Source organism: Leptospira sanjuanensis, assembly GCF_022267325.1.
In the GTDB taxonomy this organism is placed as follows: domain Bacteria; phylum Spirochaetota; class Leptospiria; order Leptospirales; family Leptospiraceae; genus Leptospira; species Leptospira sanjuanensis.
This window is the reverse complement of sequence record NZ_JAIZBG010000001.1, coordinates 2,603,872-2,660,783: the sequence shown is the minus strand read 5'-3', so window position 1 is coordinate 2,660,783 and position 56,912 is coordinate 2,603,872. Positions and strand designations below refer to the sequence as shown.

Genomic DNA, 56,912 nt, shown 5'->3' with positions numbered 1-56,912 from the left:
CTTCTCCGCCGCCCGCGGAAGGAACCAGACGCGTGTCCCGTTTGCGGATGATCATCTCGTTGATCTTTTCAAGTCCTTGAGTTCTGCGAACCAAGGTAAGCCATTTCTCGTTGTGATGCGTTCCCGTGGAATGGATTTCTCTTCCGGAATACGCGAGATCCTGACCGACCAAAAAAATCGGACGGCAGCCTAGGTTCCTCAAAAGATCAAACGCGGTCGTTGCGACGCTTCCTCCGGATTGAATGTCTCCGATCGGACCCAAAAGTTTTTCCGCGGTTTTAGAGCCCGCGGTGACTTCCCGTTTTAACTCTCCGCTTGCGTCGACGATGTATTTTGCGGTTAACGAATGAACGATCTTGGTGAACTTCTGCGAACGCAAGATCGAAGGCGAGCTCACCAAGTCTGCGAACAAAGGAACGTTAGACGATTCCGCTCCCATAAAATGAAAGAAAGAATGAGTTTGCGCGTCGAGGGTGATTACGCCGTCAGGAACGATTCCGAATTTTAAAAGGGCTTTGAGGGAAGTGTCGCAGGAAAACAGAAACACCTTGTCCCTGATTTTGGAAATCCATTCGCATTGACTTCGAAGAGACGGTCCCGCGGAAACGAGCATGGCCGGCGTGTTCGCGAATTTTTCCTTTAAGAGTTCGACTCGCGTGCGTCGATTGTTCGGATCGGGAAAGTTCGCGGTGTTGACGAACGTATTGCGAACCCAGATTCTTTCGAACTCGAACTTGGTCAAAAGATCGCTCATCTTGGAGGAAAGAATTTTACGGATCTTGATTTCCAATTCTCCGTAATAGGCTTCGTTGAGAGAAGTGCTCGCCGCGTTTCTAAAAACGCGAATTCCCGAAACGCGTTCCACCGGAAGAGATTCCAAATAATTCCATAGAAGACCCAGCGCGGAAAGACCTAAAAACAAATGTCGACCCGGAACTTCCATCACGGGCTCGAGGACTTCTTCCCAAAGAGGAAAGATGAGTTCGGGATGTTCGTCCACGAGAAGAAGAATCTGTCCCGGCTCCATGTTTCTGTGAACTTCTTCGATGAGATGCGGATTTCCGAGGCCGATGACGGCGACAAGATCGGTCGGTGTTATTTTTTGCGTCTGAAGAATTCTTTGTGCTTGGGTAAGAGGGGCCACCGCGCTCGCAAGAGCGCGGCCATCCAACTCTAAAAATCTCTCTTTCGGATTCTTAGCGGGTTTCAGAGCGAATCGTAAATTCGAGTCGGGTTCTCGTTGGAAATAGAGAGATAAGTACGGCTTTTTCCCGAATATTTCTCTTGTCTTTTCAGAGAGATTGTGAGACATAATAACCCAGGTGCATTCTAATCCCTGCCCAAATCTGGTCAATTGGAAACATCTTTCCGGAACAATCGGAAACGAAAAACACAAAAACTATGTATTTAAAAAGTCTGAATATTGTTGGATTCAAAACGTTCGCGGACGAGACCGAAATTCTTCTCGATCCGGGATTTACCGCCGTTGTCGGACCGAATGGCAGCGGTAAGTCGAACATCGTTGACGCCGTAAAATGGGTCTTCGGTGAAAAGTCCGCGAAGGGACTTCGCGGAGACAAGATGGACGACGTGATCTTTCACGGTTCCGAAGCGCGCAAGCCCGCGGGTTATGCGGAAGTTTCCGTGATCTTCGATAATTCTTCCCGATTGATTAAGATGGATTATCCGTCCGTTAAGATGACTCGCCGTCTTTACATGGACGGCAACAACGAATACTGCATCAACGATTCCAGAGTTCAAAGAAAGGACATCGAAAAACTTCTGATGGATACGGGAATCGGTAAGTCTTCTTACTCGATCATGGAACAAGGAAAGGTCGACCGCATTCTTCATTCCAAGCCGGAAGAACGAAGACTGATCTTCGAAGAAGCCGCCGGAATTTCCAGATTCAAACTGGAACGTCAAGAGGCGTTGAAACGTCTGGACGACACGAAACAGAATCTTCTCCGCATCCACGACATCATGAATTCCATGAAGAAGGAAATGGAAGTCAAGGAAAAGCAGGCCGAAAAAGCCGAAGCCTATTTCAAACTCAAGGCGGAGTTGGACGAAACAGACAAAATCATTCGTTATCTGAAATTCTCCACTCTTACCAAAAAGCTGAAAGCTTCGGAAGAGGAACTGCAGGGCATCAAGGATAAGAATCAAACCTTGCTCGATACGATCAGCGAGGAAACCGGTCGGATCGAAGTGTTAGAAAAAGATAAATCGGAAATCGAAAAGCGCGTTTCCGAAATCGACAAGAAATTATACGATCATCTTTCCCAAACGAAGATTCAAAAAGAGAAGATCGAAAAGAACAAACAGATCATTCTCGAATACGAGGAAAGAATCTCCGAGATGACGGAAACTTTGAACGGAGAGGAATCTTCTTTGAGTTTGCTCGTCATCGATTTGGAAAGAATTCAGAAAGAATGCGCCGAACTCGAAGGAGAAATCGAACTTCTTCAGGAAGAGATCCAAAAGCTGAAGGATTCCAAGCTGGTTCTGGAAAAACAAATCGAAGACGAGAACGCGGCCGTTGTCGAAAAGGAATCCAAGATCGCTTCCAACGATAAGGCCCACAACGAACTTCGCGAAAAACTCAAAGAAGTCATCTTTGAGTTGATCAGCCAACTCGAATCCAGAAAGAAAGAAGCGATCGATACGGAAAATAGAAGAAAGGAATTGAAAGAGTTTCTTCTTTCTAAGATGTCCGAATATTCCCGCGAGATTGCGGAGCTACGGGAGAATTGGGAGCTTTCCGAAAAGTCCAAGATCGCTTCCGTTCTCGAAAAACTGAACTTAGGCGATGTTCAATCGAAATTAGAAGAGTTCGTTCACCTGGAAGATATGATCCGTAATATTCTTTTCGATCGGGACGGATTCTTATCCAGAAAAGAAACGTTGGATCAACAGATCGAAGACTTGATCTTGGATAACGAAAATCTTACAAGAAGCATTAAGGATTCCGGTTTAAAGATAGAATCCTTGCGCGAAAACCTGGAAGCCAACAAGGAACAAACCGTATTCTTAGAAAAAAAAGTTTTGGAACTCGGCTCCGAACGAAATTCAAGATTGGAAGCCGCAAAGGCGATCGGGCTCCGCAAGGAAGAAATCGAAAAGAGAATTCAAAACGCAAAAGATTCGATCCAGAACGTAATCTCCAAAAAGCAGGAATTTGAGCGAGAAGTCTCCGAACTCGAACAGCAGATCGAGTCGAGCTACAACGAATTCTTGGACATGAGCCGCGCTCTCGAATCCGAAAAGGAATCCTTGCGGAACATCTTAAAAGAGATTCAAAATCTCAAACACGATATTCAAAAGAATCAGGACGATTTTAAAAATCTGATTCCTGTGTTGACCGAAAAGGAAAGAACCGTTTCGGGTTTGAAAGTTCAGATCGATTCTTTTACGGAAGAATTGTACAACGATTATTCGATTTCGGAACAAGAACTCGTCGCGGAGTTTCAAAACCGCAATTTGGAACGAACCAAAGAAGAAGTCAAACTGAAGAGACTCAAGTCCGATATCCAAATGCTCGGTTCGATCAACCCTCTTTCCATCGAAGAATATAGAAGTGTGAAGGAGATCTACGAACACCATCGCGTTCAAAAAGAGGATATCGAAAAATCCAAAGCGGACGTGGAAGACGTTCTCAATCGAATCAACGAAGAATCGGAAAAATTATTCCGCGAAACTTTTGAGAAGATTCGCGAGAACTTTCAAGAAACGTTTTCCACCTTGTTCAACGGCGGACGTGCGATGTTGGAACTCACCGAGAACGAAGATAGTTTAAATGCCGGAATCGAAATTATGGCCGAGCCGCCGGGCAAACATGTTCAGAACTTGCGTTTATTGTCGGGCGGTGAAAAATCGATGACCGCGATCGCGCTTCTTTTTGCGATTTACATGGTGAAACCTTCTCCGTTTTGTTTTCTGGATGAGATCGACGCGGCGTTGGACGAGGCGAACAAACTTCGCTTTTGCCAAATTCTGGATAAGTTCAAGGATAAGTCCCAGTTTATCGTGATTACACACGCACAATCCACGATCAATCGCGCGAATTCTTTGTTCGGAGTGACGAACGAGGAACCGGGGATCTCGAGAATTCTCTCTTTGAAGCTGGATGAAGCCGCTTCGATCGCGGAGAAAGTCACCGAAGCGGCCGTTTAGCTTCGTAAGCCGCGGTGCTTCCGCGGTTCTTCGATTCGAATGCAACGAAAACGATTCCTTCGCGCGTTGCGGCATGGTGTTGCTTGCACGTAGTTCTCAGCGGCGAATGTGATTCGATGTGGCTGTAGTTTGCTGCTGAACCTGCAATCGTTTTGTGAGACGCTTATTCCGTTTTTTGTTCGGCTCAATCAATCTTGTGTTCGTTGTTTGATCCGTATTTCCACACCTTGACTTTCTTTAAAAAATGTATCGCTTTTACTTTGCTCCAAATCGAGGCGGAATGTCCTCCGAAGTTAAGAACCAAATCGGATTTGGCCGAAATTCAAGACTTTTTGTAATACGATTGTTAAGTAGGTCTAAGTGCCAGAGGTAACTGTAAGAGTTTTGAAAGGTGGGAGATCCCACATTTAATTTTTCTTCGATAGAATCTCCGACGCCGGAATCATCCAACCAAATCATATAATTCACTAAAAAACATCGAGACACTCCATGAGCGGCGGCGATAACACCTAAGATTGCCCAAATTCCGGTGTTCACTCTCATATTCAAACGAACTAATTTCCCGACATTCCTTTGGTATAAAGTTTTCTGAGCATTTCGATTGATTCTCCGTTTAGAAAGAAGGAACTTTTGATACTTACGCAACAAGGGAAGAATTCGTTTCGGCAAAACCTTTCGTTGTTCGGTGCTTAGCGAATTGAGATAACTTTCCTGGAAAAGGAGAGTTTCCACATTCGATTCGGATGAAACCAAAACGGATTGAATCTTCTGATCGATATCGAGATAAATGCCAGCCATGTTTCGTACGGTTCCCTGTCCTCGATTCAGAGAGGGAAAAAAATAAAAAAAGATCAAACCGCATCAAAATCCGAACTCTGCGCCGGAAGCGCTTCTTTTTAACCGAATTAAAACGAAAAATAGAATTTCAAACGAAATTGAAAACTGCTTCCAATTTCTTCTTCCAATCTTCTCTTCTTGACGGTGTGGCCCTGTCCGAAGATTTCTACAGTAGAATGACTTCTTCCTCCGACATGAACTTCGATCCGCTCGTCATCGCGGGCAAAACGTTTCAATCCAGACTCTTTCTTGGCACCGGAAAATTCTCTTCGGGTGAAGCGATGCATAGCGCGATCATCGCCTCCGAAACGGAAGTCGTGACCGTCGCGCTTAGACGAGTCGATCTGGAAGCTCCTGAGGACGATATTCTTTCCAGAATCGATCGAAACAAAATTCTCCTTTTAGCAAATACGAGCGGTGCGAGAAATGCGGAAGAGGCGATTCGACTTGCGAGGCTTGCGCGAGAACTCGGAGCCGGTGATTGGGTGAAACTCGAAGTTACCCCCGATCCGGTATATTTGTTACCCGATCCGATCGAAACTTTAAAGGCCGCCGAGATTCTCGTTAAAGAAGGATTTAAAGTTCTTCCTTACATCAACGCCGATCCGATACTTTGCAAACATTTGGAAGAAGCCGGTTGCGCAACAGTAATGCCGCTCGGTTCCCCGATCGGTTCCAATCTCGGAATCCGTACGAAAGCGAATCTTGAAATCATCATCTCTCAATCCAAAATTCCGGTCGTAGTCGACGCGGGACTCGGTCTTCCTTCCCACGCTGCGGAGGCGATGGAACTCGGTGCGGACGCCGTTCTCGTCAATACCGCAATCGCGATCGCAAAGAATCCATCCGCTATCGCAAGAGCGTTTCGACTCGCGACTGAAGCGGGACGCCTCGCAAAACTTTACGGCGGAACGGGCGCAAAATTCAAATTGGAGGCTTCGGCTTCCAGTCCTTTAACCGGTTTTTTAAACGAAGAAGAAAGAGATGTACACGGATCTTTTTGACAGAACTTCGTTCGAGGACGCGGTTGAAATCGTTCGTTCCAAAACGAAAAACGACGTCGAAAGCGCGCTTCATAAATCTTCGTTCGGGCAATCTGTTCCATTCGAAGATTATGTTTCTCTAATTTCTCCCGCGGCAACCGCGTATTTGGAGGCGATGGCAATTCTTTCGAAACAAATCAAAAAAGAACGTTTTGGAAACACGATTCAGCTCTACATGCCCTTATACCTTTCCAACGAATGTCGCTCTTCCTGTCTTTATTGCGGATTCAGCTACGAAAACAAAATTCCGCGCAAAACGTTAAGCGAAGAGGAGATCGAACGGGAAGCGCAAGTTCTCAAGTCGAAGGGGATCCGTCATCTTGTCGTATTGACGGGAGAGGATTACAGCAAAACGAATTTGGAATACATCCGAAACGCGGTGTCGATTCTCAAAAAATCGTTCGATTCCATCGCGATCGAAATCTATCCCCTCGATCGAGAACCGTACGAATCTTTAATCGGGTCGGGGGCGGAGGCTCTTGTCGTTTATCAGGAAACATACGACCCGATCGTTTATGCGGAGAATCACTATCGCGGAATCAAAAAGAATATGCGCTACCGTCTCGAGGCTCCGGATCGGGGAGGAAAGGCGGGATTTCGACGTATCGGTCTCGGCGCGCTTCTCGGGCTTTCCGATCCTCTCGGAGAATTGTATAAACTCGGAGAACATGCAAAATATCTAATGAAAGAATACTGGAGAACGTCCTTCCAGGTTTCTCTTCCGAGAATGCGGCCTGCGGCCGGGAATTTCCAAAAAATCGTTCCGATCGGCGACAAGGACTTTGTGCGTTATCTGTTCGCGTTTCGGATTTCTTTTCCGGACGTTGGTCTCGTTCTATCCACAAGAGAATCGCAGAAACTCAGGGACCATCTTTGCGAATTAGGGATTACGCACATGTCCGTGGAATCCAAAACGGAGCCGGGAGGATATTCCGATTCCGGCGCGCTCAAACAATTTGAAATCGAGGACAACCGAACCATTCCCGAATTGGTGACCACGCTCAGAGCGCGCGGATTGGATCCCGTCTTTAAAGACTTCGATCGCGCGCTTTTGGAGTGACGGGGGACAGGCGAGGGGCGTATTCTTTGCCGCCCTCGAGGCTGCTTCCTTATGCCGCGTTCCCTTTGTATAAAAAAAGAGCGGGTTTGTTCCCGCTCTTTTCACATTTCCCTTTCAAATCGTTTTTACTTTGAAGGAAATTCGGTGGTTCTAAGATTTATTTTTTATTCGAGTTGTATGCGTTTACGATACAATCGTTGAACGGTTTACACTGAGACTTGTGATTTTCGAAACAAGCTGCGACTGCCGCCGTATGTTTTTTACAAGAATTCAAACAACCTGCTTTTACTTTCGTTTTTTCATCTGCGCTGAGTTTTCTCGGAGCGTTTTGCTCCACACAGCCAAAGTAAAAACCGCAAACTTCGTTACAAGTAGCGGATTGGGCTGACACGGAACCTGCCAGAAGGAAGAAAGAAAGAATCAATAGAAAGAGATGTTTCAACGTCTTCTCCTTTGAAACGATTAGCGACGCAGGGATTCGAACCCCGGACCTGCGGATTATGATTCCGTTGCTCTAACCAGCTGAGCTACGTCGCCGCTTTGTTTGGACCCGATAAAATCGGTTCCAGTGCTATTTTTTTCAGGGGAATCGCCCTGTCAAGGTTTCCTTCTAACCTAGGACTTCCAGATTTCGATCAGATTTTTCCATGCGGAAGCCGAGGAGATTTCCTCGATTTTTTTCGTCGTCAGTTCCGTGCGTTCCTTCCAACGTTCTAAAATCGAATTCATGATTGCCGACTGGATCGTTTTCCAATCCTCACGTGCGCCTTCGTGAAACGAAATCGTTTGGGAAGAATCCTGAGCCGCTTTCAATCGATCGAGTAATTCCGGAATTTCGAATTCTTCCAATTCTTCCTTACGAGTTTCTAATGTGGAATCGAGAATGTTCTTGGAAGTTTCGTATTCTTTTTGAAGGAGAGTGTGATAGAAATTCTCCTCTTCTCCCGCGTGCCTCGAAACCCGCGACGCAAAACGATGTTCCGTAAGATCTCTCCAAGATTCGTTCCTTCCGAAACGGGGAAACGAAGCGATCGTTTCCGTTTGCAAATCCATAGGCAAACGATTTTCAGAACCGCCGCCGCTCGTTTCACTCGCGGCGCCACCCGATCCGGCCTCGTTTGTTCCCGCATTTTCCCATGCATCCAATAAGGAAGAATTCAATACTAAAAACAAAAACGAAGCGCTCAACCACGGAGAAGCGGCAATCTCCAAGGAAGGAAAATTTCCCGATTGGTAGCCGGGAGAATTCTCCGCATCGATCCCCGCCAACGCCCCTCCGGAACGTTTGAACCAAATCGGAAGGACGGCACGATCGGTGTTCAGTTCGATCGTTACTTTAGAAAAATTGAATTCGATTTTTTCGGAGATCGTGGACAAAAGATATATCGCGAAAAGGGCGCGGGTTCCGTTTAATTTCGGAGTGAGTAAAAAGAATTCTCCGTCGCGTTCGATGATTTTTTCGACGAGACTTGCGGGAATGTCCAAATTCAGAATTTGTTCTAGCCCGAAAGAATCCCCGGTTATGATTTGAAATTCTAACCGATAGATCGAGGCGTTCCTAGTCGATTTCGTTTTCTGCTTTGCTTCGACTTCGATCTTTTCTTCCATCATCGCGATCTTGGAGGAAAGTGTGGATTCTTCAGCCGCGAAAGGGAAATAGAGGGATTCTCCCCATACGAATGCGGGGAAGAATTTGGACGGAACTCCGGCAAACGGAGGATTGACGATCTTCGATAGATTCGTAATCGAACGGGTGGGGGATTTTTCCGTTTCCAAGAGTTCGAAGCGTTCAAACCAAGATTCCGAAAACGCGATGCAATACTTCGCGTTTTGTTCTTCGGCCCAAGTTTTCAATTGGGCAAAAAATTCTTTCAAAGCGCCTTCGGTCGGTTCGGAAGTTTCGAATAAGGTCGTGAAAGTTTCGCGATCCATTCTTCGTTTTAACTCCGCTTCGGTAAGAAAATGAATTTGTCTCATGGATTTCTCGAACGCTGAATAATATTTATGCAGAATGTAAATTATCAGTACTGTCTTTGTACGAAAATTAAGCTAGTTGCCAATCGGATTGGAAAAAAGATAAAATCTGCTACCGCAGTGTATTTTAGGGCTTGCCTGCCTTTCAAGGAATTTTACTTTGATTCCGGATTCGTCCCGCAATCGGATAGAAGAAGGGAATTGTTCCCTTTTTTTCGGAAATCATCGGATTTCATTCCAATGGTACGATAATTGCTTAAAGTTTACAGACGCACGCTACGCGTGAATTAGAGATTAGTTATTAATACTCGAAGACAAATAGGAGAATAGAATGTCCAGAACACCTAGTGAAGTTATCGCATACGCCAAGGCGAATAACGTTCTTTTCTACGATTTCCGTTTTACGGATATCAAAGGAGCTTGGCACCACGTGTCTTATCACACAGTTGCTATCACTGAAGATTCCTTTAAAGGTTTACCTTTTGACGGAAGCTCCATTCCAGCTTGGCAGCCGATCGACAGATCCGACATGCAATTGATTCCGGATACGGATGCGATCTTCTTAGATCCTTTTACTGCGGATCCTACTCTTGTGGTTTTCTGCGACGTATTCGACATCTACAAAGGCGCACTCTACGAAAAATGTCCTCGTTCCATCGCTAAGAAAGCTCTGAAATATCTCGAGTCTTCCGGTCTTGCGGACACCGCGTATTTCGGTCCTGAAAACGAATTCTTCATCTTTGACAACATCAAAGTAAGAGACGCGATCAACGTTCAATACTACGAAATCGATTCTTCGGAAGGGATTTGGAATTCTCATACGGATTTCCCCGGTTCTACAAACACCGGTCACCGTCCCGGAACCAAAGGCGGTTACTTTCCGGTAGCTCCTGTGGACTCTCAAGTGGATCTGAGAGCTGCGATCGTTAAGACTCTTCACCAGATCGGTATGGAAACTTTCGTGGTTCACCACGAGGTTGCGCAAGGCCAAGGTGAGATCGGTGTGAAATTCGGAACTCTGATCGAAGCCGCGGACAACGTTCAAAAACTGAAATACGTCGTGAAGATGGTCGCGCACAACTACGGTAAGACTGCGACTTTCATGCCGAAACCTCTTTACGGTGATAATGGAAACGGGATGCACTGCCACCAGTCCATCTGGAAAAACGGCGTGAACCTTTTCGCGGGAAAAGGATATCAAAACCTCAGCGACACCGCTATGAACTACATCGGCGGGGTTCTTTCTCACGCAAAAGCTTGTGCGGCTTTCACAAACGCTTCCACAAACTCTTACAAGAGACTTCTTCCCGGTTTCGAAGCTCCTTCTATCTTAGCGTATTCCGCTCAGAACCGTTCCGCTTCCTGCCGTATTCCTTTCGTTAACGGAGACAAAGCAAGAAGGGTAGAATTCCGTTTCCCTGATTCTTCCGCGAACCCGTATCTCGCTTTCGCGGCGATGCTGATGGCCGGTATCGACGGAGTTCAAAAGAAAATCGATCCGGGTCCACCTCGGGAAGAAGATCTTTTCGAACTTTCTCTGGATGAAATCCGCGAGAAGGGAATTCAGCAGATGCCTCACACTTTGAGAGAAGCGGTTGAGCACATGCTCCTCGACAGAGACTTCCTCAAAAAAGGAGACGTGTTCACGGAAGAATTCATTCAAACTTACAAAGCGTATAAGTTTGAAACTGAAATCTGGCCTTGGGAAGGAAGACCTCACCCGTTCGAATTCCTTACGACCTATTCCTGCTAATCGAAAAGGGCGTCGACTTTACGGAGGCGCCGTTTTCAAACGCAGAATCGAAAAAAAGCCCGGGATTTTTCTCGGGCTTTTTTTTTAGGGAGAATTGCCTGTAAGAGCTCCGACGATTTTGCTGTAAAACAAGGTTGTCCCCACCCTGATTGGGTGGAGGAGGCGGGCTTGCGGGAGAAAATCGGCAGACTTTTCTATATCAGAGAATTCTTACATTTTCAAGAAAAATTCTCCTTGTGGGAACTCCTACTTTTACTGTTCGAGCACGGGTTTGTTGGCGTCCGGATGTTTGTTCAGATATTCCTTCACCGTATTTCTTTTCTTTTCTAAACGGGCCAAATGACCCTCGATGATCTTTCCGAAATCGAGTTTCCCCGTGATGATTTCATAACGTTCCGTCTCCAAGGTTCCCAGATCCAAGTCGTTGTCGATTTCGGAGGAACGATCCGCATATCTCTGAGCTTCTTTCCAATAGGGAATGGCTTCCTTATAAAATCCGTCGGCGACCTCGAAAGAGCGGTTCAGTTCGTACGCGAAGTCCAGGTTGTAAAAATACAGATGTCGCTTATCAAATTGGGACGCGATTCTCATGTAGGAACGCATGATCTGCAGATTGATGTGCATAAAAAGAAGGTTGCGGTATTTGTAATATTCGTCCTCGTCGGCGATCGGACAGAGCGCGTTCTTGGGATGACGAAAACGTTTCTTCAATCCGATTTTTAGGAAGTAAATATCCCTTCTCAGTTCGTTCTCTTTGTAATGGAGTTTGAGTCCGTAGAGCTGGTAATAATCCTCTAAAAATTTGGGCTCCCATTTATGGAGTTTGTAAGGAACCCAGTCGGAGAATTTCGTATAAGGCCCGTTCTTCTCGTATTCGTAATTGTAGTCGAGGTCGATCTCGGCTCCAACCGGCGCGGTTTCCGCACCGATCCATATCCCCAAGAGGATACAATAGAAGAGTCTGAGAATTCCGGGGCGCATTCAGAATGATTTTCGGCAGATTCCGATTTTTAGGTGAGGGAGGAATCGCTGAAAAAACGGGGTAGCCCCTTCTCCCTTTCCGCAAAAAAAGAATCTTTTGAAAACGCATCCAGTCTAAACTACGAGTTCGGGCATGGTGCGTTTAGAATCGGGTTGACCTCTGATTTTTAAGCGGAAGCATAGTTCTCGAAACGATTTCGTATTTTTTGGTCGTTTGATCCGTGTTACTAAGAATCGCCCTATACAAGATTTTTCGACGCAGTTTTGCAGTTTGGGGGTTCCTGTCTTTTTTCACCGTTTGTCTTTCCTTATCCGCAGAAACCACTTCCGTTTCTTGGTTTTCCGAAATTCAAAAATCCGTTTCCGAAGGCGTTTCCAGCGGGGCCTTTGACTGGACGACCGGATTCGTTCTGATTTCCGGTGGCGTTCTCGCAAGCCTTTTACCGTGCGTTTATCCCTTATATCCGATCACGGTCGGAATCGTTCGGGCCAGGGGAGAAGGTTCCCCCCGCATTCTTCATCCTTCGATTTATTATCTAGGACTCGTGGTCGTATATGCGTCGTTCGGCGTAATCGCCGGTTTTTCGGGCGGTGCGTTTAACGTCATTCTTCGATATCCGATCATAAATCTCGGACTCGCGATTTTGATTTTTCTTTTGGCCTTGGGCTCTTTGGATCTGATCCATCTTCCTTTTTTCCAATCGAAAGAAGTGAAAACCGCACAAGGTTGCGGAGGAACGTTCCTTTTGGGGATGGGCGCGGGACTTCTTTCTTCTCCCTGCGTCGGGCCGGTGGTCGTCGCGATCCTTTTGCAAATCACCGCGGGGGCGGGGGCGATCACTGCCGGTTCGATTCTTTTGGCTTCGTTTAAAATGTTCTTATTCGGAGTCGGACTCGGATTTCCGTTTTTGATGATCGGAGTATTCGGCCTGAGTCTTCCCAAATCCGGAAAATGGATGCGCTGGATTCAGTGGGTTCTCGGTATTTTCGTATTATACTTTTCTTATACGTATTTTCAAAAGTCGTTGAGCGGTTGGGGAATTGCCGATTCTGCGATTCCGCCGGCGGCCCTGGGGATTTTGTTTTTGCTGGTTTGTCTCTACTTCTTTCTTCCGGAGGATTGGAACCGCTACGTAAGAATGAAGAAGGCTTTGTTTCTCGGCGGGGTCGTTTTGTCCGCGACGGGGCTTGTCATTCTTCTCGCACCGAACTTAGGCGGTTCTTATTCTGCATCCACGGCGGAAATCGAAACGAAAGGAAATCTTTCCTGGTTTCGAACTCCGGGTAAGGCTTACACGGAAGGAAAAGAAGAAGGTAAAAAAGTTTTTATCGATTTCTATGCGGATTGGTGCACGAACTGCAAGGCCTTTGAGGAGCTCACACAAAACGATCCTGCTTTGAACGAGGCGTTGCGGGGCGCGGTTCTACTGAAGATCAAAGATCAGGATCCGATCTTTGAAACCTACGCGAACGATCCCCGTTTTGAAGAACTCAAGATCGGCCTTCCTTTCTTTGTGATCCTGGACGAACACGGAAATCTTTTGTATAAGAATACGGATTATCAGGACACGACCACGATGATCCAAACATTAAAGCGTTCGTTTTAAAACTCGACCGGACGAACGACCTGGATGCCGATCCGTAGAGAGGCATCCGCTGAGTTCAGGAAGCGTTTTGCCGAGTTAACGCGCGGACTCGCCGTTTTAGGCGGCCGCACCTTCTTTCTGCCAGAGCTTGCCCTTGATGATGAAGAACGCTCCTGCCGCTATGATCGCGATCGAAACCCACTGAGACTGAGAAAAGCCGTGCCAATAGTATTGGTTCAAGAACGCGGGGTTCTGTTCCGCGTTCGGAATGTTCACGATCGAAGGAGGATCGATAAACGGAAACACCGCCTTATTCACTCTTAAAAATTCCACCATCAATCTTGCAAATCCGTGCAGAACCAAATACTGCGCCCCGATGGAAAACTTTTTGAAGTTCTGATTCTTTGCCCAATATTGAAAGTAAAAGAAGAACAAAAACGAAACGATGGATTCGATGAGAGGAGTGTTCCAAACGGGAACTCCGGAGGGATGAGCGCCGTGATAGTCGAAAACCAAAAGAGGAATCCGCACGTCGGTCGCAAATCCGTAACAGCCGTCGCCCGAAACCCAACAGCCCAATCTTCCGATCGCATAACCGATCGCCATACTCGGAACCGCTGCGTCGAGATACGCAGGCACGTCGAGTTTGAAGTATTTCATATAAAGAGATATGAAAAGAATTCCGAACAGAAACCCGCCGTAAAAAACAAGACCGCTTCCCGAAAACAAATTGTCCCAGAGGGCCATTCTACCCGGAAAACCGTACCAATGCGTTAGGGGATAGAGATACTTTCCGTCAAAGCCGGGAGTTTCCACGAAGATCTGATCCCAGATTTCAAATACGAAAAAAATCTTCGCGCCGACCAAGGTGCCTAAGATTCCCAAAAGAAGAAGCCAATCGGAATGCTCCGGTTCAAGACCTCTTCGTTTTAATTCCTTGGGAAGAAGATAAGACGCGGCTAAAAAACCCAACATCATCAGGATGCTGAACGTGGAAGGTCCGTCCCAATTGAAGAATTGTTTGAGAAACGGAACTGGAATTCTATCGATCATAGTGTAACCAATACTAACGATCGCAGGAATGGATCAACCCATAATCCTTTTTTAAAATAGGCAAAAGCGATTCCGAGAAAGCGAATTCTTTTCGTGAAAAGGAACGAAGAGAAAGAAGTCGAGGTCACTCGATGTTGATGAATTCCGCAGGATCGACGGGAGGATCTTGTCCCATGTGAACTTCGTAATGAACGTGCGGTCCGGTCGCCTTACCGGTGGAACCCACAAGACCGATGAGATCTCCCCGTTTTACGATCTGATTTTTTTCGACGAGAATCTGAGAACAGTGACCGTACACGGTAAAGATTCCGTTTAAGTGATTGATCCGAATGTTCTTTCCTAACCCGCCCGAAGACTGACCGGATTCGACGACGATGCCCGGAGCCGTCGCATAGATCGGAGTTCCTTCGGAGGAAGCGAAGTCCACGCCGGAGTGATGTTCTCCTAAAACAACAAGCCCGAACGGATCGACCCTTCCGCCGAACGTGGATGAAACGAAACCCACTCCGGGTTTTAAAGGACGACCCCTAGGAAGTGCGTAGAGAATGGATTCCCTTTCTTCGAGATAATCGAATGCGTTTTCAAACGCCTGACGAATCCGAAAGAGTTCTATGTTTTGCGCGGCAAAACCTTCGACCGTATTTTTGTAGAGCTCCAGGTTTGTTTCCGAATCCGGGATTTCTTTTTTGAGACGGAACTCGGGGATGACTTCGTATGTCAGAATCCGTTTCCAAGGAACCTCGTCCCAAGCGACGAGATTGAGCTGCTCCGTCTTTCTTTCCAGGCCGCGGATTTCCTTTTTGGCGTCCTGGAGAAGCATATCGTAGTAAAGATATTGACTGACATTCTCATCGCTCTTCTGAAAGAGGTCTTCGTCCGGACGATAGAAGAAGTTCAAGTAAGAAAGAAACACGAACGCCAATACGAGAATCAGACTGGAGAGGATTCCGAGGAACCAAGCCATAAAGACGTTGAGTTCGATACGAATCACGTTCTCATGACTGTGCGGAACGAGCAAAAAGGAGATCTTTTTGGAGCCGGATTCTTTGAACTTTTTGAACCAATTTTTGGATTTGAGAATTCCGACCTGCAAGCGCTCGGAATGAGTCAATTTGAGATCGTACTTTGCAGGGCTTGTCATAGATTTTTACTTGCAGGTAGGGGGATCGAAGGGATTATAGACCCATTCTTTATATGAAATTCCTGTCCAATCTGTTCAAGAAAAAAATAGGATCAGTTGAGGATATTCTCTCTCACCCGGACGGCAAACGCTACTACCGGGATGCCCACCTGATCCGCAAAAACATGATAGATGAGGACGCGGTCAAAATCATCCACAGGCTGAATAAATTCGGCTTCAAGGCTTATATCGTGGGAGGAGGGGTTCGCGACCTTCTTCTCGGAAGAAAGCCGAAAGACTTCGACGTTGTCACTAACGCGACACCGAATCAGATCAAAAAGATCTTTAATAACTGCCGTATCATCGGAAGAAGATTCAAAATCGTGCATATACTTTTCCGCGGAAAAGTGATCGAAGTCAGTACCTTTCGTTCCCTGCCTGACTACAGACTCGGGAAAGCCGTGGAGGATCAAGATTACCTCATCAAGAGAGACAACAAGTTCGGGACGCCACAGGAAGACGCGGCCCGCAGAGACTTTACAATCAATTCCTTATATTATGACGTAAGAAACGATTCTATCATAGACTACGTCGGCGGTTTTGAAGACATTCAGAATAAGGTTTTGCGAGTGATCGGGGATCCCGACATCTCCTTTCGCGAAGATCCGGTAAGAATGCTGCGCGCGGTTAAGTTCGCGGAGATTCTCGGATTGAATATTGAAAAGACGACCGCTAAGGCGATCCGTAAACACAAGATCGAATTGGAAAAAGCTTCCAGCTCGAGAATGCTGGAAGAATACAATAAGATCTTCCGTACTTGGAAAACCTCCCTGATCTTTCAGGGTATGGCCGAACACGGGCTTTTAGAAGTCCTTTTTAAGGAAGCCTTTGAAAAGGAAAGAAAGAAGAATTCCAATTTCGGCGAGAAGTTTCTCGAAACCAATATCGGAAAACGCCTTGCGATCGCGGACAAACTCCTGACCGAACGGGAGGAGATGACTCCTCATATCTTTTATTCTCTGATCTTTTCGGACCTCGCTTCGGAAGCATTACAAAAAGAGAATATGCATCTGGTTCCGGCCATCAAAAACAGTCTGGAACCGATCTTCAAACGTTTGGAAACCCCTAAAAAGGACAAGGATCGTTTGATAAAGATTTTTGCGAGCCAGCAACGATTCTTAAGCACCGAAGACGAAAAATCGTCACAGAATAATTTCTTCCGAATGAAGGATTATTTCTACGATGCGTTTATGGTCTTTAAGATCGGAGCGATCGCTGAAAACGACGAACAATCGATTCAGAGCGCGTTCTTTTGGGAAATTTCCGTTCGTAAAAGACCGATCCCGGTTAAGAAGTTTAGCGGGGGCGGTGGTGGAGGCGGCGGCCAACAGCAAGGAGGCCAGCGCCAAAACAAAAATCGGAATAAAAATTTCCGGAATCGCAATCGAGAAGGCGGCGGTCAAGGTCAACAATCTCAGGGAGAACGCGGGAATCGAAGAGAAGAATCCCCCGGCGGCGGAAACGAAACTTCCAGAAAAGCCGATCTGGATGATTCCATCGGAAACAACTCCGCGAACTTTCCCGGAGAGGATTAAGAAAATTCGGTCCGTCCGAACCCGCGTCGTCGTAGGCGCCGTTCAAAGGGTGGATCGATGGCAGCGCCTGCGTCAGCAGGCGCGTATATTCAAAAAATTGTAAGTGTCGAATTCGCGGACTAAACGATCAAAATCTAAAATTCGAACGCTCGTTTTCGATTCTTAATTCTACGATTCTTGAAAATGACTCACCACAAATTGAAGGGACGTTTTGGACCGAAAGGTGGATTCTTCCAAAGAACCCCAGAGATCCAAGCTTCCCGCTCTGCTTAATAAATCCAAAAAATCCTTTCCGCGGTTCCAGATCAGGCATTGGATCGATTCGGGCGCACCTAAGATTCTAAAACGAACGTGTTTACCGTCCGTCATCGGTTTTGTATGATAGATCTTCGCGTTCTTGATGGAATAAAGAGGAACCGGATTCTCATGACCGAACGGCTCGAAGATAGAAAGTTCCTGAAAGAGTTTTGCGTTCAATTCTTCGGGTTGCAGAGTGACGAGACTTGGAGTTTGATCGAGCGCGGCTTGTTTTTGTTCTTCTTCGAGCCAATGGTCTGCGTTTTCGAAAACGACCTTTGCAAGCTCAGGGATTTTTTCGATTTCCAGGGAAAATCCACCGGCTTCCTTGTGGCCTCCAAATTGAAAAAAAAGCGGTTCCGCTTTTTTCAGAAGATTGAGGACGTTCTCCTTACCGTAGGAACGAATGCTTCCTTTTGCGTGACCGTGATCGGGAGTTATGAAAAGAACCGGGCGTTTGTATTCTTCCACAAGCCTTGTGGCGACAATTCCGGAAACTCCCGGTTCGAAGTCGGGTTCGTAACAGAAAAGGACGGGCTTTTCCGTTCTTTCTTTTTTCCGTTTTAGGAAACCGTCCACCTTGAATAAGTTGCGTTTCGTTCTTTCCCTTCGTTCCTCGTTGAGTTTTTGAAGTTCTTTTGCGCCGATCTGCGCACGCGCCGGATCTTCTTCCAGGAGTAAATTTAATGCGACTTCGGTCCGATTCATTCTTCCCGCGGAATTGATCATCGGGCCGAGTCCCCAGCCCAAGTCCTTGGAAGTCACGTGTTTGTCTGCGAGTTCCATCAATTGAAGGAGTTGAAAAAGCCCCTCTCTGTGGCGTGTTTCTTTGCGATAGAGTCTGAAAAGAATCTTACAGCCTTCGCGGACGATGATCCGGTTTTCTCCGTAGAGAGGCATCATGTCGGAGACCGTTCCGATCGAGGCCAGGTCGAAGTTCTGAAGATATTGTTCGAGGATCGCGGGGTAGTTTAGAAATTCATGATAGAACCATTCTCTTTCGGGGTAAGAGGATTTGAATACGAACGTTTCGTCCATGATCGGAAGATGAAATTTCGATTCCGCTTCCTGTCGATCCCCTTGAAAGAGAAGTTTACCTCGATATATTAGATAACCTGAAAATAGGGAATTTCCGTCGGGAATCCAAACCGCGCGGTTGTATTCTTCCAAAGAAGAATACAGGTAAGCCTGTATAAATTTGAGAGCCAGAACTGAGGTGCAGATTTTTTCGTTCGGATATTGCGAATCCTGCCGTTTCGGGGAAATCAGATAACAATCGGGAATCCGTTCCGGGATTTCGTGGTGGTCGAGGACGATGACCTTGATTCCGAGGGATGCAAGTTCGTCGATTTGAACGTGATTGGTCGTTCCGAAATCGAGAGTGATCAGCAGATCGGGTCGATTCTTTTTTACGAAATCGAGAGCGGCGGGGCATAGTCCGTAGTCTTCTTCGTTCGAAGTTTTCAGAATCAATTCTCCCCTGTGAATCCTTTTTAAAAATCCTCCGAGTAGGCTCGTGGAGGAAACCCCGTCGCAGTCCCGGTCGCCGAAGAGAAGAATCTTTTTTTCCAGGCGAACGAATTCTTTGAGAAGTTCGAGGGCCGGTTCGAGATCGGGAAGTAAAAACGGAGAAGGAAGTTCGCGGAGTCCGTGGTAGAGAAGATGTTCCGGATGGGATTTATCCCGAAGGTGTGTTTCGTAGAATCGATGTTGAAGCGGGCTGAGATGTTGACGGAACCCGGAAGGAACTAAGTCCTTTAAACCCGGGCCGTGTGAAAAAGGGGAAAGTTTTGGCATTCTTACATAGCGCTGTTTCCGCTGAATCTCGCTCCGGATTCGATTTCTAAATCGGGGGTGCGGATGTCGCCGATCACTTTGCCGGTTTTGCGAATGGAGACTTTTTCGTTTGCGGAAACGTTTCCTTTCAGATTTCCTTCGACTTCGAGGGTCCCTGTTTCAATGTCCGCTTCCACTTCGCCGGTGTCGCCTACGACGAGTTTTCCGGTCGTTTCAATCGTTCCTTTAAAGTTGCCCTTGATTTTGAGGGAGTTGCTGAATTTCAGTTTTCCTCGGAAATGAATATCGTCTCCGATGATTGTATCGATATGTTCGTCGCTCATTCTGGCTCCAAGTTTTAGTTTTAGAGAGCCGGTTTCAAATGTTTTTTTGAGGGTTTGTCGGGGAATTGCGGAATTCAGGGTACCATTCCGTATAGTTTAACGCGTAAAAATGGGACGCCGGTTTGCAGCGGAGGCGTCGCGTCACCCGATTGTTGAGTAGATCTAGGGTGAGGATGTAACTGTAATACCGATGGAATGTGGGAACTCCCTCATTCATCGTTCTCTCGATAGAGTCTCCGACCCCCACGGCCTCCAACCACAGAAGATAATGAAAGAGAAAACAACGGGATACCCCATGAGCCTGTGCAAGTGCTCCCAAAAAAGTCCAACTCCCGGTGCTCAACCGAGCATTCACGCGCTTCATCCTTCGCGAACCAGAACTTGGCTGATACAAAGTCCGACCGGCTTTCTTACCGAGACGAGGTATTGCGGAAAGATACTTTCCATATCTCTGTAGCAAATAAGGAATTCGAAGCGGTAATTTTCTGGCTTCTTTTTCTGAGTAACGATTCCAGGTTTCTTCCGGAATCAAAAGTGTGACGGTTTCCGTATGCGATTCTTGCAGCCGTGAGGAAAGTTGAAAATCGGAACTTACCAGTAAATAACCCATACAGTAAGCGGTTCTCAAAAAAACAGAACGGTTCCTAAAACTTGGATTTTTTCTACAGAAACATCCGCCACTCCGAAAAAAGTTTCATCCTAAACATCCTTCAAGGAACGAACGAGTCCCAATTGTATCGAACTTTTGAATGTATCTTTGTCATTCGAACCGGACGATTCAGCTCAATAAAACGGACCGATCCTTTCAATTTAAGGAACGACTCTTACAAAGAAAAAGGTTCGACTAAACTTTTCAAATCTCCTTGGAGAACGTTCAGATCCACAGGACCTTTAATTCCGCGAACCTGTCCCCTGCTATGATACTGCCATAGAATCCATCTTATATCCGAAAACGTATTCGGATGTTTGAATATATCCCGAATCCAAACGGAACGATCCTGAAAGTTCGAGCCGATATAAAGATCGATGAATTCGTATGTAAGATATAAAATCGTCTTCTTACCGTAATGCGAGTCGACCGCTTTCAAAAAATCGGCGATCTCCGCGGAAACATTTTCCACAGGAGGCCTTTCCTTACAATTGCCGACGAACTCCAAATCGACGACGGGAGGCAAAGAATCGACTTCTTTCGGAACGGTTCGAATAAAATTCTCCGCCTGTTCCTTTCCGGATTTGCAGAGGGTGAAAAAATGATACGCACCCGCGGGAAAACCGTTGCGTTTCGCTTCCTTCCAATTGAATGCAAAGGAGCGATCCACAAAATCTCCTCCCTCGGTCGCTTTGATAAATACGAAAGAAATTTCCGATTTCGGAACCGCGCTCCAATCGATTTTTCCCTGATGGTTGGAAACGTCGATTCCACGGATCGGATATCGGGAACGGGAAGGTGAAACGAACCAAATCCAACCCCGATCCAAAAACTCATACAATCCGAAGCCGGCCGTTGAAAAGAATAAAAGCAAGAATGGAATGAAAAAGATTTTTTTGGATTTCATCGCTGTTCTTTTTTTTGTGTGAGATCCTACATTTATGAAGACTCGGAACTAGGCATGCTCGCGCAGTTTCGTATGAGTTCCCACAATTTAAAAAAAACCGGTTTTTCATACGGATGCGCCCTTCAACGAAGCCGCATCCACGCCGGACAACTTAAAATGCGGCGACTAAAATCGTCTCGATCTCGTTCTTAGGAAGTTCTCTCGGAAGAGAATCCAAAAACGGAAACGAAGCCGCAAGATTGGCGATCAACGGAAGATCGATCTTTCTCACCTCGTATTCAGAAAGCCTCTGCGGAATTTTGAGTTCGATAAAAATTTTACGGATTCCCTCCACGGCTTTGATCGCCGCCTCGATCACGGAGATATTCGTGATATCCTCGTCCAAGGCTCTCGCGATCATCACGTATTTACCGGCGGAGGAGGTGAGGTTGTATTCCATGACGTGAGGAAGAAGGATCGACATGGACTGGAAAATATCCAAATTCGTAATATTCGCACTTGCTAATGAAAGAGCGAAACAAAGTCCCAAGGAACTGGAGGACTGAGCGATTCCGGTTAAAAGACTCGCCGCATAGAGACCGTTCTTGTAGTTGATGTTTTTCGGATCGCGGATGGAAGGAATCAGGTTTTTTTGGAGAAGCTCGATCGCCCGAAGCGCGGATGAAATCGTAAGTTCCGTTGAAAACTTGGAAAGAATCGTATCCACCGCGGCAGCCAAAATTCCCACACCGACCTTGGAAATGTCCGTGGAACTCATAAAGGAGGAAATCTTAGGGTCCGCGATGATCAACTCGGGAAATAAAAGTTCGTGGGAGAAGTATTTCGTGATTCTTTCTTCCCCGAGAAGAATCGTTGAAATCGGCGAACATTCCAAACCGAAAACGGGATGAGTGGGAATCAGAATCAACGGAAGAGGTTTTTTCAGTTTCGCCTTCTTGTCGTTTAACATTTCTTCGGCGAAGATGTCGTTCGTTACAAGGAGCGCGATGATTTTCGCCATCGAGATGGATTCGTAGGAACCGTAACCGATGATGCAATCCGCGTTCGCGATCTTGGCAAAGTAGGCGGCCGTATCCAATTCTTCCGGAGTGGGATCTTTCACGATATCGTCGTAAAGAATCACGCCGTCGATATGTTTTTCCAAACTGGTTTTGATGATGGAAAGTTCGTCCATATTCTCCAGCTCTTGTTGTGTGGAGAAGATGACCGTGCGGGAGCCAATATTTTTTACGAAGTTGCCCACTTTGTAGCCGCAGTCTGCTTCAAAGTGGATCTTGGGAGGAAATGTGTAGTTAACCCAATCGGGGAGTATCGGCATCGTCGTCGTCCCCCAGAGTTATCTGGTGAATCGGAATTCTTCTAATTTAAATAGAGGTAAAAATCAGTTTATCCGGAACGTTCTTATTGGCCCAACATGGTTTCTGAGATTCTATCGGCGATCGTATTCAATACGTCCGCGCTCAGATTGTCGTAGTCCCCGTTCTTTAATTTTTCCTTAACTTCTTTGAGTTTAACGGAACGGTCTTGGTCGTCCGGAGTAGAAAGAATTTTGCGTGCTATTGTCTGAACTTCAGCTTGAAGTTTTGCTTCGGATGCTTTTTGTTTCGCGGTATCGGAAATAGAAACGTTGTCAAAAGCTTCTTTTGACTCAGCTTTTCTAACCGGAGTGGTTCTTTTCGGTTCGTATCCGCTTCCACCGATCCCACCGATTTTATCGATAGTCATGATTTGTTACCTCTACTAATTTGTATCGACCGATCCAAGAGAGCCTTTAAGCATTTTTTTCCGATTGGTATTGATTAAAATCACAAATTCGCCCTTATGAGCAAATTCCTTGGGTTTTCCGGATAGAATCGGGGAAAAATGGAGAATTTCCTCGTGAATTTTGGTCATTTCCCGGCCCATCAAATATTCGCAATCGGGGAACACCTCCTGCACCGCCGCGAGCGTATCTCCGATTCTGTGAACGGATTCAAAGATCATAATCAGCCCTTCGAATTCCTTCCACTCGGTAAGTTGATTTCTTTTTTTACCCTTCTTTTCGGATAAGAATCCCAAAAACAAAAACGGGTTTGCCTGCCACCCGGAAATTCCAAGGAGCGCAGTGAGGGCGCTCGCGCCGGGAATCGGAGCGATTTTAAAACCCGCTTCTCGGACGATCCGAATCAGATGAGAACCCGGATCGGAAACGCCCGGAGTTCCCGCGTCCGAAACAAGGGCGAACGTTTTTCCCGCTTTCAATTCTTCTAATATACCTTGATACGGAGTTTCCGATTGATCCCGATATAGAGTGGAAGCGGGTGTTGTGATCGAATAGGATTGAAACAGTCTTCTGGAATGACCCGCGTTTTCGCAGAGAATTCGATCGGTGTTTTTTAAGATGCGAAGGGCTCGAAAAGTTAAGTCTTCCAAGTTTCCGATCGGAGTGGAGACCACATACAATGTTCCCGGTTCGAGAGGAATTTCGGTCGAAGTTTGTTCCGCCGATTCTTCCTCTGAACTCATAGATTACAGCCCGGTGGAGAAGAGCCCGAAGGACAAACGCAACCGGTTTCTTCCGCGCCTGCGACCGTACACGGATTACAGAGAGTTCCCACGGGACAGTTTTGTTTTACCGTCGTCGAACACGCCGCGTTGTTGCATTCGGACGGATTGCAGCTCGAACCGACCGGACAAAGATAAGGACGGGAAGACGCGCACATTCTCACGGGAGTGGAAGGATTCGAAAAAATCCCGCTGTTCATCAGCGCCCGCAACGTGAACGTATAAACCTCGCACTTGATAAACGGAAAAACACCCGGAGGAGGAATTTGATTTAAGATCCGATGTGTTTGCAGTTTTGCGGAACTCGTGGACGCTTCGGAAGCGAGGTGCGGGAAAGAAGGTTGAACCCCGTTTTCCAGATAAACATTTCCACCGGCCAAAGTTTCCGCGACGGAAGGGGCCGCCGTGGTAATGTAGAGATTGTAACCTACAAACTGCGGTTCAGCGTTTGTCACAAAATAACGAATTAAGAATTCCGGTTTATAGCTGTTCGGTTCGGAAACAAAGTCGATATCCTTTGCGACCGTATCGGTGATTCCTTCGTTGACCGCGATGACGCTCAAAAACTGGGGAACTCCAACCGGAGAAATAAAAACGAACGGCGATTGAGCCACGTCCGTATTCGTACCGCAACCGAATGGGATTCCTATAAAAAATAGGATTGGGAGAATCGCTGGACGGAAAATTTTCAGAAACATTTTTATCTTGCGCAGGATTTAATTTCTCAAAAATTAGAGAAGGATTCCGCTCTTCCGGATAGAATTTCCTAGTTCGGCGGTCTTACAATCAAAATTTCCCCGTTTTCTTCGGAGCTGTCGTCATGAGCATTCGTAAACTCGTCCTTTATTCCGGCATCGGCGTCGCACTCATCGCTTTGATTTGGATTCTATTTTCTTCCGATGATCCGAGCGAACGCGAACGAAAAAGCAGAGAAGCGGACAGCGTGGCCCTTCTTTTGGGCGGCGGAGGAAGTTCCTCCGGTTCTTCGTCTTCGGGTTCCTCCGGCGGACGCACCAACGATTCCATCTTTGATTCTTCCTTTTACAAGGCGGGTAAGGGAGAATATATCGAAAATCCCACAGGAGAACAAAAAGAAGCCGATCCGAACGCGGCCGACGCTGATAACCCGCTCAACCCTCAGACCAACAAACCGTACACCAATGAAGAGATGGAACGTTTCAGCCAGTTGCGCGAACGATTTCCGAACAACTCCTTGATTCCCAAAAAATTATCGCCCACGGAAAAGGAAGCGAAGAAGCAGGAAGAAGCTCAGATTGCGGAAGCGGCGCGTAACGTGTATGCGAGAACCGCTTCTCCCGCTCAGATCCGTTCGTATTATACGCACATGGAAAAACAAACCCAGGATCGAATGGACATCATCAATTATCTCGTGGATCTTCAAAAGGGTTCGGGAGAAGAGGAAACCGAAAAGAAGCTCCAGAACATTCAGGATTCGATCAAGAATCAACTCCAGCAAGTGCAACGCGACAAGGAAAACGCGTTTAAACAAGCGGGATTGTAGAACTCAAATTTCCATCCTACGTCGGTTCTATTTTGGGCCGACGTTCCAGTTCGAATTTCTTTTTTCAAAGCGGAAGGTTCGGACGTTCGATTCTTTCTTGGATCGAAGCATACGTCTTAGCGGAAGAATCCAACTTTTCAAAAAAAGAATTCTGCTCGTTCAAAAATATTAAATTAGCTTGACGTTTGTGTTGCTTTACGTAAAGTAAAGATGCGTGATTCAATCCTTTGGAGATAAATCTACCGAAAATCTTCATAACGGATGGGACACAAAGGAATTTCGGGCCATTGAAGAGGTAGCCAGAAGAAAACTCCGTTCGCTCGATTCCGCAAAGATTCTTCAGGATTTGAAAAGTCCTCCAGGAAATCGCCTGGAATCCTTAAAAGGGGATCGAAAAGGAACGTATTCTATTCGGATTAACGATCAGTGGAGAATTTGTTTTCTTTGGAAAGACAACGGTCCGCACGAAGTACAAATCGTCGATTATCATTGATTTACGAAACTTCGATTTTAAAAGCGAAAATTAACAAAAGCGAATATTTGGTTTTTGTAAGATTTAGTCTTACGGAGACAGGAAAGATATTTTTCGGTCTACGAAAAATTAGTAAATAGACCTTTTACGAGTTTTGGCTATGAAAGTAAGAAGAACCTCTTTAAATCCGCATCCCGGCGACGTGCTGAAATACGATTTTTTGGAACCGATGTCCTTATCCGCCTATCGTTTGTCTAAGGATATCGGCATTTCCGAAAGTTTGATTTCTCAGATCATCCATCGTAAAAAATCGATTACTCCGGATACCGCTCTACGACTCGCGAGGTATTTCAAAATGACTCCCGATTTCTGGCTCAATTATCAAATGGCTTACGATTTGGAAGAATTGGAACGTACTCAAAAAGATGAATATAAGAAAATCAAACCCTTGAATCGAAAAGCGATTTAGGTTCGACGGCTTTCATCTCGTTTTTTTTTTATCTAAGAATTTCTTTTTTTCAAAGCGGAAGGTTCGATGCGCTTTCTACGTTAAAAATCCCTGCTAATGCCAATCTCGAGTGGATTCGATCTTGCATTAAATTCCGGATCCGCGTTCTTCCGAAAGGATCGGAAAACGGAAACTCGATTTGGGATCGAGTCCGTAATCGTCCAGATGAAACGATGGCGGTAACCTTTCCCGTTTCCATTGATTTCTGTGAAACAATCCGATGTATTTTTGAACTGCGCCTTCCAAAAAGCCGGGCGCCAGTTTCTGAACCTCGGGATCCCCGCTCAACAATTGAACGATTTCCGAATAACCGGCGCCGCGGACCACAAACAATTCTTCGATCTTTTGCAACAAAGGATACGGCATTAAATCCTTTTCGTCTTCTTGTTTGTCTTCGAGGGGTTTGAGTTCCGCGCTCGGAGGTGACAACACGATTTCCTTTACGGATTCGTATGCGGGAAGAATCGGATCCTTTCCTTCGGCGATAAAGCGCATCCAACGCAGGATGAATTCTTTGCTGACTCCTGTGAGCGGCGCGACCGAACCGGAAGAATCTCCGTCCATGGTGGTATAACCCGCACCGGCCTCGCTTCTGTTTCCTGTGGAAAGAAGAAGATGTCCGTTTAAATTCGCGAGCATCCAGACGATCGGAGAACGAACCCGCGCCTGTATGTTTTGCAAAACGAGATTGTGCTCTTCCCAATTCAGCGAAACTCCGGTGATCTTGGAAATTTTTTCGGAGATGGTTTTTACTTCCGAATCGATCGTAAGATCTCCGTGAATGGAACCCACTTCGTTCGCCAAAGCTTGGGCGAGACTTCTCGTGCGATCCGAATTGTTTTCCGTGGCTTGATACAAGGTATAGAGAAGGGATTCTTCCGAAATTCCTTTCGATGGGAAGAAGTTATCGCCGAGTTCCTGTTTGGCGATCTTTTTCATCGCGGTCACGAGCAAGGCGCAGGCGGAACTGTCGGCTCCGCCCGAAAGTGAAAGGGTATAGCCCTTGGTTTTGGATTGGATTAGATAATCAAAAAGTCCTAATGCAACGGCCCGCGTAAAATCGCGATAGGATTCTTCTTCCTTTGTGATCGGAAGTTCGGGGATCGGTTGGTTGACCTTGGGAATCCGTTTCGGGAATTCGATTCCCAGATAGATTCTGTTTTCTTCGTTCGTTTTTTTTTGGCCGAAACGGTTTCCGGACGGGCGAAAGTTTTTGGCGCGGTCGGCTCTGGACGCGTCAAAGTCGATTTCCGAAGAACAAAGATGAAAATCTCCGAAAAAAAGCCGTTCCGATTCCGCGATCGACTTTCCGTTTTGAACGATCATAGAACCGCCTTCGAAGATCAATCTTCCGGATTCGTTTCCGCAAAGATTGGAAAAAAGATACACGTTAGACTCTCTTCTCGAACTTTCACGGAAGATCTGTCTGCGCGTTCTTTGTTTTCCGAACGCGAAATGCGACGCACCCGGCGAAAGGATCAGATCGGTTCCCGCTTCCGCGAGAGGGATCGAAGGCTTTTGTAAAACCCAGGAATCCTCGCAGATTTCCACACCGAAGGAAAAATGATCGGTTTCAAAAACGAGCGAGCCGAACGGAACCGCGGAACCGTCCGGCGCCACGAAATTCTCCTGTGCTTCTTCCCCTCTTGCGAACCAACGGTTTTCGTAATGAACTCCCGTCGTGGCGAGGTTCGATTTGGGAACGATTCCGGCGACGGCTCCGTTGCAAAGAACGGCCGCGCAGTTGAATAGATACGGATTTTGGAATACGGGAAGTCCGACGACTACGATCTTATTTTCGGTCAAAGGAAGAATTCGAGTCAGAGTGTTCCAGGATTCTTTCCAGATGCGCGGAAAGAAAAAAGAATCCTCGCATCCGTATCCGGAAATGCAAAGCTCGGGGAATAGGATGAGGTCCGAATTCGTTTCGAGCTCGAGAACTTTTTGGATCTTCGCAAAGTTGCCTTCGAAATCGAAGACTCTCGTTTTGAGAGAAACGGACGTAAGCCTGACTGACTGCATGTTTTACAGGATTCAGGCTCGAATCCGTTTTGAAAGTGTTTTTTATTCGGTAAGAAGGATGGAAGCTGCGGCGTTTCGGGCTTTTTAAGAATCGTTTTATCGAAAACGGTTTTCCAGATTCTTTCGGGGAATTTCACTGGTTAAATCAAACCGCACCGGAATTCTACAACAAGATGAAACAAGAACTTTTAGAACTCATTCGTTTGCACGCTTATCGTTATTCGGAAGAGCCCTTTACGCTCGCATCCGGAAAACAATCCAGGCATTATTTCAATTGCAAAGAGATCACTCTCGTTCCGGATCGATTGGAACTCCTCTGCAAGTTCATCGTAGAACAGCACTTAAAGGATTCCGGAATTTTAAAACCGGAAGCCTTCGGCGGTTTGACGATGGGCGCCGATCCGATCTGCTACGGAATCAGTTTAGAATTCAGAAAACAAAAGTTGAACGTTTATCCTTTGATCGTGCGTAAACTTTCCAAGGATCACGGAACGAAAAAACTCGTGGAAGGAGCGGTTCACGCCGTCAAAACCTGCGTCATCGTGGACGATGTGATCACCACCGGCGGCTCCACGATCCAAGCGATCCGTTCCATGCGCGACTCGGGAATCGAAGTGACGCAGGGCATCTGCATCCTCGATCGTCAAGAAGGCGGAATGGAAGCGATTCTCGCGGAAGGAGTTCAGATGTTTCCTATATTCAAAAAAAGTGATTTTGGAAACCTCCAGCATGACTGAATTCGCGTATGATTTTAATAAGTTTCGGAAGAATCTGATTCTTCGTTCCGGCGCGGTGATTCTTTTGTATCTTGCGTTCATCGCGTGGAACTTCCTCAAAGTTCCGGAAGAAAACCGAGAAGACTTCGTGCGGATTTTCGGTCTTCTTTCTTTGGTTCTCGGATTTCTTCTCTATCGGAATTTTTCCAGACAGATCAAGGTGTTGAAGGGCGCGAAGGTGGAACTGACTTCCAACGCGCTCAGACTTTTCAATTCCAAAGGACAAGCTCTCGAAACCAGACTGAAGTCCATCGTTTCGATCGAAAGGGATGTGTTCCGTTCCTACGTTCGTTTTTTGATCGCAACCAAGGAAGATCAAATTCCCGTTTTGAATCTATTGGAGCCGGATCGTTTTCAGGAAGAGTTGGAAAAAAATTCGGGAAAGAAGGTCGTCCTTCAGGAATCCAAGGCAGGTTTTCTGCATCCGAAAACCCTTTTGTATTTTATTCCTTCTTTTGTCGCGTTGGGAGTCGTTTTATATCCTGCGTTCCATATCCGGATCGAATCCTTTTATCTGATCGCAAACGTGAATGCGTTGTTGGTCGCGGTTTATTTTCCGGAAGACAAGGTCAAACTCGTATATTCCGCCAAACGAAGATGGATTTTTCTTTTGGGGGCGCTTTTGATCGCGCAGTGTCTTATCTATTTAAAGGTTCTTTAATATTTAAAAGAAAATTGAAACATGTTCTGAAATTTTTGGAAAAAAATTTCGCGATTCGTTTGCGAATTACGGAAGAATTTCTACAACATTCTCGGTTTGGAGAGGGCGTTCAGCTTTCTTTGAACGAGCCTTCTTAGCTCCGTCATTTCTTCCAGATACGAAGCGAGAACCTTGTCGACGTTGATGTTCTTTTCCATCTTTACAAGATTGTCCCGGATTAGCTTCAGATTTTCACCGTCGGTTACTTTTCCCGATGTGATCAGTTTTTTGACCGTCTCGAACTCGCATTTGCGCAGATGCACGCGCAGCAGAAATTCCACCGAAAATTTAGAAACCATTCTTCCCCAAGGACTGTTCGGATTGAGATTGGCCGCTTGCGCCTGGGCTTCGATTCGATCGGCAGCTCTTTGCGAAGGAACGGGACCGAAAGAATTCGAAAAGGAAGTCTTGGACCTTGAAGGTTCGTCGGCGATATCCTTTCCTTCCGTCGGCGCCACGTCTCCTTTCGCGACGAGAATTTCTTCCATCGCTTGAACGCGAAATTCTTCCTGGAAATCGTTCGGGTTGTTGTTCATCATTCGGATGAACTCTTCGAGCATCACGGCGATGTTGACGATTCTCCCGATCGGAGTGTTGTTCAGTTCCCGGATTTTCGGAAAGAGTTCTCTCGTGATGAGAGAAGGGGATTTCTTTTTGTAATACGTCGCTTCGTAGAGACGTTCGAGTTTTTTCTCGGCGTAGTATTTCAGGTCGTGCAGAATTTTGAGATCGGCGTACGCATACGCGTCCACGCCGGGATCGTTCATCTTGCTCGCTTTTTCTTCCGGCAATACGATCTTGATGATGAAGATGATCTTCGCTTCGCGAAGGGTTTCGAGGATGTTGCGGAGATCGTCGGGCTCCCTCGAAAAAAGGGACATCAGCTCCTTGATGAACGTATCCGAAGTAGGGATTTTATCGTCCTCCTGAAGATTGACTCTTTTGATTTCGGAAGCGATTTCCAGCGATACTTCGCTCAAGGCACTCATAGGTTGAACATCCTACGTGGATTCAGGTTGTAAATCAAGTTGGTTTTCATCGCGAAAGCGGAACGATCATTGTCTATTCCCGGCTGATATGAAATCCGAGTTTTCTCAAAGTATACAAGGGGACGGCGCAGGAAAAAATTCCGAGGATCGGCGATAATACGAGAAAAAAGAGAGGCACCTCCGGAGACACGGTGAACTTCAAGGTCCAACCGAACGCGTTTTTGTTGATTACATACAAGACGACGGGGGAAAGAACGAACGCAAGTAGAATTCCCCAACAAGTGGAAACGACCGTGATAAAAACGCTCTCGGTCAAAAGAATACTTCCGAGTTGTCTTTGATCCGCGCCGAGATATTTCAAAATTCCGAGAGTCGTTTTTTTTGAAATCAGATTGTGAAGCAAAGAAGAGATCAGTGAAATCATAGCGATGATAAACGCGGTGGTTTTGAGGGTTCCTAAAATTCCGAACACCTTATCCACCCCTTCGGTGTAGAGTTCCCGGAGTTCCTTTGAATTTAACAATTTCAGGGAAGAATTTTGTGTAAGAATTTCGGCGATAGAACGTTCCGCTCGTTGGTGGTCCGAGTCCTTCTTTAGAAAAATCTTAATCGAATTGTATCCTTGGATTCCGAAAAATTTTTCGTAGTTTCCGATATCCATCATGATCGTTCCCCGTTCCGAAAAAAAGTGTTCCTTGATTCCGCGGATCAGAAATTCCTTCGGTCCGAGTTTGGTTTCGATCGTGATCCTGTCTCCGACTTGGAAGTTTTGGAGATACGCCATATTCGAGGAAATCAGAAGTTCGTTCTCGTTGACGATCAGACGTTCCGGAGAATGTTCGCGATCGTATGCGGAAAACGTATATGCATGAATCGTAAAGTTCCCTCGGTTCGTTGAAATTCTCGTGTTGACGCAGAAGCCGTCCAACGAAGAAACTTCGGGAATTTTACGGAGTTCGCTTAACAAATAAATCGGAACTCCTCCGTGAATTCCCGCCGCCAAGTTCGCCGTGTTGATGATCGTAAGCTCGGCGGGAAATTCCGCCTCGACCCAGTCGTTCAAGGATCTGCGGTAACTATCGGTGAGGATCGAAAGACAAACGACAAGGGCCGTGGCGAGCATCAGTGTTGCGGAAGTAAGAGTGTTTCGAAAGGGTTGGTTTCTCGTTTCTTCCAAGCCGACCTTCATAAACACAAAAGAACGGTCGGATCGTTCGCTGAGCCGAAAAAAGAACGCGCTAAGAATTTGAAACACCCGGGGAAAACAAAGGGTTACGCCGATCACGATTCCTCCGATTCCCAAAAGACCGGCCCAAGGAAATTTGGAACGAACCGGTAAAAATGCGACGAACGAAAACGTCAGAAGAAGCGAAAGTCCGATCGCAAAAAGACGAGATTCTCGAACGCGAACCGTGCCCGAAGCGGATTCCCGCAAAATCGTAATCGGAGAGATTCTTCCCGCACGGAAAGAAGGAAAGGCCGCGGAGATAAACGAACCCGCGATCCCGATCGTTAAACCGAACATCCAAGTGGAGGAGGGAATCGACTTATACGTTTTGAGATAAGAAAGATCGGCGGAGGCCGCTTCCGGACTGAAAAAATCCAATCTGGAAAATAGAAATCCTAAACCGAGTCCGAGAACGCTTCCCACAACTCCGAGCAACATCGCTTGCGAAACGAAGAGCAAGAACGTGTGACCCGGACTCAGTCCCATCGTCTTTAAGATTCCGAGTTCCTTTTCACGACTGACGTATAAACCGGACATCGTGTTGGAAACCATAAAGAACGCTATGATCAAAGAGATAAAAGAGATCACCAAAAGATTGAGTTGGAACGATCGCAACGCGTTTCCCGATTTTTCGCGGATGTCTTCGACGGTTTCGATTCGAAAGTTCGATCCCAATTTTTGCTCGAGAATTCTTTTTTGTTCCGATCGAAACTCGTTCGGTTGTATGAGAAAAAAACTAACGTTTCCGTTCGTTTCGAAACGTTCCATCGCGGATTCTATGTCTTCCATCAGAACGCTTCCGCCTTCCATATCGAATGGAATCGGATTCTCGAGGGTAAAATTTTGAGAGCCGTTGCGAACGTTCACGCTGCGAGACGAGATATTTTCCGAAAGAGAACGGCTGATCCAAACCTGGGCGAGCGGATTCGTTTCTTCCTTTAAAAGGGAAGAATTCGAATCTCGCCGAAATTCGGGCGTTTCTTTTAAAAAATCCAAACCGATATATACGGCTCGAATCGAATCGTTTAGGATGACTTCTTTTTGAAAACGAGGCGCGATTTTTACGATCCAAGACAGAGAAGGATCGGAAGACAACGTTCGAATGAGAGAAACGGGAAGATTCTGTTCTCCGAGTGCGGAGGAAATCTTGATCTTGTATTCTCCCTGAAAGTATCCCATCGCAAAATCGGAGAGGCTTTTTTCCGCCTTCATTCCGTTCGCGGTCGTCGATATGAAAAGTCCGACTCCAAGGGAAATTCCGGCTAACGCAAAGAAGGCGGCCGTTTTGTGACTGCGAAAGTATTCGAAGAGAAAAAGGATGTAAATCCGAAATGACATCGGTTTCAATCCGTAAGAATTCCGTCCGCCATTTTCAGACGGTATTCTCCGATGGAACCGAGTTTTTGATCGTGGGTGACGATGAACAACGTGAAGCCGTTTTGTTTTTGTAAATCCATAAGAAGACGAATGATCTTCTCCGCGTTCTTCGTATCCAAGTTGCCAGTCGGTTCGTCCGCCAAGATGAGGGAAGGATTTTTGCAAACGGCTCTAGCGATCGCGACTCTTTGTTGTTCTCCTCCGGAAAGTTCGTCGGGTTTGTGGAGTTTTCGTTCGGTCAATCCGACTTTTGCAAGGGCTTCTTCCGCGGTTTTGCGGGCTTGGGCTTTACCGATTCCGGAAATGTATAAAGGAACGGCCACATTCTCCAGAGCGTCTAAATAAGGAAGTAGATGAAAGAATTGGAATATGATTCCCGTATCCTGTCTTCTGTAGCGCGTGAGTTCCCGTTCGTTCATCGAATGAAGAGACTTTCCGTTGACGATGACTTCTCCCTGATCGGGGGTATCGATGCCGGAAAGTATATTCAAAAAAGTTGATTTTCCGGAACCCGAAGGTCCCATCAAAGTGATGACGGAAGAACTGGGTATGTCCAATTCCAATCCTTTGAGAACTTCCGTTTTGAGTTTTCCGCTTTGATAGGACTTGCGAAGATTCGCGATTTTGATTCGTTTCGATTCGGGTGTCGTCATTTTTTGGTGGGAATTCCCACGGTTTAACGGGTGATCCTTGCGAGATCGGTTCCTGGATAATAGTGTCTGAGAATTTCAACGTAGTTGTAATTCTCTTTCGCCATTCCGAAACTTCCCCATTGACTTAAGCCGACTCCGTGACCGGAACCCATTCCTTTTAAGAGATAACCGTTTCCTTCTTTCTGAATTCCGAAACGAAGGGAGCGGACCGGAGCGCCGAGGGCTTGTCTGAATTCTTTTCCTCGGATTCTGGAACTTCCTTCCGTTCCGGAAAGTTCCATGAGGTCGACTCTTCCCGATCCGGTTCTGGAAAGAACTTGAATCGATTGAATTTCTCCTAGTTTTAAGTTCGAGAATTTGGAATTGACGAGATCCCCGGAGATCGTTTCTTTCCAATAGAAGTTATCACCCGCGCGGTCGAACTCCGAAGCGACCGTGGAAAGATACGGAATTCTTTTGCCGCCCCATACGTTCTCAGGCGTTTCGGTTTTACCGCCGCTGTTGGAATGAAAGAATGCTTGGATCGGAGTTTCGTCGTAGACCGCCATTACCCCGGTCGTGTCCTGCACGGCTTTTGTAGTGGATGGATGTTCCTTTTCGTAACCGCCGTACACTTGGGAATTGGTAGTCGCTTCCACATCGTAGAGTGCATTCTTTTTATTTAATATTTCACGAACCGCATACGTTCTCGCGCAGATCGCCTGCGCCTTTAACGCTTCCATCGGCCAGCTATACGGAACTTCCGAAGGGACGACCGCGTACAAATATTCCTCTAAAGGAAGAACGTTCACCACGAGAGCCGGACCTTGGCCCTGAGGAATCAGATGAATCGAACCTCTTACTTTTAAGGATTTGAATTCCAAGCCCGGGTTTTCTCCCGTAAAACGGATCGGAGCTTTCAAACGGGACGCGTCGAGAGATATGATATCGATCCCTTTTTTAATGAGAAGATCATTCGCGTCGTAGACGGAGATGATTCCTTCTCCGCGGATTTGAAGATCGCCTTCCGCCTTGCCGAGGAGAACCCGCACCTCGTGAACCGAACGGCTTTTGTAGGGAGGGGTCCAAGGACGAATGATGACGGTATTACAACCGACTTCCAAAAGAATGATGGAAAGAATCAAAAGTAAAACTAGTTTTCTGGTCATAAGAATTCCCGGAGATACGTCTATCTCTCTTCTTGAATATCGAAGCGATTCGAAAATCCCTACAGAGATTTTTGGGTTTTATGCCGTTTTGGAAGTAAGAAGCGCGGCGGATTCCAGATGCGGAGTTTGCGGATACGGGTCCGTGATGAGAATTTTTCGAATCTGAAACGTTTCTTTTAATTTCCAAAGGTCCTCTTTTTGAGAGCTGGGATTGCAGGAAACATACAGAAACGAATCAATCTTAGAATTTCGTAAAGCCTCGATTACGAATTCGCCCAAACCGGCCCGCGGCGGATCGGCGATCAGAAAATTCTTTTCTTGCGTTTGGAAGAGAGCGTCCAAACTCGCAGAAGCTTTTTTCGCGAACAAGTCTTCTCGGAGATAGGAAAACCCTACGTTCGGGAAATCGGAGGACATCTGTTTGCGTGCAATTTCCAAAGAACTTTCGATCGAATCGATTCCGGTGATCTTTTTGAATCGATCCGCAAAGATCCTGCTGAAAAAACCGGAGCCGCAAAACAGATCGATGAGATGTTCGGACGAGTGTGGAATTTCTTCCCGGATAAAATCCAAAATCGGTTGGAAACCGTTCGGATTCGGTTGAAAGAAGGAATCGAACGGAACCCTGAATTCTTTTTCGCAAACGAGCTCCAGATAGGATTCCTTACCGCGAAGAACCTTTACTTCTCCGATCGCCGAAACTTCTCCCTTTCTGCGGTTGTAGCAAAAGAGAAGATGATCCGCGCGTAACGTTTCGATACAAGCTTCGGAGAATTCTTGTTCCTCTTGCGTATTTTGAAATTCTTCCACGAACGTAAGAATCGTCATCAGCTCGGAAGTGTTTTTCGCTTTTCGAAGAGTAACGTACTTTAGAAATCCTGCATCTGATTTTCTATCGTACGGCAGTTGAGGAAATCGGGAAATCAGATCGCGAAATCTTCGGAGTTCCGCGTTGGATTCGTGACTTTGTATAAAACAGAAATCGATGTCCACGATATGACGAAAAGAGCCCGATTCTCTCTGGCCTACGATCGGACCCGGAAACACCGCAAAGTCCATTCGATTTCTGTAATGATAGTTTTCTTTTGCGGGAAGAAGAATCGGTTCGATTCCGAAATCGCGACGATAACTATCCGCTAAGCTCGTCGTTTTGAGAATGAATTGTTCTTCGTAAGGAATATGTTGGGCGGAACAACCTCCGCAACGACTGAAAACAGGACAACGCGGTTCTACGGCTCTCGGAACCCGGGAGATCAGTTCGAGTTTGGCGGACGGTTTGCGCCGTTTCTTTTTAAAAAGCGTTACGTTGTATGCGTCGCCGGGAAGAGAATAGGGAACTTCGATTTTGTTTTTTTCTACGATAAGAATTCCGCGAAGATTGGAAGCGATTCTTTCAACGGAAGCGGTGTGAGTCGGCGGTTGCGGCCGCGGCTTTGAATCGTTTTCCATGAATGCCACAATAGAATCGCGAGGGCCTCTGTAAATCGCTTGTTTTGAGCGGGAGTTCGGAATTTTTTCGATCCGGTTTCAATCGATCAAAGGATTGAGTCGAAACTCGATTAAAGTCGAATTTTCATTTTTATTTTCAGAGTCGTATTTTTTATTCTATTTCGGAAAGAATCCAGTCAGATATATGCAATAGCGGTTTTAGATTTCCTTCCAAACCGACGTTTAATTTCTTAGATCTGTAATGCGGAGCTTTTTTATCATTGATCACCGTTAAAAACCTCAAAAAGAATTTTATCATATCGAAACGAAAGCCGGGATTTCTTGGAGCTCTCGGATCGTTGTTTTATTCCAATCCGGAAACCATTCGTGCCGTGGATGATATCTCTTTTTCGATTCAACCGGGAGAATTTATCGGTTATATCGGCCCGAACGGAGCGGGGAAGTCGACTACCATTAAATTATTGACCGGTGTGTTGACTCCGGATTCCGGATCGATCTCGATTTTCGGATTGGATCCTTCCAAAGATCGAAGAGAAAATTCCAAACAGATCGGAGTTGTTTTCGGACAAAAGACCCAGCTTTGGTGGGATCTTCCCGTGGGAGAGTCCTTTGATCTTTTGCGGTCCATCTACAAAATCGACGCCAAAGATTATAAAAAACGAATGGAGATGTTTCGAGATCTTTTAGGATTGGACGAATTCTTTCATCAACAGGTCCGTAAATTGAGCTTGGGACAAAGAATGAAGGCGGAGATCGGCGCGAGTCTCTTGCATTTTCCGAAAGTGTTATTTTTGGACGAACCCACGATTGGTCTGGACGTTCTTGTAAAGGAACGCGTAAGGGATTTTATCCGGACGATCAATCGAGAGGAAAAGGTTACGATTCTCTTGACTACCCACGACGTTCAAGATATCGAAACGCTCGCAAAACGAATCGTATTGATCGATCACGGAAAAATTCATTTTGACGGGGATTTGGATTCGTTTCGAAATTTGGGAGGAACGGACAACGTAGTTGAGATCGGATACAAGGGAGAAGAGAGATTAAAACTTCCTTCCGAATTTCACGTTATCCAAAACGGGAACCCGAATTCGATTCAAGTCACCGTAAAAGAAGGAGAATCGTTAAACCGACTTCTATCGTTTTTGGGCGAATCCGGTTTCGAAATTCTGGAAGTAAAACATAAGAAACCGGATCTCGCCGCGGTCATCAAACAGATGTACGGTGAAAGGAAAGTCTGATGTTGTATTTAAAGGTCGTCTCCAAGGCGTTCCAAAGATCGGCCACGTATCGACTCGAATACTTTACCGGAATTTTGAACGCGGTACTGTATCTTGCGATTCTCACTTCCGTATGGAAATCGGTTGCGTTGAATGAATTCGGAGGAGGAAGGGATCGGAATTCTCTCGTGCTGTATGCGGTTCTTTCCACACTGATCAAGGTTTCGTTCGGAAGGCAGGACGGACTTGTATCTTCTAAGATCAAGAACGGAACGATTCTTTTCGATCTCTTAAAACCTATCCGATTTCCGTTGATCGTTTTTGCGGATACGATCGGAGTCAGTTTGTATCATCTTTTTTCCAGAGCGCTTCCTTTGTTGCTGCTCGCCTATTTCGTTTTGGATCTCAGCTTTGTTCCCGATCCGAACGCGTTCATATTGTTTGTCGTCGTTTATATCCTTGCGTTTTTGATTTTCTTTTTGATCGGATTTATGATCTCATCGCTTTCGTTTTATTTCACGGAGATATTCTCATTTTTCCTTTTGTATTTTGCTTTGATTACGTTGTTTTCGGGAGCGGTGATTCCTTTGGATCTGTTTCCGGAGTTTTTGCGGAACATATCTTCTTGGCTACCGTTTCCATATATGTATTATTACCCGACTCAGATTTTGACTTCGGGAGAATATGGAATGTCTTTCGTGGAACTGATGATTCGTTATTGCCTGATGATCGGGACGTTAACCGCTCTTTCATCTGCGGTTTATCTTTCCGGTTTAAAGCGTCTGGAGCTAGCGGGAGGTTAGATGTCTATCTCGTCGATCAAAACGTATTTCAAACTCGCGCTTTCCTCCATTCAATCCCACATGGAATATAAGGCGAGTTTTTGGATTTATCTCGTAACATTACTCGTATATTATTCCGCGCAGGCGGGAACGATTTTCATACTTCTTTCCCGATTTTCCTCGATCGGCGGATGGAGTCGGGGTGAAATCGCGTTTTTATACAGTTTACTCATCTTCGCGCAGGGAATCGTAGCCTCGGTTTTTTCAGGAATGGTGGAGTTCGGTTCTTTGGTTCGGGACGGGAGTTACGATCGTTATCTGCTTCGTCCCTTGTCTCCGATCGGTCAGGTGCTGATGAATCACTTCGATATCACCGGGCTTTTACACCTCGTTTTGGGAATTCTAACGTTTCTCGTCGCGAATCAGTTTACGAATATTGAATGGACTTTTTGGAAAGTTTGTATGTTGTTTCTTTCGGTCTTCGGAAGCGCGATGATTTTGGCGGGCATTCGGATCGCGATCGCTTCGATCGCGTTTTATGCGGTCCAGAACTATTCTCTGGTGCATCTATTCATCTTTTCGAGCAGAGAGTTCATGATGTATCCGATGAACATCTACAACGTTTCGATTCGGATTCTTCTTACTTTTTTGTTGCCTCTCGGTTTCGTGAACTTTTATCCGGCTCACTATTTTTTAGCGAAAAATTCCGAATCTCTATTTCATCCTTTGTTTATATACTTGAATTTTCCCGTGGGCTTCCTTTTATTCTTCGGATCCTTGTTTATCTGGAAGAAGGGACAGCGCCGTTACGAATCCACCGGAACCTGATCACTTTAGTTCGAGAGTTTCGATTCCCGATTCGGTGAAGATCTCCTCGTATTTGGAAATGAAGGGGGCTTCTTTTTCGATTCTTTCTTCGATCGCCATTCCCTTGATTTCGGATTCGCTGTAGGTTCTCATAAAATCTCTTGCCGCGAGTCTCTGAACCAATTCATCCCAGAAGATGCTGTCCTGATATTCGGTGATCAGATCGGAGATATCCGTCTTTTCTTCGAACTCTCTTGTGAGATAATGAAGTTCTTCTTCGCTGTCATATGCGACCAGGTGGGAAACTTCCAGCGCCTTCGCATACGAGAGAATCTGCTGTTCCATATCTTCGTAAGCGTCATACGAATCCAATCTATCGGGAGCGGGCTCTTCTTCCTCTAAGATGGAATGATAGAGAAAACGGGTGATCGCCAAGGACTTCAAAAGAGCTTCGTATTGTTCGCGCGTAAGTTCGATATTCATTGCAATTCCCATTTCAGAAGAGATGCCCGGATTGCCAAATCTATTTCTCCGAATTTATCGGATTGTCCCCGATCGAAATAGTCCTTGATCCGTTCTCTCGAAAGAATTCTCTGGATGCGTGATGAAAAGAGCGCTTCCGCTTTTTGCTGTGATTTTGTTGATGTTCGTGAGCGGTTGCGGATTACAGAAATCCAAATTCATTCGATTGAAAAAAGAAGCTCCGGCGGCAGCGGTTCTGTATTTGCTCAGACCTTCCAGAGTTCCTTTGGCTTTTTGGAAACAGAAAATACTTATTTCCAAATACGAAGGTTCGTTTCAGAATTCCGTTCCGAGTCCGTATCGTGAATTTACGTTAGACGAAGGCGAATATATCCGTTTGGATATGGAGGAAGGGTATTACCGTTTGGAATCCAGAGGAGAAGGGAAGATTCTTTTTTTGGAAAAGAACAAAATCCGTTTTGTGGACTATTATCTTTTCAACGAATCCTTTTTTTCCTTCACCGAACTTTATTTTAAGGAATTGAGCGCGAAACAAGCCCTCGAATTTTTAATCGAGGCGGATCATATGGATCGTCATCCTGATTCTACGGATTGAAATTCCGAACGAGAGAATCCAAGAATATTAGAAAATTCTTAGATTCTTTCGAGTTCCCCAATGCCATCCAATCCACGTGGCCGCCGCCCCGAACTTCCCAAAACCATTTCGGATCTTTTGCGAGTCGAAACAATTCCAAACCGTTTTCGTATGGAACGATCGGGTCTGCCGTTCCGTGAACGATCAAAATGGGAACGGGTGAAATTTTATGCAACGTTTCCCCCGGACTTAAGTCGTCGTCCATAAAGATTGCGAAGATCAGATCGATCGGAGCGAAGAATACGTTTTTTAGAACTCCTCGAAACACCTGACGGTAACTTGCAAAACTTCCGTCCAAAACCAAAAGAAGAATTCCGGATTTGTTTTCGATTTCGGATACCGCCCGAGCCGCGATCGCGCCTCCCAAACTTTGTCCGTAAACGATGAGGGGAAGATTTCGTAATTTAGAAAATTCTAATTCTTTACGAATGAGAGCGATCGAATCCTCGTGGATTTTTTCGCGTTCCGCCGCACCGGTCGAATCCAAATATCCCCTGTAATCGAAGGCGACGAGCTCGTATCCTTGGTTTACGAGCCAAACGAGACTGATAAAGTGACTCGTTCGATTCTCTCCGTTTCCGTGAAATTGTAGAACGACACCTTTCGGTTTGTCGTATTTCGGGCCGATTCTCCAGAGCTTGAGCGTTTCACCGTCGATCGTATGAAAGTCCTCTTCTTTATAAGAAAAACCGAATGCGTCCGGATTCCAATATCGTTCCTGCGTGGGTTGATAAAACAAGGAAGAACAGGATAGGAAAAGAAGTGCGTAAAACGGAATCGTTTTAAAAAAAGAACGCGGCGGAAACCTGAAATTCTTCATAATATCTTTGTAATTTTCCTTCCATTCGAATTTCCCAGTTTTGGGAGAGCGCATAAGCGAACATCGGTGCGACTTTGAAGTCGTCCAAGTAACCGTAGATCGAGAACGCGAAATACTGAGCCGTTAAACCGAACTTCCATTTTTGATAAGCGACCGCTCCGAAAAACGCGATCTGAGGAGCGACCAAAAGTCCTTCGCGGTAATAGCCGTTTCCTCTCGCCTTTCCTCCCGCCTGAAACGAGACAACCCAAGAGAACGAATTTTCCCGATCACCGTTCGAAAAAGAATAACCTAGGGTCGCGTCCGTGTTGAAGTTTGCAACTCGGGTAGCGGTTTCCCGTTTTTCTTTTTTGTCTTCGTATACGGAATGGAGAACGCTCAAAGAAGTCGGGTCCGATAAAAAAGGGAGAAATACGATCTGATTTCTCGGTGAATATGCGGACCGGATCATGGAAGAATCGCTTCCCACGTCGATCAAAAAAGAAAACGGCGTTTGAATGGGAGTTACCGGAACCAAGGAAAGAACTTTGATTAGGCTTGATTCTTCTAAGTGCGGATTTTTTTGTAGGTCGTATTGTCGCAGATTCATCGAAAAATATTCGATCGTGGAAAAAGGAACGAATCCCTTATCGTAGTTCATGAAATCGTGATATGCCGCACGGATCGAAAGATCCGTAAAGCCGCCTAACGCGGATGCTCCGCGGCTGAGTTTGATTCTTCCACTTCCATGTCCTTCTTCGGGGGGAGCGAATACGGGCGGTTGATTCGGGAGCGGAGGGAACGGCAGGCGGCTCCGTTCCATTAGGAGATTCTTATATTCCTGTTCTTGATCGAGGCTCTGTTTTTCCAGCGTCTTTTGGAATCGTTTTGCGTCCAAAGCCGCGTCGAAGATCCGCGACAGTCTTTCACTTTCGAATTCGTTTAACAAATCTTTAAGGGAGATTTTGGAAGAGATATAATCGTAAAATCGCGTCCTTTCCTTGGGGGATAGTTCCCGGATTTTCTGTTCCATCCTGGATGAAAGAGAAGGTCTGTGACTTTTCTTCCGAATAAAACCTTCCTTTTTGAGAATCAACTTCACCGTATCGGTGGGGATCGTATAGAGATTGAATTCTTCTCGTAGGAACAGATCGCTTCTTGCGATTTCCAACAAGGAAAGAAGGTGATACGAACAATTCTCATCCAGGAAGTAATAATCGAAGTGGGTCGCGCCTAACTCCCACACATGAGACACGACTCTTCTCGCGTCCGATTCCTCGATTTCAAGTTCATATTCCCAAAGATCCCTGCTTTCCATATCATTATATTCATTTATTTTAAAGTAATAGGGAAAGAGGCTGAATGCGCCGGGATAACCGCCGAAGAGTCCTCGTGCGGCATACGTTAGACTTCCGTCCTCCGGCGAATGATTCGCGGCAAAATTGACCGCGTAATCCAAGATCTCCGATCGATTGGGATTCTTGCTTCCGATTTTTAGGAGATTGTGTCCGAATAAGGACGCGGGATTGTTTAAGTAAAAGGAAGCGAAGATTACTTGAATCGACGTCGGATTCAACGCTGCAATCCAGTTGTTGAATCGAGTGCACGGAAGAGGGGGGAGTATGTTTTTGTCGAAATGCAAATGAGAATCCAACCATCGAAACCGTTCCGGATATTTGCACATCGGATGTAATACTTTTTCCTCGATTTCCTCCGGCGTAGGCGTTCTAAAAAATTCCCGAATGGTTTCCGCGAGTTCGTCTTTGGCGTTCCATTTGCCGTTGGTCGAAAGAAAAAAATCTTGTCCGTCGACTTCGCTTTTTTCGTTTCCGAAGATCGATTTGCGGTAATGCAGCAGAAGGAGCCAATAGCGTTCGGAATGTAGTTTTTTTGTTTCCGCGTTCTGAACGTAGGAATCGATCGTTTCTTGTCGAGGATGTGTTGCGGTTGTCGACTCTTGCGCCAAAAGAAGCGGAGAAATTGCGAAGAATGAAAAAAGAAAGGAAAGAGGAAAAAATACGGATCTGTTTCGGCTTTTAAGAATTGCGACCTCGTCTGATAGCGGAATAAAATGGAAAGATTTTAGAATATTCAAGAATTAAAATTTATTGTACAGGCTTCCGTTTGTTTCCGGAAGCCTGATGTCGATTAGATTTTGCAGCTTTTGGATAAGATCGTATCCTTGCTCATTTCTAATTTGATTTTAACAAGAAAATCGGAAGGGTCCGCGTTCGCAAACAGGGAAGAATGGTTCTTTCTTGTAAGATCGGCGAGCGCCTTCGTATCCTTGCATTCCATTAGAGAGGCGAATGCTTCCAGTTTTTCCCCTTTACCCTGAGCCGATTCTAACATTAAAGAATCGTAATTCAGATGAACGAAGATTTCCTGTTCTTTTTCCTTTTGGGTTACGCCGTCGGTTTTGCAGTTCAAAGTTCCGGTGGTGATTCCGAAAAGCTGATTTCCGGAGAATAACCCGTTTACCGTCGCTGCGATCACCTGGTGAACCACCTTATTTTCGGTGATAACGACCGATCCTAACCCGCATCCGGCGGCGCCGTACGCATCCGCTTTTTTTGCGTAGGAGAGGGAAAGGATGGCAAGAAGAATTAATATGATTTTCCGATTCGGTTTCATTCTTGTTTCTCCCTTTAGATCTTGCAAGCCGAAGCTAACACTTCGTCCTGTCGAATTTCGTTTTTGACTCCGTCAAGAAGAGTTGCCGGAGTTCCGTTCGGCACGAATAACTTCGAATATCGATTCTGCGTCAGCGTTGAAAATCTTTCGTTCATCTCGGACGGGCAACCGAGGAGCGATGAAAGAGCGTCTAACTTCTCCCCTTTCCCGCTTACCATTTCTTGTTCCAAGGAAGAATAATTAACCGCTACGAATACTTCTTGAACTTTTTCCGTTTTCACAAGTCCGTCCGTTTTACAATTGGAAGTTCCGATCGTAATACCGATCGTTTGAAATCCGGTTACATTCGTAGTCAACGCGAGAATCTGATGTAACATTTTATTCTCTTTAAAAATTAAGGAACCTAATCCGCAACCTGCGACGTGATAATCTTTGGCCGAGAGAGGACTCAGCAAAGCAGCGCAAGATAGTGTCAGAAGGATCCAGGAGATTCTTTTTTTCACGATTTTACTCCTTTATGCGAAAAAGGATCATCCCTCTTTTTTGCGAGGCTGTCAATTTGTTTTCGAAAAGCTTTTCGACTACGGATTTATAGAATGAAATACTTCTGAAAATCCGAAACGAAATCGAAATAATCGATGATTTAAAACGGATTCCGATTTTGTTTCGGGAAAATTCTTTTTTGATCGACGTCCGGATTTTTCCTTTCGAGGTCCGAAAAATCAACGCATCTCTTCCAAAACCTTACACTCCGGAATTTCTTCCTTCTCCACTTTCTTTTGTTTTCGATATCCTACGATATGTCCGGGAATCGAAGCCGCCAACCCTACAAGCTCGCCGACCGAATCGAGAATCGGTCCTGCCGCATACGTCGCATACGCAGGATATAATGTCCGATAGGCGATGAGTTCGTTTTTCAGATCGCATCTGTGTCTCAGATAGCGAAGAGCATCATCCGAAGCACGGGCCTCCGCATACAACGGACCTAAAAACGGAATCGAATAGCCGATGCTGTATAAGGACTTATATTTACGAAGCGCAAAATCCTTCGAATGTCCCCCCTCGTGTAGAACGACGGAAGGAAGATCGCTGTAAAGATTGATCGTGTTCGAATACGGATTGTAATGATCTCCGTTGAACAATCCCGCAAAAAGTCTTCCGGGAAGAATCGCGCCGATGGCCCAGTTAAAAATTCCCACAGTATATTTCAAAATCGGATGAACGGTATCCGACTTCCAAAGTTGAACCAAATCGTCGATCGGAGCGTATTGATTAAAACGAACCTTGACGTCCTTCAGGTTGTTTTCCCGAATATAATCTTTCAGATAATTTTTGGTCTCTTCGGAAAAACGATGATTGCTCATCTTGCGGTTCCAAAGAATGAGTTTGGAAAGAACCCCGAAAACGTTTCCTAAAAAGTCCAAAAGCCAGTAAGGCTCGCCCTCTTCGAACTGAGGATTGTTTTCATCGAAGTAATTCTGATTCGGATAATACGGTTTCGCGTAGACGTATTTTTTTTCGATCGAATAGGTGCAGCCGATCGAAGCGATCAAAGCGGTTAAAAGAACGAATGCGCTCAAAAATTTTAAGATCGGATTCATCGTGTCGGAATCTCTTTTTTAGTTTCGGAAGTCGCGGGTTCCGTTTTTTTTCGCAGGGAGAATTTTAGTTTTTCAGAAAATTCTAATAAAGCGGTTCTTCCGAGTTGGTTGAGTTGATCTTCTCTGTTTCCTCGAAATCCCAAATAAGGCATGTAGATCAGCCAGCCGACGATGGTGGCCGTCGCCAAAGTAAAATGACAATCGGTCACGTTCGATTCTATGGAATCGGCATATTGAAAATCCAAGACGCTCGTATTTTTGGAAAGATCGGTCACCTCGATGGCAAGTTTAACCCCGGTCACGCTTCCCGAAAAACAATGATCGTCGGTTTTAAGTTCGAAGTCTTTGACGAAGATTCTGTATTTGCCGTTCGTTTTGTAATCGTTGCGGTTTCGATCCAGTTCGCGGCGGAGAAGCACTCCGATGGAACCGTATTCGTTTTCCAACTTATCGGGAGCTAAAAAGAAAAGGGAAGATACGCGACGTGCAAAGGTTGCATTGCCGAGATGCGGTGCTTCGCCGATTTCAAACTGGGGATTGGGATGCGGAATCGCCAAGTGAGGAATTGTATCCAAATTTCCTATGTCGAACGCATCCGTCCCTTGTTTCGGAATATAAACTCGGATCGCGATGCAACCGGAAAGTAAAAGCAATAACGCGAAAGCGAGAATCCGCAAAACGAAAGAATTATTGTTTTTCATCGGCGACCTCTTTCGTGACCATGCCCGTCATCGTCGTACAATATCCAGTTCCGAGCAGTCCGTAAAACCAGGATTCCTGCAAAGTGATCTCGGAAAGAAAACCGTCCTTTGCTTGTGCGGAGAGTTTTGCGTAGGCTCGTACAAAACGATCGTTGATCCCGATGGGAATGACCAACAAGAGAACGAATCCGCATTCTTTCGCATATACGGGATAGGTGACGCTTTTTTCCGATGTCGGTTTAACGATTTTATTTTCCGGAATCAGAAGCGGCTGCGCAAAACAAGAAACAAAAAGGAACAAGCAGAGGAAAGCCGATGTGAAACACAGGAAGACGGGGCGCAGCTTCATCGGACCGCCTCTCCCGAAATCGTCATACACTGGACCATTCCCGCCACCGCCCAAAACCAGTATTCTTCGATTTGGATGTTCTTCAGACCTTTGGCGCCCGGAGATTGTTTGACCGCTTCGAAATAAGCTCGATTGAGTTTCGAGTTTTGGGTCATCGGAAAGAACGTGTACCAGGGAACGATAAACCCCAAAAAACCGCAGGCGGTTCCCTGCACCCTCCCGATGGATTTTTCCTCTCCGTTCAAAGAGGGTTGTATCACCACATATTCGGAAGAGCAGCCTAACGCAGCGTATAACAACCCGATCGAGAGGAAGACCACAAGGACGCGTTTCATAAAAGAATCCGCGTCGATGTTATCCGCGGTCGACTTGCGGCGTAAAGTGTTTTTTAAAGTTCATTCACCCCAGACTACGACGCAGTTTTTGTAAAAGATCGGGCCCAAAAAACTGAAGGAAGAATAGTCGACGACTGCGATTTTCTCGATGTTGAATTCCTTCGCTATGTCGGCGACGCTGTTTTTCGGTCCCCGATACGATGTGCTGTAATAAAAAAGGGAAATCGCATAGGCGCAACTTTCTCCCTTTTTCAAAATTCTGGCGGAGGAAATCATGTTTCCGTTCGTTTTGGAAAGAAGGTGCTGCGTATTATAGGAAAAAACGGCGGCCGGTTCCGAAGTGGAAATACATCCCGCGAAAGAGAAGGCGAAAGCGAGACAGAAAAGAATCGCTATTTTTTGAATATTCAAAATCCGTTTCATTCTTTTTCTCCCGTTACGATCACGCAGTGGTTTCTATAAACGAACGCGAGAATGTGAAGAACGCTGTAATCGACGATCGCGATTCTCCGTATTCCGTTCTTTTTGGCGACGGAGCCCGCACCGGCGTCCCCGAAGCTGAGCACGCCGAGAATGTTATGAATGCATCCTTCCGCGGTAGCGTCTTGTCGCACTTCGTTCGTCGGATTGATTTCTCCCGGATATAAGTTGTGCGTGAATAACAACCCGCCCACGGGTCCGGAAGCGCATTGAACGAAAACGGTGGAAAGGAAAAGACAAAAAAGGATTCTTACGATCGTTGTCATTTGTCTTCCTCCTCGTCCGATTTGTCTCCTTCGGGTTTGATTTCGGTGACGGTCGGAGTTTTTTGTTTGATTCGTTTTTCTTTCGCTTCTTCCTTAACCTTCAGCGCCGGAACCGCCGCGGATTCGCCCGTTACGATCGTGCAAAAGCTATGATAGACGATTCCTAAAATTGCCGTGTGTTCGTATTCGATATGTGCAATTTTTTGAATATTCGCTTTGCGGGATGCGTTTCGAATGGAGGAATCGCCCCAGGCGAAAAGAGCGAGCGCCGATCTAGAACAGGATTCTCCGCGTTCCAGGTTTCGAACGTTTCCGTTGATCGTGTGAGGAATGGATTCGTTGTGAAAGATCAATCCTCCCTTGTACCAAAGTTCGAGGGAAGGTCTTCCGTACGCCGGGGTGGGATTGGTGTTCATCTCTTCCGATCCCACCGGGGAATTGAGTATGTTGACTCCGGTGCATTGGAAAACGAACAATAGAAGAAAAAGGATCGGGACTCGAATCGGAATCCTCGGACCTGAAAATAGTTGGAATCGAGCCATCTTGAATCCTCCGCGAAATTATATCCCGAAAGACCTTGATTCTATGACAGTAAATTCCCTTTTTTGGGAAAAAATATCCATTCGAATCTTTGTGAAGGATGGAACGCTGACAATAGTCTGACAATCGAGATTTCGAATTTAACGTTCGGATAAAAAATCGGATTCTTCCGTATCGTATGTGAACGGCGATATGATATTGGATAAGTCTTCTTCCTCTTGTTGCTTTCGGAGTTTTGCGAAGAAGGATTTCCATTCGTTCGATCTTTGTTCGGAAGTTTCGCTCGGATTTTTCCGCAGTTGAAAAAGAGCGTATAACAGGAGTTCGCGGTTGAATCCGGTTTGTTTGAGTTTGGCGTCGAGGAACGTTTCGTTTCCTTCTTTTCCGTTTTCCACGATTTCTTGAAGAATTTCGATCGCCTGTACGTCTATGACCGATCCCTGTTGTCTGTAAATTCTATGAAGTGGATACAGAATCTCTTTGGAAGGTTGTCCGTTCTTTTTCAAAGTTAGATAGTAGGCTCGTCTGGACATCGAAAGCGATTCCACGAATCTTCGGTTCTGCAAAAATTCAAGCGCGGATTCGTATGCGAAGATCGGTTCGTTTCGAAAGATCGCCGCACGATCCAAGAGCGCTTGTTCGAGCCCGGCCGATTTTTTTTTCTTCAAGCATAAAAGAAGAATTCTGTGCAAGAATCGATTTTCGGGAAAGTAGAGGAGGAATTTTTTGCATTTTACGATGCTTTCGTCGATTTTTCCGGTTTCGTACGAAACGGTCACTTCGGCTTCGATCGCGGACAAATCGTTCTGATACGGATTGTTTGCCTCGATCCAACGCAACGTTTCTTTGTAATATTCTAAATTTCCCAATCTCGAGCTCAACACGAGAATCTTAAATCGAAGAATCGGATTTTCCTGATTTTGAGAAAGACTGAGTCTTGCGAAATGATAGGCTTTTGCGGGCTTTTTTAATTCTTCATAACCGCTTACGATTTTGGTCCAAAGGACCGAATTGTCCGGTTCGATGGCGAGGCTCTTTTCAAAACTCTCCATCGCCGTTGTGAGATCTCCTTTTCCGATCCAGGCTCTTCCTTCGATCTCGTAATAGGCGGCCGTTTTTTTGTTTCCAAGAGAATTCGCGATTTCGAGTTTCTGCAGGGCTTCATCGTAGCGGAGGCGGCCCAATTCTTCCCTGGCCTGGCGGAGCAACTCCCCGTAAGAAAAGGTTGAATTCCCATAGAGCGTTGAATAACCTGTGCAAAGTAAAAAAAAGAAACAAGTGGATAGTAGTTTCCCAGGCAGTCTGTCGGGTAGAATTCTTCCCATCTTTTTAAACATCGGAACATTGAAAAAAAACAAGAGGTTTCACTGAATGAATTCAGTTACGATTATTATCGCCATGTCTATTTTGGCGATCGTTACTGCGGTTGTGTATACCCTGAAGGTCGTCCGTATCCAAGTCGGCGCCGCAGGCGGTAACGAAAAAGAAACGAAAAAACTTTTAGAAATTTCCTCCGCCATCTCCGAAGGCGCAATGGCCTTCCTCGTTCGGGAATACAAAGTCATTTCCCTATTCATCGCTTTTATGGCGGTTTTGATCGTCCTTCTTTTGGACAATCCGATCACAGAAGGCTTTAACGACGGAGTTCATACCGCAATCGCGTTTGTTTCCGGGGCTTTGATCTCCTGTCTTTCCGGTTTTATCGGGATGAAAATCGCCACCGCAGGAAACGTTAGAACTGCGGAAGCGGCTAAAACTTCTATGGCGAAAGCCTTCCGAGTTGCGTTCGACTCCGGTGCGGTGATGGGATTCGGTCTGGTGGGTCTTGCGATCCTCGGGATGATCGTTCTTTTCCTCGTTTTTACGGGATTACATCCAACCGTTGAAAAACATTTTCTTATGGAATCCTTAGCCGGTTTCGGTTTAGGCGGTTCCGCTGTGGCTCTTTTCGGTCGAGTAGGCGGCGGGATTTACACAAAGGCCGCGGACGTCGGAGCGGACTTAGTAGGAAAGGTGGAGAAGGGAATTCCGGAAGACGATCCGAGAAACCCGGCAACGATTGCGGATAACGTGGGAGACAACGTGGGAGACGTTGCCGGAATGGGAGCCGACTTATTCGGTTCTTGTGCGGAAGCGACTTGTGCGGCTCTTGTGATCGGTGCGACGGCTTCGGCTCTTTCCGGTTCCGTGGACGCGCTTTTGTATCCTCTTTTAATCTCCGCATTCGGAATTCCCGCTTCTCTTTTGACGAGTTTTCTCGCAAGAGTGAAGGAAGGCGGAAACGTAGAATCGGCTCTGAAAGTTCAGCTCTGGGTTTCCACGCTTCTCGTTGCGGGAATCATGTATTTCGTAACGAACACGTTCATGGTGGATTCTTTTGAAATCGCAGGAAAGACGATCACGAAATGGGACGTTTATATCTCCATGATCGTGGGACTTTTTTCCGGAATGTTCATCGGAATCGTAACCGAGTATTATACTTCTCATTCTTACAAACCCGTAAGAGAAGTTGCGGAAGCATCGAACACCGGTGCGGCGACCAACATCATCTACGGACTTTCTCTCGGATATCATTCTTCCGTGATTCCCGTGATCCTGCTCGTGATCACCATCGTTACCGCGAACCTTCTTGCGGGAATGTATGGAATCGCGATCGCGGCTCTGGGAATGATTTCCACGATCGCTGTCGGATTGACCATCGACGCATACGGTCCTGTTGCCGATAACGCGGGCGGGATCGCTGAGATGGCGGAACTCGGAAAAGAAGTTCGCGACAGAACCGATACGCTGGATGCGGCGGGAAATACGACTGCGGCGATCGGAAAAGGATTCGCGATCGGTTCCGCAGCGCTGACTTCTCTTGCGCTCTTTGCTGCGTTTATCACGAGAACTCATACCACAAGTCTCGAAGTTCTGAACGCGGAAGTGTTCGGAGGATTGATGTTCGGAGCGATGTTGCCGTTCCTCTTTACCGCGATGACGATGAAGTCCGTAGGTAAGGCTGCAGTCGACATGGTGGAAGAAGTTCGTAAACAGTTCCGCGAAATACCGGGCATTATGGAAGGAAAGAACAAGCCGGATTACAAACGTTGTGTCGATATTTCCACGACCGCGGCTCTGCGCGAAATGATTCTTCCGGGACTACTCGTTCTTTTGACTCCGATTCTTGTTGGATATCTTTTCGGAGTAAAAACTCTTGCGGGTGTTCTTGCGGGTGCGCTCGTTGCGGGAGTTGTTCTCGCGATCTCCGCGGCGAACTCTGGCGGGGGATGGGACAACGCGAAGAAATACATCGAGAAAAAAGCCGGTGGAAAAGGTTCCGATCAACACAAGGCCGCCGTGGTAGGCGATACCGTTGGGGATCCGTTCAAGGATACTTCCGGGCCTTCGATCAACATCCTCATCAAATTGATGGCGATCACAAGCCTCGTGTTTGCGGAATTTTTCGTTCAACAAGGCGGACTTTTGATGAGATTGTTTCACCATTAAGAATTTCTAAATTAGGATTTCTTGAAATAGAAAACAAGGAGGTTCTTTTCGCTCGCGCGAGAAGAACCTTTTTTATTTTCGGGCGCCTCTACGGAAATTTTTTGGATTTAAAAGCGCAAAGCCGCTTTTTTTGACCGAATTCTCTTCGCTTTTTTCTTGCCAGTTCTACGAAAGAACGATCTCCTTCAACGTTATGAATCTACGTTCTTTTTTGATTCCTGTTGTGATTTCCGTTTTGTATGCGATCGCGGTGCAGTATTGTTTTCGAATCGAATCCCTAAAGGACCTCGGGCTCGGAATGACTTACGGAGGAATTTTTATTCTTCCCTTTTTGATCGGATTGATTTCGTGCTACAGCGCCGAAAAATCGAAGTCCCGAACCGTGCTTTTTCATATATTCTTTCCTTGGTTGCCGACGATCGTTTCCATGCTTTTCGCGCTTTTGGTGAATATCGAAGGAATGATTTGTCTCACCATGGGTCTTCCGATTTATCTCGTCTTATCGAGTTTAGGCGGAATAGCGGTCGCGATTTGGTTTTATATTTTTCCCGAGAATCGAACGAATCTACTAGCCGTGTTCTCACTTCTTTCGCTTCCGCTTGTTACCGGATATTTCGAAACCTTTTGGGATTTGCCGAATGAAATTCGTATTGTGGAAACGAAGATTACGATCGAATCGACACCGGAAAAAATTTGGAAGAACATCGTTCGCATTCCGGAACTGGAAAAAACCGAGGAAGGATTTTTTTATTCAATGGGATTTCCAAGACCGGTGGAAGCTACTCTTTCTCACGAAGGAATCGGAGGAATTCGAGAGGCGAGGTTTGAGAAGGGATTGGTCTTTTACGAAACGATCACCGAATGGAAACCGGAGCGTAGGTTGAAGTTCGAAATCCAAGCGGATCCGAATCTGACTCCTCTGACAACCTTGGATCCTCACGTCGTTCCCGGCGGAATTTATTTCGACGCGTTGCAAGGGGAATACGAATTGGAATATAATGAAAACTTGAAGTATCCTGGAAAGAAAAACGTCGTTCTTCATTTGAGAAGCAAATACCGTCTATCGACTCACTTTAATTTTTATGCTTCTCTCTGGGGCGATTTTTTGATGAGGGACATTCAGAATTCTATATTAAGAATTTTGAAACGGAGAATGGAAGGGAAATGAATTGAATTGTGATGTTTTCAACGATCGTAGATTTTGTCTTTGTATCCTTTCTGATACGATTGTGGAAGAATCCTAAAAAAGGAATCCGTCCTGAAATGATTCATTTGAGATGAAGCCGAAGAAAATCATTATAGAAACCGGACGTTATCGAAAATCGTAGACAATCTTCACGTTGAGACTTTTTCCTTGTTCGTTGTTTATGTTCGAGGTTCCTCTGTATTCCATAATCCTTTTCGAATTCGTATCGTAGACCATGTCGATCGGTTTCACGAAAACGGAAAAGAGCGCGTTGTCGATTTTCATCCTCAAAAAAAGGGCGGGTTTGCCTTTGTAATCTCCGATTTTGGTCTTGGAAACGGAAAACGCAAAAGAGTCCTTCTCGACGGGGACTAAAAAGCGAAAACGAATCGTTTTACCTTCTAAAAGCGAATCCCAATTGGCTTTAATAAAATAATCGAAACCTCCGTCCATCGATGCCGGCTCCGAAAACGATACTAACTTTTCTTCCAAAGGTTTTTCGAAGGCCCTTCGAGCAAATAATCGTACGGTTCCCGTTTTTAAAAAAGAACCTCCCTCCAGATAACCGTCACGCAGATCGTCCAATTGAAAATCCGGAATCATATTATTTTTGGAAAATTCGATTTTCTTTTTTGCAAAGACTTTCCCATTCGTGTCCTTATATCGGATTATCGAATAGGAATGGTCTCCATTCTCCCAAACTTCTTCGTGATGATCGTAATAGAGAATTTTTCCCGAATTTAGATCCGTTGCCGTTCCGAAAAACCGCAACTTTTTAGTTTCCCCGTATATTGAAAATGATTGGATTAAAATTAAGAATGGGATTAGTTTCCTCATTTTTTGTTTTCCCGAATTTCTTTTCTTAGACTGTAAAACTGAATTTAGGAAATAAATTTTAGATTTCCGAATCGATCCGACATCTTAGAAAAAATTCGAATTTTAATTTCTGGGATGAACGGGAGTTCGTCAGTAGAACGGATATTTTTCTCGATATAAAGTGAGTTTCGTAGAAGCCTAGAAGCCGCTTCGAATTCGGTAACGCAGTTGTTTTGTGTAGAACGCTGGAGTTCCTACATTTTCGGGAAGGGATTTATACTTGTAGAACGTAGGATTTTCTGATAGGGAGAAAATTCGGAAATCTTCCCGCCTCCGTACAAGCTTAATGGAAAGCTTTCTTAAGGGCGCGCCATAGCTCGAGCTCGCCCGATTTACAAAGGATCGTCGGAACTTCGACAAATCTCCCCAACGTTGTCAAAATCTACTACAACAATCCCTGGATTTCCTCATACAACCTCTTTGCCGCACCGCGTCCGCCCTGAACGAATTCTCGGTTTTGTTTTCGAATCGTTTCTAAATCCGATTCCGCAAGATTCAAAACTTGGAATACGTCTTCCGGACTCGATACGATAAACAAGCCTCCTGTTTTTTGCAAAATCATCGCCTCGGGAGAATTGGAGATTTTCGGACCGGTCATCAAGGGTAAACCGAACGTGGCCGGTTCCAAAACGTTATGCACACGATTGTGAAGCGCGCCCCCGACATACGCGAAGTCCGCCGCTTGATACGCGAAAGCAAGAACGCCTAACACGTCGAATACGATCGTCTGCGCGGTCATCGTCTCATACGGAGTGGAAGTCCAGGTTTGATATTCCATCTTTGCGTCCTGCAGACGATGTTCGATCGAAACGATCCGATCGGGAGACGTTTTGTGGGGAAAAATCCAAAATGCGAATTCGTTTAACAATCCGGGATTTTTTTCCCGCAGAAGTCCGTATAAAGAGGCGATCAATTCTTCGCAGGGCTCGTAGGTGGATGCGAATAGTATGATTTTCGAATACGGATAATTCTTCGGTCTTTTGAATTCCTTTTTATTGTCCTCGATCTTTTTCAATACCGTGTCGAATCTTGTGTCGCCCAAAACCTTGACCGGAACGTATTCCGGAACCAGCGCGCGAAACGCTTCGTAAAACGATTCGTGCGAAGGATAGATTCCGTCGAGATGACGAAAGACCGCCTTGGTCAATCTTCCCATCAAAGCTTGTTTGCGCGCGCCGATCACCGCGGAACCTAACACGACTTTGGCGCCGAAACGTTTTGCGGACAAGATCAGATTCGGCCAAGTGTCCCAGGCCATCAGCACGAGAACCTTCGGTTGAAATCGGGAAAAAATCCAATCGTATCCGAACGGAGTGTCGATCGGAAGACGGAAGGTTTCGTCTGCGGGAAACGCTTCCAATTGAGAATCGCGCACGCTTTCCGAAAAAACGGATTGGATCAAAAACGAAGAAGGATCTTTCTTTCGAAATTCCAAAGCAAGAGCGCGGCACTGATCCAATTCTCCCACCGAAGCGGCGTGCAGCCAGATCGTATGTTTTCCCGAAAGATCCAAATTTTTGGAAAGAATTCGTTTCTTATCCGCCGAACGTTTGCCCAAAAAAAGCCTGGCCGACGGAAATAAGAGAAGGAACGGAACGAGAAAGACGAGAAGAAAGATCGTCAGGATTTGATAAAGAAAAATCATAGGTTTATGAGCGGAGTTTTATTTGCTTTTGATCTGATGGACACCCTAATCAAGGATCCCTTTCATTCTGCACTTTATAAAATACTTCCTAGCGAATCGAGAGAAAAATTCATCCAGGGAAGGGAAAGAGAAGCTTTCGTGGAATTCGAAAAGGGACGGATCGAAGAGGAAGAATTTTTCGAACGATTCTATCTGCCCGAATATAGAAACGGGGATTTGCCTGATCCGAAAGAAATCAAGGCGCTTATGTTCAACAAGGTCCGTTTGATCGGAGAAACCGTTAAGATCGTCAAACTTCTCAAGGCGAACGGAAACAAACTCGTACTCGCGAGCAATTACTCGGTATGGTATAAGGAATTTCATAAGTTCCCCGAAATGCAGGAACTCTTTTCCCACTTCGATCAGCTCTACTTTTCCTGCGAACTCGGAACCCGCAAACCTGCAGAAGAATACTTTCAGTGGATTCAAACGGATTTTTCGGATATGCGCTACGTGTTGATCGACGACAATGCGACTAACGTGGAAGCGGCCGGATATATGGGATGGGATACGTTTCAGTTTAATCCGAAGACGCCGACCGAACTCACGGAATTCTTCAGAAACCAGTACCCCAATTATCTTTGATTTCCGCGCCGGGATAGGCCTCGTCTCTCGTATCCACGAGGATTCCCATACGATCCAGATAAAAAACGAATTCTCCCTTTTGCTGAAACGGCCCGGGGATCAGACGAAGCTCCGCGATCTCGAACGGATAACGGAGACTTCGGTTTAACCAAATGTTTCTTCCGGGAATTTCCAATTTTTTTTCGATTCGTTTCCAACCGTCAAAGGCCAAATCACCCAGATCGATTACGATTTCCTTAGACTTGTGCTGATGCAGAACGAGTTCCAGTCTCGCGTTTTGGGAAGAAGCATACATCCAAAAGAAGATTCTCGTGGGCCTTCCGATCGGAAGACGGATCTTTTCTTTCGGACGGATTTCGAGATGGGCGTGTTTCGGGTTTTCGAAAAAGGTCTGCACCATCATCGAACGATAATCGTTCGCGGGAGAAAGAGAAGGGTAGGATTCTCTTTCTTTGAGAAACGCTTGGTTGGACGGAATCTGAGAATTAAAACGGATCTCGTTTAAAAACGAAACCCCTCTGTAAATTTCCCAAGGCCTCGCGCCGTCGAAAGCATCCACGAGAAAAAGATTGTATTGTTTCCAATCCGCGAGTATCTTTTCTAAAATCAAAACCCGGCTGATTTCGTCTTCGTCGCGTTTGACCGGCGCGGAGGAAAGCGGCGCCGCGAACTCGATCGCCAGACAAACCCCCAAAAGGCAGAAAAAGAATCGGAAACGCGCGGAAAAGAAGACTCTCACAGGATTCTATTCGGAGAAAATGAGACTAAAAACAGAGAGAAAAAACCGATATTTGAATCAGGTACAATCATGAGACGAGACCAGTTGAAAATCATACTTTCCGGAATCTTAGTATTGCTGTTGGGATCTTTGATCGTTTACAGCTATCTCTTTCGGGAAGATATTTCCCGTTTTCTCAAAAAG

General features: G+C 45.9%; 56 protein-coding genes and 1 tRNA gene (2 of these 57 only partly in view). 19 read left to right on the top strand and 38 right to left on the bottom strand.

The features are described 5' to 3' along the window. Positions 1 to 1,312 carry the 5' portion of a motility associated factor glycosyltransferase family protein gene (locus LFX25_RS12045; protein ID WP_238730458.1) on the bottom strand. Its footprint begins 551 nt before the window's first position, so 1,312 of the gene's 1,863 nt are visible here — the first part of the coding sequence; its start codon is at positions 1,310 to 1,312; its stop codon lies beyond the left edge, outside the window. A gap of 89 nt (positions 1,313 to 1,401) precedes the next feature. On the opposite strand from LFX25_RS12045, the gene LFX25_RS12040 reads away from it, so the two are divergent. After that, positions 1,402 to 4,176 (top strand): chromosome segregation SMC family protein, encoded by a 2,775-nt coding sequence (locus tag LFX25_RS12040; RefSeq protein WP_238730457.1) that lies wholly within the window; start codon positions 1,402 to 1,404, stop codon positions 4,174 to 4,176. 255 nt (positions 4,177 to 4,431) lie between these two features. On the opposite strand, the gene LFX25_RS12035 is transcribed toward LFX25_RS12040, so the two are convergent. After that, positions 4,432 to 4,974, bottom strand: a complete 543-nt coding sequence (locus tag LFX25_RS12035) for a DUF1564 domain-containing protein (RefSeq protein ID WP_238730456.1) — start codon at positions 4,972 to 4,974, stop codon at positions 4,432 to 4,434. Between the two features lie 215 nt (positions 4,975 to 5,189). On the opposite strand from LFX25_RS12035, the gene LFX25_RS12030 reads away from it, so the two are divergent. Together LFX25_RS12030 and thiH are read left to right on the top strand one after the other, a co-directional pair. After that, positions 5,190 to 6,017, top strand: coding sequence for a thiazole synthase (locus LFX25_RS12030; RefSeq protein WP_406600497.1), 828 nt, complete (start codon positions 5,190 to 5,192; stop codon positions 6,015 to 6,017). Further along, positions 5,998 to 7,116: a 2-iminoacetate synthase ThiH gene (thiH, locus tag LFX25_RS12025; protein WP_238730455.1), complete on the top strand. Its 1,119-nt coding sequence runs from the start codon at positions 5,998 to 6,000 to the stop codon at positions 7,114 to 7,116. Before LFX25_RS12030 ends, thiH begins: the two co-directional genes overlap by 20 nt. A 157-nt stretch (positions 7,117 to 7,273) precedes the next feature. On the opposite strand, the gene LFX25_RS12020 is transcribed toward thiH, so the two are convergent. The 3 genes from LFX25_RS12020 to LFX25_RS12010 all read right to left on the bottom strand — a co-directional run bounded on the left by LFX25_RS12020 (position 7,274) and on the right by LFX25_RS12010 (position 9,093). Further along, positions 7,274 to 7,558, bottom strand: a complete 285-nt coding sequence (locus LFX25_RS12020) for a Cys-rich protein (RefSeq protein ID WP_238730454.1) — start codon at positions 7,556 to 7,558, stop codon at positions 7,274 to 7,276. Between the two features lie 21 nt (positions 7,559 to 7,579). Next, positions 7,580 to 7,653 (bottom strand) — tRNA-Met (locus tag LFX25_RS12015). Between the two features lie 78 nt (positions 7,654 to 7,731). After that, positions 7,732 to 9,093: a hypothetical protein gene (locus tag LFX25_RS12010; protein WP_238730453.1), complete on the bottom strand. Its 1,362-nt coding sequence runs from the start codon at positions 9,091 to 9,093 to the stop codon at positions 7,732 to 7,734. A gap of 328 nt (positions 9,094 to 9,421) precedes the next feature. On the opposite strand from LFX25_RS12010, the gene glnA reads away from it, so the two are divergent. Then, the gene (glnA, locus tag LFX25_RS12005) at positions 9,422 to 10,843 is read left to right on the top strand and encodes a type I glutamate--ammonia ligase (RefSeq protein ID WP_238730452.1); all 1,422 of its coding nucleotides are present in this window, start codon (positions 9,422 to 9,424) and stop codon (positions 10,841 to 10,843) included. A 252-nt stretch (positions 10,844 to 11,095) separates the two neighbouring features. On the opposite strand, the gene LFX25_RS12000 is transcribed toward glnA, so the two are convergent. Then, positions 11,096 to 11,824, bottom strand: a complete 729-nt coding sequence (locus tag LFX25_RS12000) for a hypothetical protein (protein WP_238730451.1) — start codon at positions 11,822 to 11,824, stop codon at positions 11,096 to 11,098. A gap of 221 nt (positions 11,825 to 12,045) precedes the next feature. On the opposite strand from LFX25_RS12000, the gene LFX25_RS11995 reads away from it, so the two are divergent. Continuing rightward, the gene (locus LFX25_RS11995; RefSeq protein WP_238730450.1) at positions 12,046 to 13,431 is read left to right on the top strand and encodes a protein-disulfide reductase DsbD family protein; all 1,386 of its coding nucleotides are present in this window, start codon (positions 12,046 to 12,048) and stop codon (positions 13,429 to 13,431) included. Positions 13,432 to 13,527: 96 nt separating this feature from the next. Here the strand turns inward: LFX25_RS11995 and LFX25_RS11990 are convergent, their stop codons facing one another. Further along, on the bottom strand, positions 13,528 to 14,463 hold the full coding sequence (locus tag LFX25_RS11990; protein WP_238730449.1) for a prolipoprotein diacylglyceryl transferase: 936 nt from the start codon (positions 14,461 to 14,463) through the stop codon (positions 13,528 to 13,530). 124 nt (positions 14,464 to 14,587) lie between these two features. Beyond that, positions 14,588 to 15,604, bottom strand: a complete 1,017-nt coding sequence (locus LFX25_RS11985) for a M23 family metallopeptidase (RefSeq protein WP_238730448.1) — start codon at positions 15,602 to 15,604, stop codon at positions 14,588 to 14,590. A gap of 53 nt (positions 15,605 to 15,657) precedes the next feature. Here LFX25_RS11985 and pcnB point away from each other — a divergent pair, with 53 nt between their 5' ends. Beyond that, on the top strand, positions 15,658 to 17,178 hold the full coding sequence (gene pcnB, locus LFX25_RS11980) for a polynucleotide adenylyltransferase PcnB (protein WP_238730447.1): 1,521 nt from the start codon (positions 15,658 to 15,660) through the stop codon (positions 17,176 to 17,178). A gap of 168 nt (positions 17,179 to 17,346) precedes the next feature. On the opposite strand, the gene recJ is transcribed toward pcnB, so the two are convergent. The 8 genes from recJ to LFX25_RS11940 all read right to left on the bottom strand — a co-directional run bounded on the left by recJ (position 17,347) and on the right by LFX25_RS11940 (position 24,393). Then, entirely contained in the window at positions 17,347 to 19,272 is a 1,926-nt protein-coding gene (gene recJ / locus LFX25_RS11975; protein ID WP_238730446.1) for a single-stranded-DNA-specific exonuclease RecJ, read from the bottom strand. Positions 19,273 to 19,274: 2 nt separating this feature from the next. Beyond that, positions 19,275 to 19,595: a bactofilin family protein gene (locus LFX25_RS11970; protein ID WP_100763885.1), complete on the bottom strand. Its 321-nt coding sequence runs from the start codon at positions 19,593 to 19,595 to the stop codon at positions 19,275 to 19,277. Between the two features lie 34 nt (positions 19,596 to 19,629). After that, positions 19,630 to 20,205 (bottom strand): DUF1564 domain-containing protein, encoded by a 576-nt coding sequence (locus LFX25_RS11965; protein ID WP_238731586.1) that lies wholly within the window; start codon positions 20,203 to 20,205, stop codon positions 19,630 to 19,632. A 214-nt stretch (positions 20,206 to 20,419) separates the two neighbouring features. Continuing rightward, positions 20,420 to 21,151 carry a glycoside hydrolase family 25 protein gene (locus LFX25_RS11960; RefSeq protein ID WP_238730445.1) on the bottom strand — a complete coding sequence of 244 codons (732 nt, stop codon included), beginning with the start codon at positions 21,149 to 21,151 and terminating at the stop codon, positions 20,420 to 20,422. Between the two features lie 151 nt (positions 21,152 to 21,302). Next, positions 21,303 to 22,469, bottom strand: a complete 1,167-nt coding sequence (locus LFX25_RS11955; RefSeq protein WP_238730444.1) for an iron-containing alcohol dehydrogenase — start codon at positions 22,467 to 22,469, stop codon at positions 21,303 to 21,305. Positions 22,470 to 22,552: 83 nt separating this feature from the next. After that, on the bottom strand, positions 22,553 to 22,876 hold the full coding sequence (locus tag LFX25_RS11950) for a flagellar biosynthesis anti-sigma factor FlgM (RefSeq protein ID WP_135572243.1): 324 nt from the start codon (positions 22,874 to 22,876) through the stop codon (positions 22,553 to 22,555). A gap of 15 nt (positions 22,877 to 22,891) precedes the next feature. Then, entirely contained in the window at positions 22,892 to 23,656 is a 765-nt protein-coding gene (rsmI, locus tag LFX25_RS11945; RefSeq protein WP_238730443.1) for a 16S rRNA (cytidine(1402)-2'-O)-methyltransferase, read from the bottom strand. After that, positions 23,653 to 24,393: an LIC11073 family putative lipoprotein gene (locus LFX25_RS11940; RefSeq protein WP_238730442.1), complete on the bottom strand. Its 741-nt coding sequence runs from the start codon at positions 24,391 to 24,393 to the stop codon at positions 23,653 to 23,655. Before LFX25_RS11940 ends, rsmI begins: the two co-directional genes overlap by 4 nt. Before the next feature lie 122 nt (positions 24,394 to 24,515). On the opposite strand from LFX25_RS11940, the gene LFX25_RS11935 reads away from it, so the two are divergent. The 3 genes from LFX25_RS11935 (at position 24,516) to LFX25_RS11925 (ending at position 26,158) form a co-directional block, all read left to right on the top strand. Beyond that, a complete protein-coding gene (locus LFX25_RS11935) occupies positions 24,516 to 25,217 on the top strand; it encodes an LIC_20245 family lipoprotein (protein ID WP_238730441.1) in 702 nt (233 codons plus the stop codon). A 214-nt stretch (positions 25,218 to 25,431) separates the two neighbouring features. Beyond that, positions 25,432 to 25,710: a type II toxin-antitoxin system RelE/ParE family toxin gene (locus LFX25_RS11930; RefSeq protein WP_238730440.1), complete on the top strand. Its 279-nt coding sequence runs from the start codon at positions 25,432 to 25,434 to the stop codon at positions 25,708 to 25,710. Positions 25,711 to 25,849: 139 nt separating this feature from the next. Then, entirely contained in the window at positions 25,850 to 26,158 is a 309-nt protein-coding gene (locus LFX25_RS11925) for a HigA family addiction module antitoxin (protein ID WP_238730439.1), read from the top strand. A gap of 126 nt (positions 26,159 to 26,284) precedes the next feature. On the opposite strand, the gene nadE is transcribed toward LFX25_RS11925, so the two are convergent. Beyond that, entirely contained in the window at positions 26,285 to 28,219 is a 1,935-nt protein-coding gene (nadE, locus tag LFX25_RS11920) for an NAD(+) synthase (protein WP_238730438.1), read from the bottom strand. 173 nt (positions 28,220 to 28,392) lie between these two features. Here nadE and pyrE point away from each other — a divergent pair, with 173 nt between their 5' ends. Next, positions 28,393 to 28,956 carry an orotate phosphoribosyltransferase gene (gene pyrE / locus LFX25_RS11915; RefSeq protein ID WP_238730437.1) on the top strand — a complete coding sequence of 188 codons (564 nt, stop codon included), beginning with the start codon at positions 28,393 to 28,395 and terminating at the stop codon, positions 28,954 to 28,956. Then, on the top strand, positions 28,949 to 29,656 hold the full coding sequence (locus tag LFX25_RS11910) for a hypothetical protein (RefSeq protein WP_238730436.1): 708 nt from the start codon (positions 28,949 to 28,951) through the stop codon (positions 29,654 to 29,656). The genes pyrE and LFX25_RS11910 overlap by 8 nt, the downstream gene beginning before the upstream one ends. A gap of 80 nt (positions 29,657 to 29,736) precedes the next feature. Here LFX25_RS11910 and LFX25_RS11905 read toward each other — a convergent pair whose 3' ends face one another. The 5 genes from LFX25_RS11905 to rlmD form a co-directional block, all read right to left on the bottom strand. Further along, a complete protein-coding gene (locus LFX25_RS11905; protein WP_238730435.1) occupies positions 29,737 to 30,684 on the bottom strand; it encodes a hypothetical protein in 948 nt (315 codons plus the stop codon). Positions 30,685 to 30,757: 73 nt separating this feature from the next. Continuing rightward, complete coding sequence (locus LFX25_RS11900) at positions 30,758 to 33,250, bottom strand: ABC transporter permease (RefSeq protein ID WP_238730434.1); 2,493 nt, start codon at positions 33,248 to 33,250, stop codon at positions 30,758 to 30,760. A 5-nt stretch (positions 33,251 to 33,255) separates the two neighbouring features. After that, positions 33,256 to 33,942 carry an ABC transporter ATP-binding protein gene (locus tag LFX25_RS11895; RefSeq protein WP_238730433.1) on the bottom strand — a complete coding sequence of 229 codons (687 nt, stop codon included), beginning with the start codon at positions 33,940 to 33,942 and terminating at the stop codon, positions 33,256 to 33,258. Between the two features lie 23 nt (positions 33,943 to 33,965). After that, positions 33,966 to 35,090 (bottom strand): SpoIID/LytB domain-containing protein, encoded by a 1,125-nt coding sequence (locus LFX25_RS11890; protein ID WP_238730432.1) that lies wholly within the window; start codon positions 35,088 to 35,090, stop codon positions 33,966 to 33,968. 78 nt (positions 35,091 to 35,168) lie between these two features. Then, complete coding sequence (gene rlmD, locus LFX25_RS11885) at positions 35,169 to 36,539, bottom strand: 23S rRNA (uracil(1939)-C(5))-methyltransferase RlmD (RefSeq protein WP_238730431.1); 1,371 nt, start codon at positions 36,537 to 36,539, stop codon at positions 35,169 to 35,171. Between the two features lie 260 nt (positions 36,540 to 36,799). On the opposite strand from rlmD, the gene LFX25_RS11880 reads away from it, so the two are divergent. The 3 genes from LFX25_RS11880 to LFX25_RS11870 are packed head-to-tail and all read left to right on the top strand — an operon-like array spanning position 36,800 to position 39,369. Continuing rightward, entirely contained in the window at positions 36,800 to 37,780 is a 981-nt protein-coding gene (locus tag LFX25_RS11880) for an ABC transporter ATP-binding protein (protein ID WP_238730430.1), read from the top strand. Next, positions 37,780 to 38,562: an ABC transporter permease gene (locus LFX25_RS11875; protein WP_238730429.1), complete on the top strand. Its 783-nt coding sequence runs from the start codon at positions 37,780 to 37,782 to the stop codon at positions 38,560 to 38,562. Before LFX25_RS11880 ends, LFX25_RS11875 begins: the two co-directional genes overlap by 1 nt. Beyond that, on the top strand, positions 38,563 to 39,369 hold the full coding sequence (locus LFX25_RS11870; protein WP_238730428.1) for an ABC transporter permease: 807 nt from the start codon (positions 38,563 to 38,565) through the stop codon (positions 39,367 to 39,369). It begins immediately after the preceding gene. Here the strand turns inward: LFX25_RS11870 and LFX25_RS11865 are convergent, their stop codons facing one another. Continuing rightward, positions 39,370 to 39,831: a hypothetical protein gene (locus tag LFX25_RS11865; RefSeq protein ID WP_118957817.1), complete on the bottom strand. Its 462-nt coding sequence runs from the start codon at positions 39,829 to 39,831 to the stop codon at positions 39,370 to 39,372. It abuts the gene before it with no gap. Positions 39,832 to 39,952: 121 nt separating this feature from the next. On the opposite strand from LFX25_RS11865, the gene LFX25_RS11860 reads away from it, so the two are divergent. Beyond that, a complete protein-coding gene (locus LFX25_RS11860) occupies positions 39,953 to 40,426 on the top strand; it encodes a hypothetical protein (protein WP_238730427.1) in 474 nt (157 codons plus the stop codon). On the opposite strand, the gene LFX25_RS11855 is transcribed toward LFX25_RS11860, so the two are convergent. The 12 genes from LFX25_RS11855 to LFX25_RS11800 form a co-directional block, all read right to left on the bottom strand. Continuing rightward, the gene (locus tag LFX25_RS11855) at positions 40,416 to 41,285 is read right to left on the bottom strand and encodes an alpha/beta hydrolase (protein WP_238730426.1); all 870 of its coding nucleotides are present in this window, start codon (positions 41,283 to 41,285) and stop codon (positions 40,416 to 40,418) included. The two genes, LFX25_RS11860 and LFX25_RS11855, sit on opposite strands and share 11 nt — an antisense overlap. Next, entirely contained in the window at positions 41,248 to 43,230 is a 1,983-nt protein-coding gene (locus tag LFX25_RS11850) for an Lnb N-terminal periplasmic domain-containing protein (RefSeq protein ID WP_238730425.1), read from the bottom strand. The genes LFX25_RS11855 and LFX25_RS11850 overlap by 38 nt, the downstream gene beginning before the upstream one ends. 182 nt (positions 43,231 to 43,412) lie before the next feature. Further along, positions 43,413 to 43,898: a DUF3015 family protein gene (locus LFX25_RS11845; RefSeq protein WP_238730424.1), complete on the bottom strand. Its 486-nt coding sequence runs from the start codon at positions 43,896 to 43,898 to the stop codon at positions 43,413 to 43,415. A gap of 14 nt (positions 43,899 to 43,912) precedes the next feature. Next, a complete protein-coding gene (locus LFX25_RS11840; RefSeq protein WP_319937215.1) occupies positions 43,913 to 44,401 on the bottom strand; it encodes a DUF3015 family protein in 489 nt (162 codons plus the stop codon). A 219-nt stretch (positions 44,402 to 44,620) separates the two neighbouring features. After that, on the bottom strand, positions 44,621 to 45,499 hold the full coding sequence (locus LFX25_RS11835; RefSeq protein WP_238730422.1) for a hypothetical protein: 879 nt from the start codon (positions 45,497 to 45,499) through the stop codon (positions 44,621 to 44,623). Then, positions 45,496 to 46,200 (bottom strand): hypothetical protein, encoded by a 705-nt coding sequence (locus LFX25_RS11830; RefSeq protein ID WP_238730421.1) that lies wholly within the window; start codon positions 46,198 to 46,200, stop codon positions 45,496 to 45,498. The genes LFX25_RS11835 and LFX25_RS11830 overlap by 4 nt, the downstream gene beginning before the upstream one ends. Then, positions 46,187 to 46,501 (bottom strand): hypothetical protein, encoded by a 315-nt coding sequence (locus LFX25_RS11825; RefSeq protein WP_238730420.1) that lies wholly within the window; start codon positions 46,499 to 46,501, stop codon positions 46,187 to 46,189. The genes LFX25_RS11830 and LFX25_RS11825 overlap by 14 nt, the downstream gene beginning before the upstream one ends. Before the next feature lie 44 nt (positions 46,502 to 46,545). Then, positions 46,546 to 46,884, bottom strand: coding sequence for a hypothetical protein (locus LFX25_RS11820; RefSeq protein WP_238730419.1), 339 nt, complete (start codon positions 46,882 to 46,884; stop codon positions 46,546 to 46,548). 60 nt (positions 46,885 to 46,944) lie between these two features. Beyond that, the gene (locus LFX25_RS11815) at positions 46,945 to 47,307 is read right to left on the bottom strand and encodes a TRL-like family protein (protein ID WP_238730418.1); all 363 of its coding nucleotides are present in this window, start codon (positions 47,305 to 47,307) and stop codon (positions 46,945 to 46,947) included. Further along, the gene (locus LFX25_RS11810) at positions 47,304 to 47,630 is read right to left on the bottom strand and encodes a TRL-like family protein (protein WP_238730417.1); all 327 of its coding nucleotides are present in this window, start codon (positions 47,628 to 47,630) and stop codon (positions 47,304 to 47,306) included. Before LFX25_RS11810 ends, LFX25_RS11815 begins: the two co-directional genes overlap by 4 nt. Then, positions 47,627 to 48,172: an adhesin Lsa14 gene (lsa14, locus tag LFX25_RS11805; RefSeq protein ID WP_238730416.1), complete on the bottom strand. Its 546-nt coding sequence runs from the start codon at positions 48,170 to 48,172 to the stop codon at positions 47,627 to 47,629. The genes LFX25_RS11810 and lsa14 overlap by 4 nt, the downstream gene beginning before the upstream one ends. Positions 48,173 to 48,310: 138 nt before the next feature. Then, a complete protein-coding gene (locus LFX25_RS11800; protein WP_238730415.1) occupies positions 48,311 to 49,528 on the bottom strand; it encodes a tetratricopeptide repeat protein in 1,218 nt (405 codons plus the stop codon). Between the two features lie 13 nt (positions 49,529 to 49,541). Between LFX25_RS11800 and LFX25_RS11795 the strand changes: the two genes are divergently transcribed. Together LFX25_RS11795 and LFX25_RS11790 are read left to right on the top strand one after the other, a co-directional pair. After that, a complete protein-coding gene (locus LFX25_RS11795; protein WP_238730414.1) occupies positions 49,542 to 51,659 on the top strand; it encodes a sodium-translocating pyrophosphatase in 2,118 nt (705 codons plus the stop codon). Positions 51,660 to 51,852: 193 nt separating this feature from the next. Further along, a complete protein-coding gene (locus LFX25_RS11790; RefSeq protein WP_238730413.1) occupies positions 51,853 to 52,827 on the top strand; it encodes an SRPBCC family protein in 975 nt (324 codons plus the stop codon). A gap of 144 nt (positions 52,828 to 52,971) precedes the next feature. Here LFX25_RS11790 and LFX25_RS11785 read toward each other — a convergent pair whose 3' ends face one another. Both LFX25_RS11785 and LFX25_RS11780 read right to left on the bottom strand, forming a co-directional pair. Continuing rightward, positions 52,972 to 53,616: a hypothetical protein gene (locus LFX25_RS11785; protein ID WP_238730412.1), complete on the bottom strand. Its 645-nt coding sequence runs from the start codon at positions 53,614 to 53,616 to the stop codon at positions 52,972 to 52,974. 490 nt (positions 53,617 to 54,106) lie between these two features. After that, positions 54,107 to 55,366 carry a 3-deoxy-D-manno-octulosonic acid transferase gene (locus LFX25_RS11780; RefSeq protein ID WP_238730411.1) on the bottom strand — a complete coding sequence of 420 codons (1,260 nt, stop codon included), beginning with the start codon at positions 55,364 to 55,366 and terminating at the stop codon, positions 54,107 to 54,109. A gap of 6 nt (positions 55,367 to 55,372) precedes the next feature. Here LFX25_RS11780 and LFX25_RS11775 point away from each other — a divergent pair, with 6 nt between their 5' ends. Then, a complete protein-coding gene (locus LFX25_RS11775) occupies positions 55,373 to 55,990 on the top strand; it encodes an HAD-IA family hydrolase (RefSeq protein WP_238730410.1) in 618 nt (205 codons plus the stop codon). Here the strand turns inward: LFX25_RS11775 and LFX25_RS11770 are convergent. Next, positions 55,962 to 56,684: a flagellar filament outer layer protein FlaA gene (locus tag LFX25_RS11770; protein ID WP_238731585.1), complete on the bottom strand. Its 723-nt coding sequence runs from the start codon at positions 56,682 to 56,684 to the stop codon at positions 55,962 to 55,964. The genes LFX25_RS11775 and LFX25_RS11770 overlap by 29 nt on opposite strands. A 114-nt stretch (positions 56,685 to 56,798) precedes the next feature. Between LFX25_RS11770 and LFX25_RS11765 the strand changes: the two genes are divergently transcribed. After that, on the top strand, positions 56,799 to 56,912 hold the beginning of the coding sequence (locus tag LFX25_RS11765) for a hypothetical protein (RefSeq protein ID WP_238730409.1). It continues 624 nt past the right edge of the window; the window shows 114 of its 738 coding nt (coding positions 1-114); it begins with the start codon at positions 56,799 to 56,801; its stop codon lies beyond the right edge, outside the window.

Excerpts from the sequence above, each read along its gene's own strand:
- pcnB (WP_238730447.1), top strand. The coding sequence starts at position 15,658 with ATGAAATTCCTGTCCAATCTGTTCAAGAAAAAAATAGGATCAGTTGAG.
- rsmI (WP_238730443.1), bottom strand. The coding sequence starts at position 23,656 with ATGAGTTCAGAGGAAGAATCGGCGGAACAAACTTCGACCGAAATTCCT.
- LFX25_RS11845 (WP_238730424.1), bottom strand. The coding sequence starts at position 43,898 with ATGAAACCGAATCGGAAAATCATATTAATTCTTCTTGCCATCCTTTCC.
- LFX25_RS12010 (WP_238730453.1), bottom strand. The coding sequence starts at position 9,093 with ATGAGACAAATTCATTTTCTTACCGAAGCGGAGTTAAAACGAAGAATG.
- recJ (WP_238730446.1), bottom strand. The coding sequence starts at position 19,272 with ATGCCAAAACTTTCCCCTTTTTCACACGGCCCGGGTTTAAAGGACTTA.
- LFX25_RS11790 (WP_238730413.1), top strand. The coding sequence starts at position 51,853 with ATGAATCTACGTTCTTTTTTGATTCCTGTTGTGATTTCCGTTTTGTAT.
- LFX25_RS11855 (WP_238730426.1), bottom strand. The coding sequence starts at position 41,285 with ATGAAGAATTTCAGGTTTCCGCCGCGTTCTTTTTTTAAAACGATTCCG.
- thiH (WP_238730455.1), top strand. The coding sequence starts at position 5,998 with ATGTACACGGATCTTTTTGACAGAACTTCGTTCGAGGACGCGGTTGAA.
- LFX25_RS11955 (WP_238730444.1), bottom strand. The coding sequence starts at position 22,469 with ATGCCGATACTCCCCGATTGGGTTAACTACACATTTCCTCCCAAGATC.
- LFX25_RS11775 (WP_238730410.1), top strand. The coding sequence starts at position 55,373 with ATGAGCGGAGTTTTATTTGCTTTTGATCTGATGGACACCCTAATCAAG.
- LFX25_RS11905 (WP_238730435.1), bottom strand. The coding sequence starts at position 30,684 with ATGAGTGCCTTGAGCGAAGTATCGCTGGAAATCGCTTCCGAAATCAAA.
- LFX25_RS11890 (WP_238730432.1), bottom strand. The coding sequence starts at position 35,090 with ATGACCAGAAAACTAGTTTTACTTTTGATTCTTTCCATCATTCTTTTG.
- LFX25_RS11835 (WP_238730422.1), bottom strand. The coding sequence starts at position 45,499 with ATGAATCCGATCTTAAAATTTTTGAGCGCATTCGTTCTTTTAACCGCT.
- LFX25_RS11860 (WP_238730427.1), top strand. The coding sequence starts at position 39,953 with ATGAAAAGAGCGCTTCCGCTTTTTGCTGTGATTTTGTTGATGTTCGTG.
- LFX25_RS12040 (WP_238730457.1), top strand. The coding sequence starts at position 1,402 with ATGTATTTAAAAAGTCTGAATATTGTTGGATTCAAAACGTTCGCGGAC.
- LFX25_RS11935 (WP_238730441.1), top strand. The coding sequence starts at position 24,516 with ATGAGCATTCGTAAACTCGTCCTTTATTCCGGCATCGGCGTCGCACTC.
- LFX25_RS11795 (WP_238730414.1), top strand. The coding sequence starts at position 49,542 with ATGAATTCAGTTACGATTATTATCGCCATGTCTATTTTGGCGATCGTT.
- glnA (WP_238730452.1), top strand. The coding sequence starts at position 9,422 with ATGTCCAGAACACCTAGTGAAGTTATCGCATACGCCAAGGCGAATAAC.
- LFX25_RS11940 (WP_238730442.1), bottom strand. The coding sequence starts at position 24,393 with ATGTTTCTGAAAATTTTCCGTCCAGCGATTCTCCCAATCCTATTTTTT.
- LFX25_RS11870 (WP_238730428.1), top strand. The coding sequence starts at position 38,563 with ATGTCTATCTCGTCGATCAAAACGTATTTCAAACTCGCGCTTTCCTCC.
- LFX25_RS11910 (WP_238730436.1), top strand. The coding sequence starts at position 28,949 with ATGACTGAATTCGCGTATGATTTTAATAAGTTTCGGAAGAATCTGATT.
- LFX25_RS11820 (WP_238730419.1), bottom strand. The coding sequence starts at position 46,884 with ATGAAACGCGTCCTTGTGGTCTTCCTCTCGATCGGGTTGTTATACGCT.
- LFX25_RS11895 (WP_238730433.1), bottom strand. The coding sequence starts at position 33,942 with ATGACGACACCCGAATCGAAACGAATCAAAATCGCGAATCTTCGCAAG.
- LFX25_RS11990 (WP_238730449.1), bottom strand. The coding sequence starts at position 14,463 with ATGATCGATAGAATTCCAGTTCCGTTTCTCAAACAATTCTTCAATTGG.
- LFX25_RS11965 (WP_238731586.1), bottom strand. The coding sequence starts at position 20,205 with ATGGGTTATTTACTGGTAAGTTCCGATTTTCAACTTTCCTCACGGCTG.
- LFX25_RS11865 (WP_118957817.1), bottom strand. The coding sequence starts at position 39,831 with ATGAATATCGAACTTACGCGCGAACAATACGAAGCTCTTTTGAAGTCC.
- LFX25_RS12000 (WP_238730451.1), bottom strand. The coding sequence starts at position 11,824 with ATGCGCCCCGGAATTCTCAGACTCTTCTATTGTATCCTCTTGGGGATA.
- LFX25_RS12035 (WP_238730456.1), bottom strand. The coding sequence starts at position 4,974 with ATGGCTGGCATTTATCTCGATATCGATCAGAAGATTCAATCCGTTTTG.
- LFX25_RS11830 (WP_238730421.1), bottom strand. The coding sequence starts at position 46,200 with ATGAAAAACAATAATTCTTTCGTTTTGCGGATTCTCGCTTTCGCGTTA.
- LFX25_RS11985 (WP_238730448.1), bottom strand. The coding sequence starts at position 15,604 with ATGACAAGCCCTGCAAAGTACGATCTCAAATTGACTCATTCCGAGCGC.
- LFX25_RS11950 (WP_135572243.1), bottom strand. The coding sequence starts at position 22,876 with ATGACTATCGATAAAATCGGTGGGATCGGTGGAAGCGGATACGAACCG.
- LFX25_RS11925 (WP_238730439.1), top strand. The coding sequence starts at position 25,850 with ATGAAAGTAAGAAGAACCTCTTTAAATCCGCATCCCGGCGACGTGCTG.
- LFX25_RS11810 (WP_238730417.1), bottom strand. The coding sequence starts at position 47,630 with ATGACAACGATCGTAAGAATCCTTTTTTGTCTTTTCCTTTCCACCGTT.
- LFX25_RS11900 (WP_238730434.1), bottom strand. The coding sequence starts at position 33,250 with ATGTCATTTCGGATTTACATCCTTTTTCTCTTCGAATACTTTCGCAGT.
- lsa14 (WP_238730416.1), bottom strand. The coding sequence starts at position 48,172 with ATGGCTCGATTCCAACTATTTTCAGGTCCGAGGATTCCGATTCGAGTC.
- rlmD (WP_238730431.1), bottom strand. The coding sequence starts at position 36,539 with ATGGAAAACGATTCAAAGCCGCGGCCGCAACCGCCGACTCACACCGCT.
- LFX25_RS11780 (WP_238730411.1), bottom strand. The coding sequence starts at position 55,366 with ATGATTTTTCTTTATCAAATCCTGACGATCTTTCTTCTCGTCTTTCTC.
- LFX25_RS12030 (WP_406600497.1), top strand. The coding sequence starts at position 5,190 with ATGACTTCTTCCTCCGACATGAACTTCGATCCGCTCGTCATCGCGGGC.
- nadE (WP_238730438.1), bottom strand. The coding sequence starts at position 28,219 with ATGCAGTCAGTCAGGCTTACGTCCGTTTCTCTCAAAACGAGAGTCTTC.
- LFX25_RS11970 (WP_100763885.1), bottom strand. The coding sequence starts at position 19,595 with ATGAGCGACGAACATATCGATACAATCATCGGAGACGATATTCATTTC.
- pyrE (WP_238730437.1), top strand. The coding sequence starts at position 28,393 with ATGAAACAAGAACTTTTAGAACTCATTCGTTTGCACGCTTATCGTTAT.
- LFX25_RS11960 (WP_238730445.1), bottom strand. The coding sequence starts at position 21,151 with ATGAAATCCAAAAAAATCTTTTTCATTCCATTCTTGCTTTTATTCTTT.
- LFX25_RS11875 (WP_238730429.1), top strand. The coding sequence starts at position 37,780 with ATGTTGTATTTAAAGGTCGTCTCCAAGGCGTTCCAAAGATCGGCCACG.
- LFX25_RS11815 (WP_238730418.1), bottom strand. The coding sequence starts at position 47,307 with ATGAAACGGATTTTGAATATTCAAAAAATAGCGATTCTTTTCTGTCTC.